The 56661-nt window shown below is 62.9% G+C and carries 52 protein-coding genes (2 of these 52 running past the window's edge); 31 read left to right on the top strand and 21 right to left on the bottom strand.

Annotation, left to right across the window (positions count from 1 at the left end):
- A protein-coding gene (locus GYM54_RS12755) for an inorganic triphosphatase (protein WP_181103208.1) crosses the window boundary here: on the bottom strand, positions 1-878 show its 5' portion. 487 nt of this gene lie to the left of the window's left edge; the window shows 878 of its 1365 coding nt (coding positions 1-878); it begins with the start codon at positions 876-878; its stop codon lies off the left edge, out of view.
- 104 nt (positions 879-982) lie between these two features.
- On the opposite strand from GYM54_RS12755, the gene GYM54_RS12750 reads away from it, so the two are divergent.
- The 4 genes from GYM54_RS12750 to argA all read left to right on the top strand — a co-directional run bounded on the left by GYM54_RS12750 (position 983) and on the right by argA (position 5643).
- A complete protein-coding gene (locus GYM54_RS12750) occupies positions 983-1660 on the top strand; it encodes a TIGR00153 family protein (RefSeq protein WP_131649023.1) in 678 nt (225 codons plus the stop codon).
- A gap of 38 nt (positions 1661-1698) precedes the next feature.
- Positions 1699-2964: an inorganic phosphate transporter gene (locus GYM54_RS12745; RefSeq protein ID WP_131649022.1), complete on the top strand. Its 1266-nt coding sequence runs from the start codon at positions 1699-1701 to the stop codon at positions 2962-2964.
- A 133-nt stretch (positions 2965-3097) separates the two neighbouring features.
- Positions 3098-4255, top strand: coding sequence for an acetylornithine deacetylase (argE, locus tag GYM54_RS12740; protein WP_181103206.1), 1158 nt, complete (start codon positions 3098-3100; stop codon positions 4253-4255).
- 89 nt (positions 4256-4344) lie between these two features.
- A complete protein-coding gene (gene argA, locus GYM54_RS12735) occupies positions 4345-5643 on the top strand; it encodes an amino-acid N-acetyltransferase (protein WP_181103204.1) in 1299 nt (432 codons plus the stop codon).
- 307 nt (positions 5644-5950) lie between these two features.
- Here argA and gshA read toward each other — a convergent pair whose 3' ends face one another.
- From gshA to GYM54_RS12720, 3 genes are all read right to left on the bottom strand, one after another.
- Positions 5951-7531: a glutamate--cysteine ligase gene (gene gshA, locus GYM54_RS12730; RefSeq protein WP_181103202.1), complete on the bottom strand. Its 1581-nt coding sequence runs from the start codon at positions 7529-7531 to the stop codon at positions 5951-5953.
- A gap of 115 nt (positions 7532-7646) precedes the next feature.
- Positions 7647-8036 carry a PaaI family thioesterase gene (locus tag GYM54_RS12725; RefSeq protein ID WP_197445331.1) on the bottom strand — a complete coding sequence of 130 codons (390 nt, stop codon included), beginning with the start codon at positions 8034-8036 and terminating at the stop codon, positions 7647-7649.
- Between the two features lies 1 nt (position 8037).
- Positions 8038-10353, bottom strand: a complete 2316-nt coding sequence (locus GYM54_RS12720; protein WP_181103198.1) for a Tex family protein — start codon at positions 10351-10353, stop codon at positions 8038-8040.
- A gap of 263 nt (positions 10354-10616) precedes the next feature.
- Here GYM54_RS12720 and ompR point away from each other — a divergent pair, with 263 nt between their 5' ends.
- Positions 10617-11354 (top strand): two-component system response regulator OmpR, encoded by a 738-nt coding sequence (ompR, locus tag GYM54_RS12715; RefSeq protein WP_181103196.1) that lies wholly within the window; start codon positions 10617-10619, stop codon positions 11352-11354.
- A 181-nt stretch (positions 11355-11535) separates the two neighbouring features.
- Positions 11536-12855, top strand: a complete 1320-nt coding sequence (locus GYM54_RS12710; RefSeq protein ID WP_181103188.1) for an ATP-binding protein — start codon at positions 11536-11538, stop codon at positions 12853-12855.
- A gap of 74 nt (positions 12856-12929) precedes the next feature.
- On the opposite strand, the gene rimK is transcribed toward GYM54_RS12710, so the two are convergent.
- Positions 12930-13835: a 30S ribosomal protein S6--L-glutamate ligase gene (gene rimK, locus GYM54_RS12705; protein WP_131649014.1), complete on the bottom strand. Its 906-nt coding sequence runs from the start codon at positions 13833-13835 to the stop codon at positions 12930-12932.
- Positions 13832-14266 carry an ATP-dependent zinc protease gene (locus GYM54_RS12700; protein WP_181103423.1) on the bottom strand — a complete coding sequence of 145 codons (435 nt, stop codon included), beginning with the start codon at positions 14264-14266 and terminating at the stop codon, positions 13832-13834. Before GYM54_RS12700 ends, rimK begins: the two co-directional genes overlap by 4 nt.
- A gap of 136 nt (positions 14267-14402) precedes the next feature.
- Here GYM54_RS12700 and GYM54_RS12695 point away from each other — a divergent pair, with 136 nt between their 5' ends.
- The 4 genes from GYM54_RS12695 to GYM54_RS12680 all read left to right on the top strand — a co-directional run bounded on the left by GYM54_RS12695 (position 14403) and on the right by GYM54_RS12680 (position 18529).
- A complete protein-coding gene (locus GYM54_RS12695; protein WP_131649012.1) occupies positions 14403-14798 on the top strand; it encodes an RNA-binding S4 domain-containing protein in 396 nt (131 codons plus the stop codon).
- A 136-nt stretch (positions 14799-14934) separates the two neighbouring features.
- On the top strand, positions 14935-15828 hold the full coding sequence (hslO, locus tag GYM54_RS12690; protein ID WP_165914219.1) for an Hsp33 family molecular chaperone HslO: 894 nt from the start codon (positions 14935-14937) through the stop codon (positions 15826-15828).
- 155 nt (positions 15829-15983) lie between these two features.
- Positions 15984-17525: a phosphoenolpyruvate carboxykinase gene (locus tag GYM54_RS12685; protein ID WP_181103186.1), complete on the top strand. Its 1542-nt coding sequence runs from the start codon at positions 15984-15986 to the stop codon at positions 17523-17525.
- Positions 17526-17926: 401 nt separating this feature from the next.
- A complete protein-coding gene (locus tag GYM54_RS12680) occupies positions 17927-18529 on the top strand; it encodes a nitroreductase family protein (protein ID WP_131649010.1) in 603 nt (200 codons plus the stop codon).
- Between the two features lie 314 nt (positions 18530-18843).
- On the opposite strand, the gene GYM54_RS12675 is transcribed toward GYM54_RS12680, so the two are convergent.
- Positions 18844-19095 carry a DUF2790 domain-containing protein gene (locus GYM54_RS12675; protein WP_181103184.1) on the bottom strand — a complete coding sequence of 84 codons (252 nt, stop codon included), beginning with the start codon at positions 19093-19095 and terminating at the stop codon, positions 18844-18846.
- Between the two features lie 308 nt (positions 19096-19403).
- Between GYM54_RS12675 and GYM54_RS12670 the strand changes: the two genes are divergently transcribed.
- A complete protein-coding gene (locus GYM54_RS12670; RefSeq protein WP_181103182.1) occupies positions 19404-21332 on the top strand; it encodes an ATP-dependent DNA helicase RecQ in 1929 nt (642 codons plus the stop codon).
- Between the two features lie 39 nt (positions 21333-21371).
- Here the strand turns inward: GYM54_RS12670 and GYM54_RS12665 are convergent, their stop codons facing one another.
- Complete coding sequence (locus GYM54_RS12665) at positions 21372-21611, bottom strand: hypothetical protein (protein WP_131649007.1); 240 nt, start codon at positions 21609-21611, stop codon at positions 21372-21374.
- Positions 21612-21893: 282 nt separating this feature from the next.
- Between GYM54_RS12665 and GYM54_RS12660 the strand changes: the two genes are divergently transcribed.
- From GYM54_RS12660 to GYM54_RS12640, 5 genes are all read left to right on the top strand, one after another.
- Positions 21894-22811: an aldo/keto reductase gene (locus tag GYM54_RS12660; protein WP_181103180.1), complete on the top strand. Its 918-nt coding sequence runs from the start codon at positions 21894-21896 to the stop codon at positions 22809-22811.
- A 15-nt stretch (positions 22812-22826) separates the two neighbouring features.
- Positions 22827-24122 (top strand): NTP/NDP exchange transporter, encoded by a 1296-nt coding sequence (locus GYM54_RS12655; protein ID WP_181103420.1) that lies wholly within the window; start codon positions 22827-22829, stop codon positions 24120-24122.
- A gap of 63 nt (positions 24123-24185) precedes the next feature.
- A complete protein-coding gene (locus GYM54_RS12650; protein WP_181103178.1) occupies positions 24186-24758 on the top strand; it encodes an Sbal_3080 family lipoprotein in 573 nt (190 codons plus the stop codon).
- A 405-nt stretch (positions 24759-25163) separates the two neighbouring features.
- A complete protein-coding gene (locus GYM54_RS12645) occupies positions 25164-25589 on the top strand; it encodes an HPF/RaiA family ribosome-associated protein (RefSeq protein ID WP_131649004.1) in 426 nt (141 codons plus the stop codon).
- Between the two features lie 77 nt (positions 25590-25666).
- Positions 25667-26779: an FUSC family protein gene (locus GYM54_RS12640; protein ID WP_197445330.1), complete on the top strand. Its 1113-nt coding sequence runs from the start codon at positions 25667-25669 to the stop codon at positions 26777-26779.
- Here the strand turns inward: GYM54_RS12640 and GYM54_RS12635 are convergent.
- From GYM54_RS12635 to GYM54_RS12625, 3 genes are all read right to left on the bottom strand, one after another.
- On the bottom strand, positions 26766-27206 hold the full coding sequence (locus GYM54_RS12635; protein ID WP_197445329.1) for a DUF421 domain-containing protein: 441 nt from the start codon (positions 27204-27206) through the stop codon (positions 26766-26768). The two genes, GYM54_RS12640 and GYM54_RS12635, sit on opposite strands and share 14 nt — an antisense overlap.
- Positions 27207-27215: 9 nt before the next feature.
- A complete protein-coding gene (locus GYM54_RS12630) occupies positions 27216-27734 on the bottom strand; it encodes a hypothetical protein (protein ID WP_197445328.1) in 519 nt (172 codons plus the stop codon).
- 475 nt (positions 27735-28209) lie between these two features.
- On the bottom strand, positions 28210-29109 hold the full coding sequence (locus tag GYM54_RS12625; RefSeq protein WP_197445378.1) for a LysR substrate-binding domain-containing protein: 900 nt from the start codon (positions 29107-29109) through the stop codon (positions 28210-28212).
- A gap of 101 nt (positions 29110-29210) precedes the next feature.
- Between GYM54_RS12625 and GYM54_RS12620 the strand changes: the two genes are divergently transcribed.
- The 4 genes from GYM54_RS12620 to GYM54_RS12605 all read left to right on the top strand — a co-directional run bounded on the left by GYM54_RS12620 (position 29211) and on the right by GYM54_RS12605 (position 34104).
- Entirely contained in the window at positions 29211-30449 is a 1239-nt protein-coding gene (locus tag GYM54_RS12620) for a 3-hydroxyacyl-CoA dehydrogenase (RefSeq protein WP_197445327.1), read from the top strand.
- A 2-nt stretch (positions 30450-30451) separates the two neighbouring features.
- Positions 30452-32242: an acyl-CoA dehydrogenase C-terminal domain-containing protein gene (locus GYM54_RS12615; RefSeq protein ID WP_197445326.1), complete on the top strand. Its 1791-nt coding sequence runs from the start codon at positions 30452-30454 to the stop codon at positions 32240-32242.
- 197 nt (positions 32243-32439) lie between these two features.
- Positions 32440-33603: an iron-containing alcohol dehydrogenase gene (locus tag GYM54_RS12610; protein WP_197445325.1), complete on the top strand. Its 1164-nt coding sequence runs from the start codon at positions 32440-32442 to the stop codon at positions 33601-33603.
- Between the two features lie 57 nt (positions 33604-33660).
- The gene (locus tag GYM54_RS12605; RefSeq protein ID WP_131651271.1) at positions 33661-34104 is read left to right on the top strand and encodes a thioesterase family protein; all 444 of its coding nucleotides are present in this window, start codon (positions 33661-33663) and stop codon (positions 34102-34104) included.
- A gap of 109 nt (positions 34105-34213) precedes the next feature.
- Here the strand turns inward: GYM54_RS12605 and GYM54_RS12600 are convergent, their stop codons facing one another.
- From GYM54_RS12600 to yrfG, 4 genes are all read right to left on the bottom strand, one after another.
- Positions 34214-34684, bottom strand: coding sequence for a glycine zipper domain-containing protein (locus GYM54_RS12600; protein WP_131651272.1), 471 nt, complete (start codon positions 34682-34684; stop codon positions 34214-34216).
- A gap of 242 nt (positions 34685-34926) precedes the next feature.
- Entirely contained in the window at positions 34927-35766 is an 840-nt protein-coding gene (fdhD, locus tag GYM54_RS12595; protein WP_181103164.1) for a formate dehydrogenase accessory sulfurtransferase FdhD, read from the bottom strand.
- Between the two features lie 97 nt (positions 35767-35863).
- Positions 35864-37963, bottom strand: a complete 2100-nt coding sequence (locus GYM54_RS12590) for a PAS domain-containing protein (RefSeq protein ID WP_197445324.1) — start codon at positions 37961-37963, stop codon at positions 35864-35866.
- 155 nt (positions 37964-38118) lie between these two features.
- Positions 38119-38799 carry a GMP/IMP nucleotidase gene (gene yrfG / locus GYM54_RS12585; RefSeq protein ID WP_197445323.1) on the bottom strand — a complete coding sequence of 227 codons (681 nt, stop codon included), beginning with the start codon at positions 38797-38799 and terminating at the stop codon, positions 38119-38121.
- 157 nt (positions 38800-38956) lie between these two features.
- On the opposite strand from yrfG, the gene nudE reads away from it, so the two are divergent.
- From nudE to GYM54_RS12570, 3 genes are all read left to right on the top strand, one after another.
- The gene (gene nudE, locus GYM54_RS12580; protein WP_197445322.1) at positions 38957-39523 is read left to right on the top strand and encodes an ADP compounds hydrolase NudE; all 567 of its coding nucleotides are present in this window, start codon (positions 38957-38959) and stop codon (positions 39521-39523) included.
- Positions 39520-40335 (top strand): 3'(2'),5'-bisphosphate nucleotidase CysQ, encoded by an 816-nt coding sequence (gene cysQ, locus GYM54_RS12575; protein WP_197445321.1) that lies wholly within the window; start codon positions 39520-39522, stop codon positions 40333-40335. Before nudE ends, cysQ begins: the two co-directional genes overlap by 4 nt.
- Before the next feature lie 107 nt (positions 40336-40442).
- On the top strand, positions 40443-43310 hold the full coding sequence (locus GYM54_RS12570; RefSeq protein ID WP_197445320.1) for a hybrid sensor histidine kinase/response regulator: 2868 nt from the start codon (positions 40443-40445) through the stop codon (positions 43308-43310).
- Here GYM54_RS12570 and GYM54_RS12565 read toward each other — a convergent pair.
- Positions 43307-44299 carry an asparaginase gene (locus tag GYM54_RS12565; RefSeq protein WP_197445319.1) on the bottom strand — a complete coding sequence of 331 codons (993 nt, stop codon included), beginning with the start codon at positions 44297-44299 and terminating at the stop codon, positions 43307-43309. The two genes, GYM54_RS12570 and GYM54_RS12565, sit on opposite strands and share 4 nt — an antisense overlap.
- Positions 44300-44429: 130 nt before the next feature.
- Between GYM54_RS12565 and glsB the strand changes: the two genes are divergently transcribed.
- Positions 44430-45338 (top strand): glutaminase B, encoded by a 909-nt coding sequence (gene glsB / locus GYM54_RS12560; protein WP_197445318.1) that lies wholly within the window; start codon positions 44430-44432, stop codon positions 45336-45338.
- Between the two features lie 27 nt (positions 45339-45365).
- Here the strand turns inward: glsB and GYM54_RS12555 are convergent, their stop codons facing one another.
- Positions 45366-46805: a sodium:alanine symporter family protein gene (locus GYM54_RS12555; protein ID WP_197445317.1), complete on the bottom strand. Its 1440-nt coding sequence runs from the start codon at positions 46803-46805 to the stop codon at positions 45366-45368.
- A gap of 147 nt (positions 46806-46952) precedes the next feature.
- Here GYM54_RS12555 and GYM54_RS12550 point away from each other — a divergent pair, with 147 nt between their 5' ends.
- Positions 46953-47774, top strand: a complete 822-nt coding sequence (locus GYM54_RS12550; protein ID WP_131651281.1) for a helix-turn-helix transcriptional regulator — start codon at positions 46953-46955, stop codon at positions 47772-47774.
- 87 nt (positions 47775-47861) lie between these two features.
- On the opposite strand, the gene GYM54_RS12545 is transcribed toward GYM54_RS12550, so the two are convergent.
- Positions 47862-48620, bottom strand: a complete 759-nt coding sequence (locus GYM54_RS12545) for an ABC transporter substrate-binding protein (protein WP_197445316.1) — start codon at positions 48618-48620, stop codon at positions 47862-47864.
- 220 nt (positions 48621-48840) lie between these two features.
- The gene (locus tag GYM54_RS12540) at positions 48841-50265 is read right to left on the bottom strand and encodes an aspartate ammonia-lyase (RefSeq protein ID WP_197445315.1); all 1425 of its coding nucleotides are present in this window, start codon (positions 50263-50265) and stop codon (positions 48841-48843) included.
- 192 nt (positions 50266-50457) lie between these two features.
- On the opposite strand from GYM54_RS12540, the gene GYM54_RS12535 reads away from it, so the two are divergent.
- Entirely contained in the window at positions 50458-51354 is an 897-nt protein-coding gene (locus GYM54_RS12535; RefSeq protein WP_197445314.1) for a LysR substrate-binding domain-containing protein, read from the top strand.
- A gap of 70 nt (positions 51355-51424) precedes the next feature.
- Here GYM54_RS12535 and GYM54_RS12530 read toward each other — a convergent pair whose 3' ends face one another.
- A complete protein-coding gene (locus GYM54_RS12530) occupies positions 51425-52807 on the bottom strand; it encodes a hypothetical protein (RefSeq protein WP_197445313.1) in 1383 nt (460 codons plus the stop codon).
- Positions 52808-53147: 340 nt separating this feature from the next.
- Here GYM54_RS12530 and purE point away from each other — a divergent pair, with 340 nt between their 5' ends.
- The 5 genes from purE to GYM54_RS12505 all read left to right on the top strand — a co-directional run bounded on the left by purE (position 53148) and on the right by GYM54_RS12505 (position 56365).
- Complete coding sequence (gene purE / locus GYM54_RS12525; RefSeq protein ID WP_131651286.1) at positions 53148-53639, top strand: 5-(carboxyamino)imidazole ribonucleotide mutase; 492 nt, start codon at positions 53148-53150, stop codon at positions 53637-53639.
- Positions 53640-54725: a 5-(carboxyamino)imidazole ribonucleotide synthase gene (locus tag GYM54_RS12520; protein WP_181103137.1), complete on the top strand. Its 1086-nt coding sequence runs from the start codon at positions 53640-53642 to the stop codon at positions 54723-54725.
- A gap of 102 nt (positions 54726-54827) precedes the next feature.
- Complete coding sequence (locus GYM54_RS12515; protein ID WP_025243550.1) at positions 54828-55079, top strand: GlsB/YeaQ/YmgE family stress response membrane protein; 252 nt, start codon at positions 54828-54830, stop codon at positions 55077-55079.
- Between the two features lie 53 nt (positions 55080-55132).
- A complete protein-coding gene (locus GYM54_RS12510; RefSeq protein WP_131651288.1) occupies positions 55133-55663 on the top strand; it encodes a DUF3299 domain-containing protein in 531 nt (176 codons plus the stop codon).
- Between the two features lie 15 nt (positions 55664-55678).
- Complete coding sequence (locus GYM54_RS12505) at positions 55679-56365, top strand: uracil-DNA glycosylase family protein (protein ID WP_374105169.1); 687 nt, start codon at positions 55679-55681, stop codon at positions 56363-56365.
- A gap of 151 nt (positions 56366-56516) precedes the next feature.
- Here the strand turns inward: GYM54_RS12505 and GYM54_RS12500 are convergent, their stop codons facing one another.
- Positions 56517-56661: the end of a D-hexose-6-phosphate mutarotase gene (locus tag GYM54_RS12500; RefSeq protein ID WP_197445311.1), read on the bottom strand. 752 nt of this gene lie beyond the right edge of the window; only the last 145 of its 897 coding nucleotides appear in the window; its start codon lies beyond the right edge, outside the window — the gene reads right to left on this strand; it ends in the stop codon at positions 56517-56519.

Genomic DNA, 56661 nt, shown 5'->3' with positions numbered 1-56661 from the left:
TGGATCAGCGCATCGAGCCGTTCGCGCAGCTCGCGGCTACTGGCGCGCGGCGCGGCCTGGCCGAGGCTGCCGAGCAGGGCGCGCAAGTCGACCAGTTGCTGCAGCCACTGGCTGAGCAGTTTCCAATGACCGTTGAAGCGGTACTGCTCGGCCAGGCGCTGGCTATTGCCCAGCAGATGCCAGGCCAGCGCGGCGAAGGCATCGTCCAGCGGCATGAGTGTATCGAGTGTCGGCGCCGGCAGATTCAGCGCATAGCTGTCGGCGTCATGCAGGCGATAGCCACGCTCGGCCTTGCTGATGTCGCAGGGCATCAGCGGCAGGTCGGCCGCCAGTTCGGTGGCCAGCTCCAGCAGCGCTTCGGGCTCGCCCTGGCGCAGTTCCAGTTCCAGCTCGCAGATGTCCTCGCTCTGCTTGCCGACCACGACCTTGCCCAGGTCCAGCGCCGCTTCGATCACGACTTTGGCCTTGCCACGGCCCCAGGCAATTTCGGCCTTCTCGCGGACGAAGTCGGTGGTGAAGATCGGCTTGAGGGTTTTCTTGTCCAGCTCGGCGAGGGCCGCCGGCCAGCAGTCGTCGGTGAGTTTCTTCGGGTCCAGCTTGGCTTTGTCGAGGTACCAGTCCCACTCGTTGCGCTCGGACAGACCGGCCACGCTCTGGCCACGGCTCTTGAGCGTCTGGATGAACTGCTCGCCATCGCGCCGCAGACGTAACGCAACTTTCGCCTGAGCAAGTTCGCGCTCGGGCGTGTCGTAATACTGATTGAACAGTTCGTGGCGTTGCCAGCCGCTCTTGTTGCGCTTTTTCAGCAGCGGGTGGTCGCGTAGTGCCGCGAGGGTTTCGCGACTGGCGCGCAGTTTGATTTCGGTTTCTTTCTGCATGATGCCCAGGTGATGCCTATGTTTGAGTGTGACTGATATCACGCGGTGGCGGTGTTTCAAGCTCATCCGTATACTTGCCGCCTTCTGAAGCCGGGGTATTCCCTATGCCAATCAATCCATTCGTCAGCCTGTTCGGACGCTCGCCCATCGGCCCGATGCAGCAGCACATGGCCAAGTCCCACGAATGTGCCGCCAACCTGGTACCCCTTTTTCAGGCGATCACGGCAGAAGACTGGGAGCGGGTCGAGCAGATCCAGCAAGAGATGGCGCGCCTGGAAAACGAGGCCGATAAGCTCAAGAAAAGCGTTCGCCAGCATCTGCCCAAGAGCCTGTTTCTGCCGGTACCGCGCTCCGATCTGCTGGAGCTGCTGAGTGTACAGGACAAGATCGCCAACCGCGCCAAGGACATCGCCGGCCTGATGCTGGGCCGCTGCATGACCGTCCCCGTGGCGCTGCAGCCGCTGATGCTGGCCTTCGTCCAGCGCAGCGTCGATGCCAGCTGCCAGGCGCTGAAGGCGCTCAAAGAACTGGATTCGCTGCTCGAGACCGGCTTCAGCGGCCGTGAGGCCACGCTGGTCGAGAAGATGGTCGAGGAAGTTGAGGAAATCGAGCGTGAAACCGACCGTATGCAGATCACGGTTCGCCGTGAGCTGTTCAAGCTGGAAAAGGAATTGCCACCAGTAGACGTCATGTTCCTCTACAAAATCATCGAATGGATCGGTGACGTGGCCGACCGTGCCGAGCGCGTCGGTAACCGTCTGGAACAATTGCTGGCGCGTTGAGCGCCAGTTTCCTTTCTGGGTTCAACAGGTAACTTTCTATGTCTCTTATCTCGGATTACGGCTTCGTACTCCTGGTGCTCGCCTGCGCGTTCGGTTTTTTCATGGCCTGGGGCGTTGGCGCCAATGACGTGGCCAACGCCATGGGTACCTCGGTGGGCTCGCGCGCACTGACCATCAAGCAGGCGATTTTGATCGCCATGGTCTTCGAGTTCTGCGGGGCCTACCTGGCCGGTGGCGAGGTGACCGAAACCATCAAGAACGGCATTGTCGACGCCGAGATGATCCCGCCGGAACTGATGGTCTTGGGAATGATGTCGGCACTGCTTGCCGCCGGCACCTGGCTGTTGGTGGCGTCGATGAAGGGCTGGCCGGTTTCCACTACCCACTCGATCGTCGGTGCGGTGATCGGTTTCGCGGCGGTGGGTGTCTCGATGGATGCGGTGCACTGGGAGGGCGTCGGTCCGATCGTTGCCAGCTGGGTCGTCTCGCCTGTGCTGTCCGGCACCATCGCCTTCGGTGTGTTCATGAGTGTGCAGCGCCTGATCATCGACACCGAGAATCCCTTCCAGAACGCCAAGCGTTTCGTGCCGATGTACATGTTCCTCACCGGTTTCATGGTGGCGCTGATGACCCTGTCCAAGGGGCTCAAACACATCGGTCTGGACCTCAGCAGCGGCCAGAGTTTTCTTCTCGCGGTTGGCGTCGGCGTGCTGGTGATGCTGATCGGTATCGCGCTGCTGACACGCATCAAGGTCGACGTCGAAGCGGACAAAACCTTCCACTTTTCCAGCGTGGAAAAGGTCTTCGCCGTTCTGATGATCTTCACCGCCTGCTCCATGGCGTTCGCCCATGGCTCCAACGATGTGGCCAACGCAGTCGGCCCGCTGGCTGCGGTGGTCGGTGTGCTGCAGTCCGATGGCGCGGCTGCGGTCGCTGCCAAGTCGGCCGTGCCGGGCTGGGTGCTGCTGCTGGGCGCGGTAGGTATCGTTATCGGTCTCGCCACCTACGGTTACAAGGTGATCGCCACCATTGGCAAGCAGATCACCGAGCTCACTCCAAGCCGCGGTTTCGCTGCGGAACTGGCGACTGCCACCACAGTGGTTGGCGCGTCGGCGATTGGCTTGCCGGTTTCCACTACGCATACGCTGGTTGGGGCGGTGCTCGGCGTGGGCATCGCGCGCGGTATCGGCGCGCTGAACCTGGGCGTGGTCGGCAAGATATTTATGTCCTGGCTGGTTACCCTGCCGGTCGGTGCTGGCCTGGCGATCGTGTTCTTCCTGATTCTTCGCGCCATTTTCACCTGATCTACCGCGCGACAGGCTGCGACACCTCTTACGCCCCGTCGATCAGACGGGGCGTATTCGTTCATGGGTCCCGTCTTGATGCGTTTCATGTTTCACTGGCTGCTCTGTTCCGATCTCGATACGGAGGTAGCCGGTGCCCGTTCCCTCACTCAAGGATCAATTTGCCGCGCTGGTCGCCGCGCCTTCGGTGAGCTGCACACAGGCGCATTGGGACCAGACCAACCGGCCGGTGATCGACCTGCTCGCCGGCTGGCTGTGTGATCTTGGTTTCTCCTGTGAAACGCAGGAAATAGCCCCCGGCAAGTTCAATCTGCTGGCCAGTCATGGCAGCGGTCCCGGCGGACTGGTGCTGGCCGGACACAGCGACACCGTGCCTTTCGATGCCGAGCTGTGGACGTCCGATCCGCTGCGCCTGCGCGAAGCCGACAGCCGTTGGTACGGCCTGGGCAGCTGCGATATGAAAGGCTTCTTCGCGCTGATCATCGAAGCGGTGCTGCCGCTGTTGGACCAGCCGTTCAGGCAGCCGCTGCTGATCCTCGCCACTTGCGACGAGGAAAGCTCCATGTCCGGCGCCCGGGCGTTGGTCGATGCCGGCCGGCCGCTGGGGCGTGCCGCGGTGATCGGCGAGCCCACCGGGTTGCGGCCCGTGCGCCTGCACAAGGGCATCATGATGGAAGGCATCGAAATTCACGGGCAGAGCGGGCATTCCTCCAACCCCGCCTACGGCCATAGCGCGCTGGATGCCATGCACGGCGTGATGGGCGAGCTGATGACGCTGCGCCGTGAGTGGCAGGGCGAATACGACAATCCGCTGTTCGACGTGCCGCAGCCGACGCTCAACCTCGGCTGCATCCACGGCGGCGACAATCCCAACCGCATCTGTGGCCATTGCGCACTGGAGTTCGATCTGCGGCCGTTGCCCGGTATGGACCCCGAGCAGCTGCGCGCAGCCATTCGCCAGCGTTTACAGCCGCTGGCCGACCAGCACCAGGTGACGATCGAGCTGGCGCCGCTGTTTCCCAGCGTGCCGCCCTTCGAGCAGCCGGCGGGCGGCGAGCTGGTCAAGCTTGCCGAACGGCTGACCGGCCATGCCGCCGAGGCGGTGGCGTTCGCTACCGAAGCGCCTTATCTTCAGCAGCTTGGCTGCGAGACACTGGTACTAGGCCCCGGCGACATCGCCTGCGCCCACCAGCCGAACGAATACCTGGATCTCGACAGAATCGAACCCACCGTGAGGCTGCTGCGCGCCATGATCGATCACTATTGCCTGCAGCCGGCCAGCCGAGGTTAGGAGCAGATTTCGGATCGAATCTGCTCCCGCGCCCGCTCTCCCGACCCGGCTACCGGACTTTTAAGCTGTCACCTGAAGGCTTCTGCAACATGCACGACTACGTCACCTGGCTTCGCGACTCCTCGCCCTACATCAACTCGCACCGTGAGCGCACCTTCGTGGTCATGCTGCCGGGCGATGGCCTGGAGCACACCAATTTCGGCAACATCGTCCACGACCTGGTGCTGCTGCACAGCCTCGGCGTGCGCCTGGTGCTGACGTTCGGCTCACGCCCGCAGATCGAGGCGCGGCTAGCCGCACGCGGCATCGAACCGCGTGTGCACCGCGGCTTGCGCGTCACCGATTCCGCCGCGCTGGAGTGCGCGATCGATGCTGTCGGGCACATGCGCATCGCCCTCGAAGCGCGGCTGTCGATGGACATGGCTGCCTCGCCGATGCAGGGCGCGCGGCTGCGCGTGGCCAGTGGCAATTTCGTCACCGCGCGGCCCATCGGCGTGGTCGAGGGGGTCGATTATCAGCACACCGGCGAAGTGCGGCGCATCGACCGCAAAGGCATCGGCCGCCTGCTGGACGAGCGCACCATCGTGCTGCTCTCGCCGCTGGGCTATTCACCCACCGGGGAAATCTTCAACCTCGCTTGCGAAGATGTCGCTACCCGCGCGGCCATCGATCTGCAGGCCGACAAGCTGGTGCTCTACGGCGCCGAACGCGGTCTGCTGGACGAAGCCGGCAATCTGGTGCGCGAGCTGCGCCCGCCGCAAATTCCGTCTCATGTCGAGCGGCTGGGCAGCGATTACCAGGCCGAGCTGCTGGACGCCGCCGCCCAGGCCTGCCGTGGCGGCGTGCGGCGCAGCCACCTGGTCAGCTATGCCGATGACGGCGCGCTGCTCAACGAGCTGTTCACCCGCGACGGCGCCGGCACCCTGGTGGCGCAGGAGCAGTTCGAGCAATTGCGCGAGGCGACCATCGAGGACGTGGGAGGGCTGATCGATTTGATCACGCCGCTGGAGGAGCAGGGCATTCTGGTACGCCGTTCACGCGAGGTGCTGGAGCGCGAAGTAGAGCAGTTCAGCATCGTCGAGCGCGACGGCCTGATCATCGCCTGTGCCGCGCTCTATCCCATCCCCGATTCGGACTGGGGCGAGCTGGCCTGCCTGGCGGTCAACCCCGAATATCGCCACGGCGGCCGTGGCGACGAGCTGCTCGAACGCATCGAAGCGCGGGCGCGCAAGCTGGGTCTGAAAACTCTGTTCGTGCTCACTACTCGCACCGCCCACTGGTTCCGCGAACGCGGCTTCGAACCCAGCGGCGTCGAACGCCTGCCGGCGGCGCGGGCCTCGCTGTACAACTTCCAGCGCCAGTCGAAGGTGTTCGAGAAGAAGCTGTAAAAAACGATAAAGGCGTTTGAGTCTGGAAGACTGGACGAAAAGGCAGGCCGTGGTTGTTTGTGGGTTTGTCGTCGGATTACGCCTTCGGCTAATCCGACCTACAACTGTAGGGTGGGCGGGCGGCGCTCCGCTTTAGCTCGCGCGGGACTGGCGGCAACGCGCCAGGCGGAGATTGATGCGGGGGCGTAAGTTTGTAGGGTGGGCTTCAGCCCACCAGAACGGGACCGGCGGCGATACGTCAGGCGAGGCGTAGATGCGGGGCGTAAGCAAGCGGTGGGCTGAAGCCCACCCTACGTATCTGCCGCGCTCAAATGGACAACAGGCTTGCCTGATAGGCCGCCACGAACTGGTCGAAATCCAACTCCTGTTGGGCTTCTAGCTCGGCCTGTTCAATGTGCGATTGCTGCGCGGCGGTTTCGAATCCGGCCTGCTCGGCAGCGCTCAGGGGGTGACCGCGGAAATGCTCGGCATGGGCCAGGCTCTGGCTCAGGGCGAACTGGCTAAAGCTCTCGCCGCTGCGTTTCAGCTCGTCGAGTACCCGCGCCGATGGCGTGAGATTGCTGTCGGCGACCTTCGCCTGTTGCGCGGCAAGCGCCCTCGCATGTTGCTCGCCGCCCTGGGCCTGGTCCAGCAGCGCGGCGACCTGACCGATTTCGCCCAGCAGTTCCTGCGCCCAGGCTTGCAGGCTGACCTGCTCGCCGCCGCGACGCAGTTCGAGGCCCGGCTTGCGTCCTTCGGTGACTACCTTGAGGAAGTTGTCGCTGCTGGCTCCACACTCGCCCGCGACCAAGCAGGGGCTGTCTTCCAGCGTGCAGAACAGCAGGAAGGCATCGAGGAAACGCGCTTCGTCAAGATCGATGCCCAGCGGTAGGAAGGGGTTGATGTCCAGGCAGCGCACTTCGATGTACTGGATGCCGCGGGCGCGCAGCGCCTGCAGCGGGCGCTCGCCGCTCTCGGTGACGCGTTTGGGACGAATGTTCGAGTAGTACTCGTTTTCGATCTGCAGCACGTTGGTGTTGAGCTGTAGCCAGTTGCCCTGGGCGTCCTTGGTGCCCATCGCGGCATAGGCCGGGTAGGGCGTCGAAACGGCTTTGTGCAGGCTATCGGTGTAGCTGGACAGGTTGTCGTAGCAGGGTGTCAGGCCGGCCTGGGCGTTGCTCTGGTAACCCAGGTCGCTCATTCGCAGGCTGGTGGCCCACGGCAAATAAAGGGTGTCTTCGTCCAGCTGTTCGAGCTGGTGCGGGCGACCGCGCATGAAGCTCGCATCCAGCGCCGGGGAGGCGCCGAACAGATACATCAGTAGCCAGCTGTAGCGACGGAAATTACGGATCAGCGCGATATAGCGCGAGGACTGATAGTCCTGGCGACTGCGCTCGTCGCCTTCATCGGCTTGCAGCAGCGACCACAGTGCCTCGGGTAGCGAGAAGTTGTAGTGAATGCCGGCGATGCACTGCATGGTCTTACCGTAGCGCAGTGCCAAGCCCTGGCGGTAGACGTGCTTGAGCCGGCCGATGTTGGAGCGGCCGTACTCGGCGATGGGAATCTGCGCTTCTTCCGGCAGGCGCCCCGGCATCGAAGGGCTCCAGAGCCATTCGTCGGCGAGCTTGCCGTAGGTGTAGCGATGGATGGCGTCCAGCTCGGCCAGGGTCTGTTGCGGATCGGTTGCGGTGCCGGTGATGAACTCCAGCAGCGCCTCGGAATAATCGGTGGTGATCTTCGGATGCGTCAGCGCCGAACCCAGCGCGTGCGGGTGTGGCGTCAGGGCCAGCTCGCCGTGGTTGTCGATGCGCAGGCATTCGCGCTCGATCCCATGCAGGCATTGCGAGAGCAGCGGAAGGTGGGAGGGCTCGGCCAGCAATGCCAGGCGGTGGGAGAGGAGGTCGCTCAAGTTCTGGTTCCTTCACGCATCAGTCGGCCCAATATGGGGCTGCGAGGGGCAAGCTTCAAGCCACAAGCTGCAAGAGAAAGCAGGCGCGCCCTTGCAGCCTGAAGCTTGCCGCTTCTTACAAACAGGCGAAGGTCGATTGTGCCTTGGCGATCAGTTTGCCGCCTTGATGAACCTCGGCTTCGAGCACCTGGGTACGACGCCCGGCATGTACCACCCAGGCGCGGCAGGTCAGTTCGCCTTCGGTCACCGGGCGGATGTAGTTGAGCTTGCATTCCAGCGTCACACTGTTCGGCACCCCGTCGTTGAGACTGTGGCTGGCCTGACCCATGGCGGTGTCGATCAGCGAGAACAGCGCACCGCCATGCAGCTTGCCATGCAGGTTGCGCAAGCCGTCGTGCATGCTCAGCCCGAGTACGGCCTCGCCGTTTTCGGCCTTGTGAATCTCCAGGCCGAGCAGGCGGCCGAAGGCGCTGGAACTGCCCACCGCCTCGACTTGAATGCTCATCTTATTTCCTCAGCTGCTTGGCATTGGCGAACAGCGACGCCATGGCCGCGTTAGTCGGCGCGGGCTTGTCCTGCTTGGTGTGGCGCTCGGTGCGCGGCGCGTTGCCGCGAGGCTTGCCACCTCCACGTGGCCCCTCGGTTTTCTCGCCGGGGGTGTCGCTCATGCGCATGGACAGGCCGACGCGGTTGCGCGGAATATCCACCTCCATGACCTTGACCTTGACGATGTCACCGGCTTTGACCACTTCGTAGGGGTCTTTGACGAATTTCTCCGACAGCGCGCTGATGTGCACCAAGCCATCCTGATGCACGCCGATGTCGACGAAGGCACCGAAGTTGGTCACGTTGGTCACCACGCCTTCGAGCACCATGCCGGGCGTCAGGTCGCTGAGCTTCTCGACGCCTTCCTGGAATTCGGCGGTCTTGAACTCGGGACGCGGGTCGCGGCCAGGCTTTTCGAGTTCCTGGAGGATGTCGCCGATGGTCACCAGGCCGAAGGTCTCATCGGTGAATTTCGCCGGGTCGAGCTTCTTGAGGAAGGTCGAGTCGCCGACGAGCGAGCGGATATCGCGGCCGGTATCGGCGGCGATGCGTTTGACCAGCGGATAGGTCTCCGGGTGAACCGCGGAGGCATCCAGCGGATTATCGCCATTCATTACGCGGAGGAAGCCGGCGGCCTGTTCGAAGGTTTTGTCGCCCAGGCGCGGCACCTTCTTCAGTTCGCTGCGGGATTTGAACGCGCCGTTGGCATCGCGGTAGGCGACGATGTTCTGCGCCAGGGTGCCGTTGAGCCCAGAAATGCGTGCCAGCAGGGCGGCGGAGGCGGTGTTCACATCCACGCCGACAGCGTTCACGCAGTCCTCGACCACCGCATCCAGCGAGCGCGCCAGTTTCAGCTGTGAAACGTCGTGCTGGTACTGGCCAACGCCGATGGCCTTGGGCTCGATCTTCACCAGTTCGGCCAGCGGGTCCTGCAGACGACGGGCGATGGACACCGCCCCACGGATCGAAACGTCCAGATCGGGAAATTCCTTCGCTGCCAGCTCCGAGGCCGAATACACCGAGGCACCGGCTTCGCTGACCATGATCTTGGTGAGCTTCAGGCCCGGCACCTGCTTGATCAGGTCTGCCGCCAGCTTGTCGGTCTCGCGGCTGGCGGTGCCGTTGCCGATGGCGATCAGATCGACGCCGTGCTTGGCGCACAGCTTGGCGAGAACGGCGAGGGTGCCGTCCCAATCGTTGCGCGGTGCGTGCGGGTAGACGGTGGCGGTATCCAGCAGCTTGCCGGTGGCATCCACCACCGCGACCTTGCAGCCGGTGCGCAGGCCAGGGTCCAGGCCCAATGTGGCGCGTGGCCCGGCCGGGGCAGCGAGCAGCAGGTCGTGCATGTTGCGCGCAAAGACGCCAATGGCATCGTCCTCGGCCTTGTCGCGTAGCTCGCCGAGCAGATCGGTTTCCAGATGGGTGTAGAGCTTGACCTTCCAGGTCCAGCGCACCACCTCGGCCAGCCACTTGTCGGCGGCGCGGCCTTGGTTGGTGATACCGAAGCGCTCACCGATCATGCCTTCGCCCGGATGCATGGAGCCGGGGGCTTCGTCGTCGCCCTTGAGCGTAATACTGAGGATGCCTTCGTTGCGGCCGCGGAAGATCGCCAAGGCACGGTGCGACGGGGTGTTCTTCAGCACTTCGTCATGCTCGAAGTAGTCGCTGAACTTGGCGCCTTCCTGCTCCTTGCCCGGCACCAGGCGGGCGCTGAGGGTGGCGTTGTGCTTGAGAAAATCGCGCAGCTTGGCCAGCAGGTCGGCATCCTCGGCGAAGCGTTCCATGAGGATGTACTTGGCGCCTTCGAGCACGGCCTTGGTGTCGGCGAAGCCTTTTTCGGCATCGATGAAACGCTCGGCTTCGCTCTCCGGGGACAGGCTCGGGTCGGCGAACAGCGCGTCGGCCAGCTCGCTGAGGCCGGCTTCCAGGGCGATCTGGCCCTTGGTGCGGCGCTTCTGCTTATAGGGCAGGTAGAGGTCTTCGAGGCGGGTCTTGGTGTCGGCTAGATTGATCTCGCGGGCCAGTTCGGGCGTCAGCTTGCCCTGTTCCTCGATGCTGGCGAGGATCGAGGTGCGTCGCTCGTCCAGCTCACGCATGTAGCGCAGGCGCTCTTCCAGATTGCGCAGCTGGGTGTCGTCGAGGCTGCCGGTGACTTCCTTGCGGTAACGGGCGATGAAGGGCACGGTGGAACCTTCGTCGAGCAGCGCCACGGCGGCGGCTACCTGTTGCGGGCGCACGCCCAGCTCGTTGGCGATGCGGGAATTGATGCTGTCCATGAACCTACCTGGGTCAGTCAAACCATGCAGGCCGTGCCTGCGCGAAAGCGCGGGATTATAAAGGCAGCGGGGAGCTTGAGGCTGGAAGCTGGAAGAAAAAGCATCGGGCGTTGTCCCTGGTAGTGGCGCATGGAGCGGGTTGCACCGCCCTGCGATTTTGGCCACTTCCAACTGCTTCTCTCGCAAAATCTGCTAACAATGGCTGTCAATTGCCTTGTCATCCGTAGGCGCATAATGCGCCGTCGATAAATTCAGGAGTTTCCATGAGCAGCACTGCGTCAGCCAGCGAAGGTGAAAAAATCCTGATCGTCGATGACGATGCCCGTCTGCGGCGTCTGCTCGAGCGGTTTCTCGACGAGCAGGGCTATCGCGTCCGTACCGTTGAAAGCGCCGAGCAGATGGACCGTCTGCTCAGCCGCGAACTGTTCCATCTGGTGGTTCTGGACCTGATGATGCCCGGCGAGGATGGCCTGTCGGCGTGCCATCGCCTGCGTGAAAGCGGCAATGGAATTCCGATCATCATGCTCACGGCCAAGGGTGACGAAGCCAGTCGCATCCAGGGTCTGGAGCAGGGTGCCGACGATTATCTGGCCAAACCCTTCAACCCGCGCGAACTGCTGGCACGGATTCGCGCCGTGCTGCGGCGCCAAGCACCCCAGGTGCCGGGTGCGCCGGGCAGCGAAGACGAGACGGTGACCTTCGGCGACTACGAGCTGTTTCTCGGCACACGCGAGCTGAAGAAGGGCGACCAGGTCCACATGCTTACCACCGGCGAGTTCGCCGTGCTCAAGGCGTTGGTCCAGCACGCCCGCGAGCCGTTGACCCGCGACAAGTTGATGAACCTCGCCCGTGGCCGCGAATGGGACGCCCTGGAGCGCTCCATCGATGTGCAGATTTCGCGCCTGCGTCGCCTGATCGAGCCCGACCCGTCCAAGCCGCGCTATATCCAGACGGTCTGGGGCGTGGGTTACGTGTTCGTACCTGATGGCAACAAGGGCTGAAAAGCCGCTAGAAGTGCCTAGCGCTGGAGGCTGGAGAAGGGTCGCTTTATTCGTCCGGCCTACAGTGTCGTAGGGTGGGCTTCAGCCCACCACGCCCGGTCGATTTGGTGGTGAGCCCATAGCGCTGTGCATTTTCGTACCGCTTTCCAGCCTCCAGCGCTCTTATTCGGCTATTGATTTTATGAAGACTCCACTCTGGTTCCCGCAAAGCTTCTTCGCTCGCACCCTGTGGATGGTGCTGATCGTCGTGCTGTTCTCCAAGGTACTGATGCTGGTGTACCTGATGATGAACGACGACATGCTCGTCGATCGTCAGTACAGCCACGGCGCGGCCTTGACGCTGCGCGCCTATTGGGTCGCCGACGAGGCCAATCGCGAGCGCATCGGCGAGGCCGCAGGGGTGCACCGGGTGGCGGAGGCGGACGTGCCGCCGAGTGAATACCATTGGCCCTACACCGAAATCTTCCAGCAGCAGATGCGCGCCGAGCTGGGCCCCGAAACCGAGGTGCGGGTGCGCATCCAGCCGGAAACGGCGCTCTGGGTGCGCGCTCCGAGTCTGGGGCCGGATTGGCTGCAGGTGCCGCTCTATGCCTATCCATTGCGTGGGCAGCGGATCTGGAGCGTGCTGGGCTGGTTCCTCGGCATCGGGCTGCTTTCCACCGCCGCCGCGTGGGTTTTCGTCGGTCAGCTCAACCTGCCGCTCAAGCGCCTGGTCTACGCCGCCCGGCAGATCGGCAAGGGGCGCAGCGTGCGTTTGCCGATCAGCGACACGCCGAGCGAGATGACCGAGGTCTATCGCGCCTTTAATCAGATGGCGGAGGACGTCGAGCAGGCCGGGCGCGAGCGCGAGCTGATGCTCGCCGGGGTTTCCCACGACCTGCGTACACCGCTGACTCGCCTACGTCTGTCGCTGGAGCTCATGTCCAGCGAGGCCGAGCTGACCGAGGACATGGTCCGCGACGTCGAGGACATGAACGCGATCCTCGATCAGTTCCTCGCCTTTGTCCGCGACGGCAGCGACGAACCGGTAGAAAGTATCGATCTGGGCGAGCTGGTGCGTGAAGTGGTGGCGCCCTACAACCAGTACGGCGAAACCGTGCGGCTGTGCGTCGAACCGATGCCACAGCTGACCCTGCGACGCGTGTCGATCAAACGTCTGTTGGTCAATCTCATCGAGAATGCCTTGCGCTACGGCGGCCACGGCGTCGAAGTTGCCGCCCACGTTTCTGGAGATGGCAGCGCGCCTTACGTGGTGCTCAGCGTGCTAGATCGAGGCGCTGGCATCGATCCGAAAGAGCTCGGCGAAATCTTCAATCCCTTCATCCGCGGCGACCGCGCGCGCGGCGGTCAGGGAGCCGGGCTGGGGTTGGCGATCGTCAAACGCATCGCTTCGCAGCACGGCGGTGTGGTCGAGTTGCGTAATCGCGAAGCCGGCGGGCTGGAAGCACGGGTCAGCCTGCCGTTGGGGTTGCTGCTGCCGAGGGATGCGATAAAGCACTGAGGCAGCTGCAAGCCTTAAGCGGCAAGAAAGAGCAGGGAGTGCCCTGCCGTCGCGCTTTTACTTGCAGTTGCCTTTTAGCCCTTGCCCTTCGTCCTCGTCAGGTGCGGGCCGGCGTTCTTTTCCAGGTACTGGATGATCAGGCCGGCAACGTCCTTGCCGGTGGTTTCTTCGATGCCGGCCAGGCCCGGCGAGGAGTTCACTTCCATCACCAGCGGGCCGTGGTTGGAGCGCAGGATGTCGACGCCGGCGACGCTCAGGCCCATGACCTTGGCCGCGCGGATGGCGGTCATGCGTTCCTCGGGAGTGATCTTGATCAGGCTGGCGGTACCGCCGCGGTGCAGGTTGGAGCGGAATTCGCCGGGTTTGGCCTGGCGCTTCATGGCAGCGATCACCTTGTCGCCGACGACGAAGCAGCGGATGTCGGCGCCGCCGGCTTCCTTGATGTATTCCTGCACCATGATGTCCTGCTTGAGGCTCATGAAGGCCTCGATCACCGATTCGGCGGCCTTTTCGGTCTCGCACAGCACCACCCCGATACCCTGGGTGCCTTCCAGGACCTTGATCACCAATGGCGCGCCGCCGACCATCTGGATCAGGTCGGCGATGTCGTCCGGGGAGTGGGCGAAACCGGTGACGGGCAGGCCGATCCCACGTCTGGCCAGCAATTGCAGCGAACGTAGCTTGTCGCGTGAACGGGCGATGGCCACCGACTCGTTGAGGGGGAACACGCCCTGCATCTCGAACTGGCGCAGCACCGCGCAGCCATAGAAGGTAACGGAGGCACCGATACGCGGAATTACCGCGTCGAAGCCTTCCAACGGGCGCCCGCGGTAATGGATCTGCGGCTTGTGGCTGGCGATGTTCATGTACGCGCGCAGGGTGTCGATCACCACCACTTCATGGCCACGTTGCTGGCCGGCCTCTACCAGGCGGCGGGTCGAATACAAGCGTGGATTGCGCGACAGCACGGCGATTTTCATTGAGCACCGGAAGTAGTGAGAGTTTGGGGTTTTTCCTGCACATAGGTGCGCGCAGGGTCGACCAGCCATTTGCCGTCCATCAGGGCTTTTGACCCCAGCAGCAGGCGATAGCGCATGGTCTTGCGACAGGTCAGGGTGAATTCCACCGGCCACAGATGATCGCCCAGCGCCAGTAATGTACGCACCACGTAGCGGGTCTGGGCGTGACCGTTGGAGCTCTTGATGGTCTTGCGAGTGACCAGCGGTGCCTCACAGCGATGTCGGCGTTGCACCAGCGTGCCCAGGTGCGCGGTGAAGCGCACCCAGCGTTCGCCGTCACGCTCGAATTCGCTAATGTCGGTTGCATGCAGTGCCGAGGTGCTGGCGCCGGTGTCGATCTTTGCGCGCAGGCCGACCACGCCGAGTTCGGGCAGGGCGATCCATTCGCGCAAACCGATGACTATCTGAGGGTCGGGATTGTTCAAGAAAGCGTATCCACTGGATTTCCGCGCATTCTAGACATGGCACATGACATCCGCATCTACCTGTACGACCCTATGACAACACGACGATTGGCCGAGTTGAGCGATGAGCGAAAAAGACGACGGTAAAGTCCGCTTGGATAAATGGTTATGGGCCGCGCGCTTCTACAAGACGCGCGCCTTGGCGAAGGCCGCCATCGAAGGCGGCAAGGTGCATTGCCGCGGTGAGCGCTGCAAGCCGAGCAAGGAGCCGAAAGTGGGCGAGGAACTGGTGATCCGCGCAGGCTTCGATGAACGCACCGTGGTGATCCGTGCGCTTTCCGCTGTGCGCCGGGGCGCGCCGGAAGCACAACTGCTCTATGAGGAAACTGCCGACAGTCTGGCCAAGCGCGAAAATGCCGCGGCCATGCGCAAGGCGGGTGCGTTGGGTGTGGAAACCGATGGCAAGCCGAGCAAGAAACAGCGCCGCGCTTTGCAGCGCTTCCGCTCGGATGCCGAATGACTCGCCGGTTGGACGGTCGCCACTTTCGCCCTAGAATGCGGTCCCTTCTCCCAAGGGCCCATGCAGATTCCGAGATTCGATGAGTCGCGGTATCACAGCCAACGGCCCCGGCCTTCAACCTGCTCTGGTCATGCCCATGCTCGATTCCGATTACACCCAGCGTTTTCTCTTCGATAACACCGACGTGCGGGGCGAGTGGGTCGGGCTCGAGCGCAGCTATGCCGAGGTGCTGGCCAAACACGCCTACCCGGAGCCGGTCGCCCAGCTGCTCGGCGAGCTGCTCGCGGCAGCCGCACTGCTCGTCGGTACGCTGAAATTCGATGGGCTGATGGTGTTGCAGGCGCGTTCGGCCGGCGCGGTACCGCTACTGATGGTCGAATGCTCCAGCGATCGCGAGGTGCGCGGCATCGCTCGCTATCACGAGGAGCAGCTGACGCCCGGTGCGACACTGTCTGAGCTGATGCCCGAAGGCGTGCTGGCGATGACCATCGATCCTGCCAATGGCCAGCGCTATCAAGGCATCGTCGCACTGGATGGCGCGACCCTGGCGGAAAGCCTGTCGAGCTATTTCGCCTCGTCCGAGCAGCTGCCGACGCGCTTCTGGCTTGCCGCCGATGGCCGCCGTGCCTGCGGCATGTTGCTGCAGCAGCTACCGGTCGATCGCATCCGTAACGGAGAGGAACGCGAAGCCAGCTGGCAGCATTTGCGCACCCTGGCCGATACGCTGTCCGCCGAAGAATTGCTCGGTCTCGACACCCAGACCGTGCTGCACCGGCTCTATCACGAAGAGCAGGTACGCCTATTCGAGCCACGGCCGATCACCTTCCGCTGCAGCTGCTCGCGTGAGCGCTCGGCCAACGCGGTGATCAGCCTCGGCCAGCACGATGCCGAGCAGCTGCTTAGCGAGCAGGGCGGCGCGATCACCATTGATTGCCAGTTCTGCAATCACAGCTATCGATTCGATGCGGCCGACATCGCCCAGCTGTTCGCAGGTGCGGGAACCGAGGGGCCTTCCGGCACGCGGCATTAAAAGGCCGTGGGGCGTAGAACCTTTTCGCCATTACGCCCTCATACCCAGCGCAGCGTCATTTCTGTCATAATCGCGCGCACTTTTTTTCGATGTAGTTCGCTGTCAGGTGGGCTACAACAGCATGGAGGATTCGGCCCAGGGCCGACGGGAAACTCATGACGCAAGCTATTAACGCCGTGTACGTTGATATCAGCACCGCTCGATTGATCGAAGAAGCCGTCAAGCGTGGTGAAGGTGAATTGGCCGCCAATGGAGCGCTCGTTGTCAAAACCGGTCACCGCACCGGTCGTTCGCCAGCCGACCGCTATATCGTCGAAGAGCCGAGCACCAAGGATTCCATCGCCTGGGGCCCGATCAATCGTCCGTTCCCTGCCGACAAGTTCGATGCCCTTTGGGATCGCGTCGAGACCTTCAACAAGGCTCAGGAGCACTTCGTTTCCCACGTCCACGTAGGCTCCTCCGAAGCTCACTACCTGCCGGTCAAGATGACCACCGCAACGGCCTGGCAGAACCTCTTCGGTCGTCAGCTGTTCATCAACCCGGCACAGTACAACCCGGCCGGTAAGGAAGAATGGCAGGTTCTCAACGTCGCCAATTTCGAGTGCTCTCCTGAGCGCGACGGCACAAACTCCGACGGCTGCGTGATCATCAATTTCGCCGCGAAAAAGGTGCTGATTGCCGGCATGCGCTACGCCGGTGAAATGAAGAAAGCGATGTTCTCGGTGCAGAACTATCTGCTGCCAGAGGCCGACGTGCTGCCAATGCACTGCGCTGCCAACATTGGCGAAGAAGGTGATGTCACCCTTTTCTTCGGCCTGTCCGGCACCGGCAAGACCACCCTGTCCGCCGACGAATCGCGTTATCTGATCGGTGATGACGAGCACGGCTGGGGTACTGGCGTGGTGTTCAACATCGAAGGCGGTTGCTACGCCAAGTGCATCGACCTGTCCGAGAAGAACGAGCCGGTGATCTGGAAAGCCATCCAGTTCGGTACCGTGCTAGAAAACGTGGTGCTCGATGACGAGCGCGTCGCCGATTACACCGATGACAGCCTGACCCAGAACAGTCGCGCTGCCTACCCGCTGGAATACGTCGAGAAGCGTTCCGAGAAAAACCTCGGCGGCGAGCCGAACGCGGTGATCTTCCTCACCTGTGACCTGACTGGCGTGCTGCCGCCCGTGTCGATCCTGAACAACGAGCAGGCCGCCTACCACTTCCTCTCCGGCTACACCGCGCTGGTCGGTTCCACCGAGATGGGCTCGGGCAGCGGCATCAAGTCGACCTTCTCTACCTGCTTCGGCGCGCCGTTTTTCCCGCGTCCGGCCGGCGTTTACGCCGAGCTGCTGATCAAGCGCATCCAGGCGTTCGGTTCCAAGGTCTACCTGGTTAACACCGGCTGGACCGGTGGCGGTTACGGCGTTGGCAAGCGTTTCAACATTCCGACCACCCGTGCGGTGATCGCAGCGATCCAGAGCGGCGCACTGATCGGTACGGAAACCGAGCACCTGCCGATCATCAACCTGGACGTGCCGACGGCCGTTCCGGGTGTCGAAACCCAACTGCTCAACCCGCGTAATACCTGGACTGACCAGAACGCCTACGACGAAGCGGCCAAAGAACTGGCGAACAAGTTCATCGAGAACTTCAAGAAGTTCGAAGTCTCCGACGCCATCAAGGCCGCCGGCCCGCAGCTTTAAGCTGTAGCCGCCGCGTCAGAATCAGCCGCCTTCGGGCGGCTTTTTCGTGGCTGGTCACCGGAAGATTTGTGTGAGGCTTTTTGTAGGGTGGCCGGGGCGGCGCTCCGCTTCAGCCCACCCATAGTGCAGGCGGTGGGCTAAAGCCCACCCTACGGCAGCATGTACAGAGCATGCGTCTTAAGGCCAACTGCATCGGTTCGTAGGGTGGGCTTCAGCCCACCAATGGCGCAAGCGATCACCGTATGGTGTATTCAGCGCTATGCATCTCAAGCTACCTGCAGCGACTTTGCAGGGCTGACATATCGGTCCCGCTGATAAATACCATCAACCAAGGCGGATGGATTCGATGGTTTCCGGGGCATAGCATAGCGGCCACGTTTACAGCCTAATGGAGCCATGCCATGCATATCGAAGAAGCCATCCAGACTCGTCGCGCCGTCAAGGTTTACGACAGCAACTTTCAATTGAGCCGCGAAGAAAAGGACGAACTGCTGCAGCTGGCGCTGCTGGCGCCGTCGGCCTTTAACCTGCAGCACGTGCGCTTCGTCGAGGTCAGCGACCCGGCGCTGCGTGCGCAGATTCGCGAGGTGGGCTGGAACCAGGCGCAGATGACCGACGCCTCGATGCTGGTAGTGGTTTGCGCGCAGGTGGACAGCTGGGAAAAGAATGTCCGCCGCGTCTGGGAAGGTACACCGCCCGAAGTGCAGGACTACATGGCCGGCGCCATCGACAACTACTACCGCGACAAGCCGCAGGTACAGCGTGACGAAGCCATGCGCAGCTGCGGCCTGATGGCGCAGACGCTGATGCTCGCCGCGCGCGGCAAGGGCCTGGATTCCTGCCCCATGGACGGCTTCGACTTCGATGCAGTGGGCAAATTGATCAACCTGCCGGATAACCACGTCATCGCCATGATGGTCGCGGTGGGCAAGCGTGTCGTGGAACCCAAACCGCGTGTCGGCAAGCTGCCGTTCGACGAAGTGATCATTCGCGATCGGTTCTGACCAATCTTTGCGCGCCGCATCCCTGGTGAATATGCGGCGTGGCTTCGATCAGTAATGGCCTGTCGGCCCGCTCCATGGGACGAGCTCTCGTAGGTGGGTCGGCGGGTTCCGCTTCAGCCCACCGAATGGCGGAATGCGCTACTGTGGGCTGAAGCGGAACCCGCCGACCTATCTACGGATGGCATCTCGCTTGACGCAGGTAGACGAGATGGTGACGCCTTGCTCATCCACCCTGGTGCCGCTCGATGGATCGCAGAAGCGTTGACTCTATGAACGGCAGGCGTGTCGATGTCGCGATTAACGAGGCGACAGGCTCAGTTCTGGTTCTTGCAGCTGTCGGCCAGAGTCCGATAGGAGAGCTTGCGGATCTCACCAGCCGAATCCCGATAAGTCATCACCGCATCGGTGACTTCGCAGTAGGGTGTCGGCGCGACTTTGATCGACAGGACCGAGGCGATATCGATCTTGGTGCCGTAGGTATAGGTCTCGGCTTCGGCGCCGTTGGCATGTGCAAGCGAGGCGGCGGACAGCAAAAGGGCGGTGGCAAATGCAAAGGTAGTGCGCATGGCAGGGCATCCTGTTCTGGTTCGTGGATTCCTCCTGTTGACAAGCCGCATCACCCGATCCGGCTTCGCTTGTGATTTTTCTCAGGAGCCCGGCGATGATGAGTTAGTAAGCTCGCTAACGATAATTGCGGATTCCAATGAACGTGATTGAGCGAAATGCGTGGCCGCCTCGCTAGTTACTGGCTCAGGGCATCGATGAGCTACTTTCGCGTTCTTGCCGACCGCTGACCGCGCCTCGTGGACCGCTTTGCTTTACCGTCTCCCTCCTTTTGCTACTCTCCGGCTCCCAGTCAAAGGAGTGACTAACGATGATCGAACAAACCCTCGCCCAGACCTTCGGCTACGACGGCTTTCGCCCCGGCCAGGAACAAACCATCCGCGCTGTGGTGGCGGGCCGTTCGGCGGCGGCGATCTTTCCCACCGGTTCCGGCAAGTCGCTGTGCTACCAGCTGTCGGCGTTGCATTTGCCGCACCTGACACTGGTCGTCTCGCCGCTGCTGGCGCTGATGCAGGATCAGCTGGCCTTTCTGCACCGGCACGGCATCGCCGCAGCCAGCATCGATTCGGCGCAAGATCGCGAGCAGATCAGCGGCACCATGAGTCGCGCCAAATCCGGCGAGCTGAAAATCCTGATGATCTCGGTGGAGCGCCTGAAGAACGAGCGCTTTCGCCATTTCATCAGCCAGGTGCCGATCTCGCTGTTGGTGGTGGACGAGGCGCATTGCATCTCCGAGTGGGGCCACAACTTTCGACCGGACTACCTCAAGCTCCCCGACTACCAGCGTCAGTTCGATATCCCTCAGGTGCTGCTGCTGACCGCGACGGCGACGCCGCCGGTGATCGCCGATATGCAGGCGAAATTCGCCATTGCCGCCGAGGATGTGGTGACCACCGGCTTCTACCGCGCCAACCTCAACCTGTTGGTCGAGCCGGTCGCGGGCGCCAACAAGCAGCGTCGGCTAATGGAATGGCTGGCCGGAAAAGGCGCGCAGCCAACAATCGTCTACGTGACCCAGCAGAAAACTGCCGAGCAGGTTGCCGAACATCTGGCGCAGCGTGGCTTTCCGGCCAGCGCCTATCACGCCGGGATGGCTCACGAACTGCGCGAGACCATCCAGCGGCGTTTCATGGCCGGCGAATTGAACTGCATCGTCGCCACCATCGCCTTCGGTATGGGCATCGACAAGTCCGACATCCGCAACGTGGTGCACTACGACCTGCCGAAATCGGTGGAGAACTACAGCCAGGAAATCGGTCGGGCCGGGCGCGACGGGCAACCGTCCGACTGTCTGGTATTGGCCAACCGCGACAGCCTCAACGTGCTGCAGAATTTCGTCTACGGCGACACGCCGGAACGCGAGGGCATCCGCCATGTGCTCGATGAGCTGGCGAGCGTCGGTCCGGATGGCCAATGGGAGCTGATGCTCAATCGGCTTTCTGAACAGAGCAACGTCCGCCAGCTGCCGTTGAAAACCCTGCTGGTACAGCTTGAGCTCAAAGGCATCATCGCGCCGCGTTTCGCTTATTTCGCCGAGTATCGCTACAAATATTTGCTGGAACCCGAGGCGTTGGTCGCCCGTTTCGAGGGTGAGCGTCGGCAGTTCGTCGAAGCCATCGTGCAAACCTCGGCGCGAGCGCGAACCTGGTGCACGCTGGACTTCGATGCGCTCTACCAACAGCACGGCGCCGACCGGGCGCGAGTGGTCAAGGCGCTGGATTACTTTCAGGAAAAGGGCTGGATCGAGCTAGAGAGCAAGCAGATGACCGAGGTCTATGCGCTGCTCGATCCGCACTTCGATGCCGCCGCGCTGAGTGCCGAGCTGCACGCCTACTTCAAACAGCACGAAACCAGTGAAATCACCCGTATCGACAGGATGCTCGCACTATTCGAGTCGCGCGAGTGCCTCAGCTGGCGCCTGGCCGATTATTTCGGTGATCGTCAGGCGCCGCAGCGTTGTGGCCATTGTTCGGTCTGCCAGGGCCGCACCGCGCAGCTGCCCGAGCCGCCGTCGTTGCCGCCGCTGGCGCAGATCGACCTTGCTGCCCGCTGCGCCGATTTCAGCCAGCGCTATCGGCAGTTGAAAAACAGCGAGCCCAGTGCCGAGTGCCTGACGCGTTTTCTCTGCGGCATCAGCGTACCGCTTTTTACCAAGTTGAAAGCGCGTGGCATCCCGGGGTTCGCCTCGCTGGAGGCTTACCCTTACGCAGATGTGCGCGAGCAGGTGGCGCGTTCGTAACTTGCGCATAGAGAGCCGGGCTCGAATGTGCCCAGGTGATCAATCACCGTGTGGTGCGAGACTCGGCATCCAGCTCCACAGCAGCTTGCCCAGGCCCGTATCGTCGGGCAGCAGCAAGAGACTGAGCGCAAACACCAGTAGCAGGCCCAGCCCATAAGCAAGATTGATCAGCCGATGATGTCGATGCCGCTGCGCCTTGATCTGCTGGGTCGATTCCTCTGGTCTATCAGGCAAGGCGGCCGATGGTTGGCCGGGCGGCATGGACGAGTGGCTGGGCATGGGTGTCTCGATTGTTGCGAGCCGGTGCGTGCAGCGGCGGCGCGACGCAAGGATCAATAATCATCAGGCGCGGCGAAGTAAAACCGAAATAAAGGCACATTGCCAGCATGACGATGTCTCAAACCAATTTCAGCGGTGCTCGGTCAGCGGGTACCGGCGCGGCGTCGCGCCGCGCCCCGTTGAAACAAACTGAAAAGCTCCCGTGCGTCGGCCCAATGATGCGCCCGCTGGTGTCGACCATACTCAAGCGTCGAAGCCGCTACCGACACGGAGAACCCACCGATGCAGACGCGCCGCCAGCTCCTCCACCGCTCCGCCGTGCTGACGGCTATCGCCGCACTGGGACCGTTGCTGCCGTTCGTGGCACATGCCGCCGAACCACTACGGATGCGCCCGATTCCATCCACCGGCGAGAAGCTACCGGTGATCGGGCTCGGCACCTCGCGCACCCATGACGTGGGTCTCGATGATTCGCAGATGGACGCGCTGCTGGAGGTGTTGCGGATTTTCGTCGACGGCGGCGCTCGGCTGATCGATACCGCGCCGAGCTATGGCAACGCCGATCGTGTGGTTGGTGAGCTGGTGCAGCGGCAGAGCGCGCGTGAGCGCGTGTTTCTCGCCAGCAAGGTCTCCGCCACTGGCCGCGAGCGCGGGTTGGCGCAGATCGAGGCCAGTTTCGAGGCGCTGCAGAGCGACAGCATCGACCTGCTCCAAGTGCACAACCTGCAGGACACAAGCACCCAGCTCGGTCTGCTGCGCGAGCTGAAGGAGCAGGGCCGCATCCGTTATATCGGCGTGACGCACTATGTGGAGTCGGCCCACGACCGCCTGCTGGACGTGCTCAAGCAGGAAAAGGTCGATTTCGTCCAGTTCAACTACTCGGTCGGCGAGCGCAATGCCGAGAAGCGGCTGCTGCCGTACTGCGCCGACAACGGCATCGCCACGCTGATCAACCGGCCCTTTACTCGCGGCAACCTGCTCGGGCGCGTCAAGGACCGGCCGCTGCCAGACTGGGCGGCTGAACTCGATGCGACGTCCTGGGCGCAGCTTGCGCTTAAGTTCATCCTCGCCGAGCCGGCAGTGACCACGGTGATTCCGGCGACCTCGACCCCGCGCTATATGGCCGACAATCTGCTGGCCGGGCAGGGCCGCCTTCCGGATGCCAGCCAGCGGCAGATGATCGTCGATGCCTTTGGTTGATCCTGGCTGATGTCCATGGGCTCGAACCGGTTGCGCCTGGCCGGGCTGATCAACGCCCGACCCACTGAATTGCGCGCGGCGCTGGCCGGCTTCGGGCTGTTCTTCTGCCTGTTCAGCGGCTACTTCATGCTGCGACCGATCCGCGAGTCCATGGGCATCCAGGGCGGCGTGGAGAATCTGCAGTGGCTTTTCACCGCGACCTTCTGCGCCATGCTGGTGGCGGTGCCGCTGTTCGCCTGGCTCAACTCGCGGGTGGCGCGCGTCCATTACATCGACTGGGTGTACGGCTTCTTCTGCGTGAATCTGCTGGCGTTCGCCGGGCTGTTCTTCGTCATGGACGAGAGCATCTGGCTGGCGCGGGTGTTCTACGTGTGGATCTCTGTCTACAACCTGTTCGTGGTGTCGGTGGCCTGGAGCCTGATGGCCGATGTGTTCGATGCGCCCCAGGCTCGCCGCCTGTTCGCCTTCATCGCCGCCGGTGCCAGCGTCGGCGGCCTGGTCGGCCCGGCCGCCAGTGCGCTGCTGGTGGGCGTGCTCGGGCAGTTCGGGCTGATGCTGCTGGCGGCGCTGCTGCTGGCGTTGGCGGTGGTGCTCAAGCATTACCTGATGGCGTGGCGCGAAGTGGCAGGCGCCGGGCGCCCCGGTGCCGAACAGGCGGAGAACCCGCGCCGTCCGGTGGCGGGCAACCCGTTCAGCGGGCTGACGCGGGTGCTGGGTTCGAGCTATCTGCTGGGAGTTGCCGCCTTCGTGCTGTTGCTGACCACGGCCAGCACCTTCCTGTATTTCGAGCAGGCGCGGCTGGTGGCCGAGCTGTTTCCCGATCGCGCCGAGCAGGTGCGAGTCTTCGGCGCCATCGACTTCGTGGTGCAGGCCGGCGCCTTGCTGTCGCAGCTGTTCATCACAGGTCGCGTTGCCCAGCGCCTTGGTGTGCGGGTGCTGCTGGCGGTGGTGCCGGCGCTGGTCTGCCTGGGTTTCATCGGGCTGGCGCTGGCGCCGACCTTCGCCGTGCTGGCGGCGGTGATGATCGTGCGGCGCATCGGTGAGTACGCCTTCGTCCGTCCGGGCCGCGAAATGCTCTTTGCGCCGCTGGATGCGGAGAGCAAGTACAAGGCGAAGAACTTCATCGATACCGTGGTTTACCGCGGCGGTGACGCCTTGAGCGGCTGGGCCAAAACGCTGATGGATATGCTTGGCCAGGGCACGCTGCTGATTGCGCTGGTGGGCGCCGGCTGCGCAGCGGTCTGGGGCGTGCTGGGCTGGTACTTGGGCGGCCAGGCGGATCGGAAGGCGAGCGGGCGGGAGGCGGAATAAACGCACCTCTGCGCAAGCGAGTGGCGGCAAAATGCCTGTCTACTTTCAGACACGGAGGTCGCCATGCGCGCCGCATCGCTTTTTACGCTCATCGCTACCGTTGCCATCAGCGGCTGCAGCATCAAACAGAACGTTACTCCTGCGACCCTGTCCGCCGAACTGGCACCGGAGATCTGCATGATCCCGGCGTTGAACTTGCGTGCTGGCTTCACCAGTGCCTACCAGACCTCGTTGATGGAAAAAGGCTTCAGGACCCGCCTGATGGCGCCCGGCAGCAGCCCTGGCCGTTGTGCGCTTGCTACCACCTTCATTGGTCGTTGGGGCTGGGATCTGGCGTTGTACATGAAATATGCCGATATCCGCGTCTACGAGAATGGCCGTCAGGTCGGCCAGGCGGAATATGACGCACGCTGGGGCGGTGGGCGGCTGGACAAGTTCATCAGCGCCGAGGAGAAGATTGCCGAGCTGACCCATCAGCTGTTTCCCAACGGGTCGGTCGGTCTGGGCCGTGCTCCCGCTCCGGTGGTGGCTGGTGATAGGGCGCCGCTGAGCAGGGAGGCCTACCGGCAACAGCAATTGCAACGCTTGATGAATGAGGGCTTGTCCTACGACGAATACCAGCATCGCTATCGGTAGTTGATGGACGAGTAAGGTTGCTTGGCGATCAGTTTGTGGCAACAGCCCCTCACCCTAGCCCTCTCCCCGAAGGGAGAGGGGACTGGATGGTGCGGGGTTTACGCTTTGGGGAGTGCTCTTAAGACCAATCTTCAGCCTTCTGTTTCCCCACATCCGCCAGCTAGTAAGGCAGCAACGTAGTCAACATTCCGGGCCAACCGCCTCCCTCGTCTCTCTGGGTGAGGCTGGGGTTAAGTCAATCCACGCAAAAATCTCCAGCCCATCCGCCATCTTGTTGCACCACCTATCTACCCCATCATCACGCCCGGTCCGCCCCTTCAGAACGAATCCACCAGACGAAGCCGCTGAACCTCGGCGGTGTGGGCCCCTCGAACCTAACAGGTACGTCATCAAGAGGAGTTCTCTATGCAGGTCCAGGTGAGAAGCAACCATATCGAAGGCAGTGCCGAGCTCCACGAATGGGTCGGTGCCGCAGTACAAGAGCGGCTCGAGCGTTTCGAGGATTTTCTGATGCGAGTGGAAATCCACGTCGGCGACGAGAACGCGCAGAAGGCGGGGGCCGCCGACAAACGTTGCCAGATCGAGGTACGGCCCAAGGGCCACCAGCCGCTGTCCGTCACCCACAAGGCCGAGTCGCTGCAGCTGGCAGTCGACGGAGCCGCCGAGAAAATGCACAACGCCATCGGTCATCTGATGGGCAAGCTTGACTCGAAGGTGGTCGCCAGCGGCCATCTCGATGATCCGCTGTTGGATGAAGAACCGCAGCAGGTCACCGATGCCTTGCTACAGGAAGAATTCCTCGCCAAGCAGGAGGAACGAGGCAAGGATTAGTACGTCCGAAGCCCTTCACGGCCGCTCCGTTTCCGGGTGGCCTTTACTAGCGGGACGCGCCACTGGAACCTTTAGCGATGCGAAATCGATGGCAGCGGTTGATCGAGCCGCTGAAAGAACAGCTGCGCCTGTTGCTGACCATCAACCCCAGCGACCGGCGTTGGCAGATGCCCTTCGCCGCGGCGCTGGCCACCGGCCTGCCGCTGTTCGTCGGCGCCTGGTTCGACCGTCTCGATTACGGCCTGGTGTCATCGCTGGGCGGACTGGTCTTTCTCTATCTGCCCGCCACGCCGCTGTCGCATCGCATGGTCACGTTGATGGCCTGCGCCTTCGGCATGATCGCCTGCTACACCCTGGGCCTGATGAGCCACTTCTTTCCCTGGACCATGGTGCCGGTGCTGGTATTTATCTCGGTGCTGGTGACCATGGTTTGCCGCTTCTACCGGATCGGCATGCCGAGCAGTCTGTTCATCATCATGGCCGCCGCCATCGGTATGTACACCCCGCTGGAGGTGCTGCAGGTGCCGCTGATGGTCGGCTTGATCAGCATGGGCACGCTGCTGGCAGCGTTGATCGCCTTCTTCTACAGCCTGTACGTGCTGCGGTTGCAGGCGCCTAAACCGGTGGAGCCGCTGCCGCCGGCAAGCTTCGATTACGTGGTATTCGACTCGGTGCTGATCGGCGTTTTTGTCGGCATCTCGCTGGCGCTCGCCCAGGCTCTGCAACTGGAAAAGGCCTACTGGGTGCCGGTCAGTTGTCTGGCGGTGATTCAGGGCGTCTCGCTGCGCGCGGTGTGGAACAAGCAATTGCAGCGCATCCTCGGCACCGGGATCGGCCTGCTGGTCGCCTGGGGCATGCTGGTGTTGCCGCTGGACAAGTGGACCATCCCGCTGATGATGATGGTGCTGTGTTTCGTGGTGGAGACTGCGGTGGTCCGGCATTACGCCTTCGCGGCGATCTTCATCACGCCAATGACCATCCTGCTGGCCGAGGCGGCGACGCTGGGCCACGGCTCGGCCTCTACGCTGATCGAAGCACGCTTCTACGACACCGTATTGGGTTGCCTGGTCGGGCTGGTGGGTGCCGTCTGCCTGCATAGCCCACGCTTTCGCCAGATGTTTGGCGATCCGATGCGCCGTCTGATTCCGGCGCGTTTAGAACGGCGGTCGAACGCGACTAGCGAGGAATGATCGAAATCTTCCCGTCCTTTTCCAGGATCGCGAATTTGATCTGATCGATCCGTTCGAGGCCCTGCGAATGCCGGGCCGCTCCGAGAATGTCGTTTTCGTCGATCCGCGCCTTGCGCACGCGGCGTTCGAGCAGCTGACCATACTCGACGATGATCATCGGCTCCCCATCGATCAACTTGGCGAACCATTGCGACTTGTTCTTCAGCAGTGAAAGGGCGATGTCGAAGGTCACCAGCGAAACGATCACCAGCGTTGCATTGGCGATCGAGAAATCGTCGCCCAGCAAGGCCTGCTGCGTGGCCTCGCCGATGATCAGCAACAGCACGAAATCGAAGGTGGTCAGTTCCGAAAGCGTGCGCCGTCCGGCCAACCGAAACACCACCAGCACCACCAGATAAATCGCTGCGGCGCGAAGCACGGAGTCCATGGCATGTTCCTATGGGTAGATGAACTGTGTCAGCGTTACGGATTGTCCGTTCAGCTGGGCCACGCTTCGCGCCAGGCCTATCCCGTCGGGGCCTAGCGAGAGATAGGCGATTGCCCAGCCTTGCGCATCGGGCTGGAGTTGCACTCGCATGCCGTTGCCGAAACTCTCCGCAGTGATCGGTTGCGGATGAATGCTCTCGATGGTGAAGCGCTCCAGGAGCGCACCGTCAAGACTCAGCCAGACTTGACCGTCGGAGCTTGCCCTGGCTTCGATCTGCATTTGGCTGGCCGCTCCGTTGCGCTCGAAACGCTCGTACGTGATCAGCAGGTCGCCATTGGCCGTTCGAGCTTCGGTCTGGCTCAACGGGCCGGCGCCGAACACGCCGAGCAGAGTGATCGCGACGAGGCCGCACAGGGCTATCCAGCCAAACCGCTCCAGCTTCCACAGCCGCGCCTGCAGGCGCATGTCTTCCTTGATGGGGTAGTCCCGATTGTGAAACTCATCTTGCTCAGACAATTCGGAAGACATAGGTGTATGCCTTGGATGGCGGGCGCTGAACGGTAGAGCCGGGCCCCACGGCGAAGTTCATCAGGCACGTTGCGAGCACGGCACCGCATTCGCCGAATGGGCGACATCTTGCGATGATGAGGTATTAATCGGGACTGGCTAGATCACGCGTAATACCCAGCTATAGCGAAAGGCTTACAAGCTGTCGCGCTTATTTCCGCTTCAGCCGACGCCCTGGTGGGCTTAATCTACGCACACCTCTGAAGCGCAGGACGCGCTCAGGATCAAGGATGATCGACCACGCTAGGAAGGCACTTCAAAGGATTTGAAATGGTCAGGAAAAACCCGCTTCGGCGGGTTTTTCGTTTGTCTGGCAGAAAATTTCGTAGCGTTATCCAACAGCAAAAAGCGTCGTGGCTGAATTCGCCATTTCCCCGTAGGCGGAATCGCCCAGGCGCTTCCGTCATTTACCGCGAACCAGAATCAGCGATAAACATCACTGACGCGCCACCGCCACGATCTGCTCGATCAACCATTGCAACGCTGCATCCCGCTCCCGCTGGGCGACGCTGACGATGTCCAGCTGAAAGATGCCGAGATCGAACGGTAGGGCGAACAGTTGCAGCGGCAGCAGCTTGACGAAATGCCGTGCGAGCTGGGTCGGTAGCACTGCAGCCAGGTCGCTGCTGGCGACGATATGCGCGGCCTGCAGGTAGTTCGGCGTGGTGTACACCACTGCGCGGCTCAAACCCTGTTCTTCCAGCCACTGTTCGACCATGCCGCGCGTCTGCCCGCCATGCACCCAGAGATGGCGCAGGCGCAGGAAACTGTCCAGATCCAGCCCTTCACCCACTAGCGGATGATCCTTGCGCAGCGCGACCTGCAATGTCTCGCTGGCCCAGCGGCGGCGGTGAAAACGCGTCGGCACTTCGAGAAAACGGCCCAGCGCCAGATCCAATTCGCCGTTATCCAGCGCCTCGGCGGGCAGCGTCGGGCTCAGGTGCTCGATCACTAGCTGAATTCCCGGCGCCACCCTGGCCAGATGAGCCATCAGTGGCGGCATGCAGATCAGCTCTACGTAGTCGGTGACGGCGATGGCGAAGCGTTGCTGGCTGGTGGCCGGATCGAAGAAGTCGCCGGCGTTGAGCGTGTGCTCGATCTGCTGCAGCGCATCGCGGATCGGCGCTTCCAGGCTCAGCGCGCGTGGCGTGGGTTGCATGGCGCGTCCGACCCGTACCAGCAGCGGGTCGTCCAGCAGCTCGCGCAGACGATTGAGGGCATTGCTGACCGCCGGCTGGCTGAGCGACAGCCGCTGGGCGGCGCGGGAGACGTTGCGTTCGCGTAGCAGGGCGTCCAGCACGCGAAGCAGGTTGAGGTCGAAGTTGTAGATATTCATCTGATGAATCTGAATCATCACAAGACTAAATTTCAAAAATAGTACCTTCTTCATCTAAGGTAGGTCTTCTGATTTTTCTGCTTGCGACGAGGACTGCTGCAATGAGCCAAACCCGCTTCGATATCCAAACCGCCGCGGTAATCGGTGCTGGCACCATGGGCCGTGGCATCGTCATGAGCCTGGCCAATGCCGGCGTGCAGGTGCTGTGGCTGGACAATAACCCGGAAATGCTCGAACAGGCGCTAAGCGTGGTGGCCGACACCTACGCGCACAACGTGCGCCAGGGGCGTATCGACGAAGCTCAGGCCGCTGCCCGCCGTGCCTGCATCAGTAAGGCGGCCGACTATCAGGCACTGGCCGAGGTGGATCTGGTGATCGAGGCGGTTTACGAGAACCTCGAACTCAAGCAGAACATTTTCCGCGAGTTGGACGGCATCGTTAAGCCGAGCGGCATCCTCGCCAGCAACACCTCGGCGCTGGATATCGATGCCATCGCCGCTGTCACCGGGCGCCCCGAGCAAGTCGTGGGCCTGCACTTTTTCAGCCCGGCGCACATCATGAAGCTGCTGGAAATCGTCCGCGGCGCCCGAACCAGCGAGGCCGTGCTGGAGGCTGCCACCGAACTCGGCAAGCGCATGGGCAAGGTCAGCGTGGTCGCCGGCAACTGCCCGGGCTTCATCGGCAATCGCATGCTCAAGACCTACGTGCGCGAGGCGCGGGCGCTGCTCCTCGAAGGTGCCTACCCGCATCAGGTGGACGCCGCGCTGCAGGCCTTCGGCTTCGCCATGGGGCCGTTCCGCATGTACGACGTGGTCGGCATCGACCTGGAATGGCGCGCCCGCGAACTGGCCGGTGAGGGGCAGGACCAGCCCGAGGTGCAGATCGACAACCGCCTCTGCGAGCTGGGCCGCTTCGGCCAGAAATCGCGCATGGGCTACTACCGCTACGCCGAGGGCAGCCGCCAGGCCGAGCACGATCCCGAGGTGGATGCGCTGGCGCAGCGCGAGTCCGAACGCCTGGGTTATCAGCGCCGGGAGATCAGCGAGGAAGAAATCCGCGAGCGCTGCCTGCTGGCGCTGGTCAACGAGGGCGCGAAGATTCTCGAAGAGGGCATGGCCGAATCCAATACCGATATCGACACCGTCTACCTCAACGGCTACGGCTTCCCGGCGGAAGTCGGCGGGCCGATGACCTGGGCCGATCGCCAGGGCCTGCCGGCGATTCGTGATCGCTTGAATGCCCTGGCCGAGCGCCATGGCGAGCACTGGAAGCCAGCCGAGCTGATCGACAGCCTGGCCACCCTCGGCGGGCGCTTCGTCGACTACAAGAAGGAGGCCTGAGCATGGAATACAAGGCGCCCTTACGTGACATGCGCTTCGTGCTGCATGAGCTGTTCGATGCCACGGCCCACTGCGAACTGCTGGGCAACGGCCTCGATCGCGAGTTGATCGACGGCGTGCTGGAAGAGGCGGCGCGCTACACAGGCGGCGAGATCGCCCCGCTCAATCGCAACAGCGACGAGGAAGGCGTGACCCTGGAAAACGGCGAGGTGAAAACCCCGCAGGGCTTCGTCGAGGCCTACCAGCAGTACGTCGACAACGGCTGGGCGAGCATGACCGGGCCGAGCGAATACGGCGGTCAGGGATTCCCGCAACTGGTGGCCTGCAACTTCCACGAGATGCTGATGGCGGCGTCGCTGTCGTTTCGCATCTACTCCGGCTTGACCGAAGGTGCGGTGCTGGCGCTGTACAAGCACGGCAGCGACGAACTGAAGAATGCCTATCTGGCGAAGCTGGTCAGCGGCCAGTGGAGCGGCACCATGTGCCTGACCGAGCCCCAGGCCGGTACCGACTTGGCGCTGCTGCGCACCAAGGCAGAACCGCAGGCGGACGGCAGCTACCGGGTCAGCGGCAGCAAGATCTTCATCTCCGGCGGCGAGCATGACATGAGCGAGAACATCGTGCACCTGGTGCTGGCGCGCCTGCCGGATGCGCCGGCTGGGGTGAAGGGCATCAGCCTGCTGCTGGTGCCCAAGTTCATCGCCAACGCCGACGGCACGCCGGGCGAACGTAATGCGCTGTGCTGCGGTGCCATCGAGCACAAGATGGGCATCAAGGGCGCGGCCACCTGCGTGATGAACTTCGACGGCGCCACCGGCTGGATCGTCGGCGAGCCGAACCAGGGCCTGGCCTGCATGTTCACCATGATGAACGATGCGCGCTTCCAGGTCGGGCTGCAGGGGCTGGGTATCGCCGAACAGGCCTATCAGGGCTCGCTCGCCTATGCCCGCGAGCGACTTCAGTCGCGTGGGCTGGCGGGTGCGCAATACCCGGATAAGCCGGCCGACCCGATCATCGTTCATCCGGACGTACGACGCATGTTGCTGACGCAGAAGACCCTGGTGGAGGGCAGCCGCATGCTGGCGGCCTACTGCGCGCGGCAGCTGGACCTGGAGCACGGCCATCCCGAGCCGAGCTGCCGCAAGGCGGCGAGCAAGCGCGCGGCGCTGCTGATTCCCATCGTTAAGGCGTTCTTCACCGACATGGGCCAGGAAGTGGCCAGCCTCGGCGTGCAGATCTACGGCGGCCACGGCTATATCCGCGAATGGGGCATGGAACAGCTGATGCGCGACAGCCGCATCACCCAGCTCTACGAGGGCACCAATGGCATTCAGGCGCTGGATTATATTCGCCGCAAGCTGCTCGGTGACGGCGGCGCTGAGTTGTCAGCGTTGCAGGCCGAATTCAGCGAGATTTGCGATGGTCAGCTCGATCGGCCTGCGCTGCGCGAGCTGGCGAGCCGGGTGCAGGCGCGCATCGGCGAATGGCGCGAGCTGACCGCCGAGATCATCGCCGCGACCCAGCGCGACCCCCAGGAGATCGGCGCGGTCTCGGTGGATTTCCTCCAGTATTCGGCCTATGTGCTGCTGGCCGGCTTCTGGTTGCAGGCCGCAGCAAGGGCGCAGGATGCGTTGGACGCAGGGACCGGAGAAGAGGCCTTCTACCAGGCCAAGCTGGCAAGCGCGGATTTCTATCTGCGCCGTGTATTACCGCGTGCCAGTGGTCATCGTGAAGCGATCCAGGGCGGCGCGGATTGTTTGATGGCGTTGCCGGAGGCGGATTTCGCATTCTAGCGCTGCTTGTGAGCGCTACCCACCCCCCCCTCACCCCAACCATCTCCCCGGAGGGGAGAGGGAGCTGGACCGAGTGAGATTCGCGCACAGTGTTCGCCGTTGCACGGAAATACCCCCTCGCCCTCCGGGAGAGGGCAGGGGTGAGGGTGCTTTTAAAGTCCCCGCCGAAGCCGAACCATAAAAATCAGGAGGCACCGATGCATCCGTTCAGTTTTGCCACAACCGCTCAGTTGATCTGCGAACCCGGCTCTTCACGGCGCCTGGCCGGCCTTTGCAAGGAGCGCGGGGCGCGCTCGGTGCTGGTGGTGACCGATCCGGGCATCACCCGTTTCGGTCTGCTCGGCGAGGTGTTGCCAGGCTTCGAGAATGAAAGCTTGCAGGTCGCCGTCTACGACCAGGTGCTGGCCGACCCACCGGAAAATATCGTGCTGGCGGCTGTGGAGCAGGCGAAGTCGGCGAAGGCGGATCTGGTGATCGGCTTTGGCGGCGGCAGCTCGATGGACGTAGCCAAACTGGTGGCGTTGCTAGCGCACCCGGATTGCGCGCAATCGCTGGCGGACATCTACGGTGTGGGTAACGCCAGGGGGCAGCGGCTGCCGCTGATCCAGGTGCCGACCACCGCCGGCACCGGTTCAGAGGTGACGCAGATCGCCATCGTCACCACCGGCGAAACCACCAAGATGGGCGTGGTTTCGCCGTTGCTGCTGCCTGATCTGGCACTGCTCGACGCCGATCTCACCCTCGGCCTGCCGCCAGCGGTGACCGCCGCCACTGGCATCGACGCCATGGTGCACGCCATCGAGGCCTACACCAGCGCGCTAAAGAAAAACCCGCTGTCCGACCTTTTGGCCCGCGAGGCGCTGCGCCTTCTTTCGGCCAACCTGCACGAGGCGGTACACAACGGTGGCAACCGCGAGGCGCGCCAGGCGATGCTGCTCGGTGCCTGCCTCGCCGGCCAGGCCTTCGCCAACGCGCCGGTGGCCGCCGTGCATGCGCTGGCCTATCCCCTGGGCGGCAATTTCCATATTCCCCACGGATTGTCCAATGCGCTGGTGCTGCCGCACGTGCTGCGCTTCAACGTCAGCGCGGCGACCACTCATTACGGTGAGCTGGCGCCCATTGTGCTGGGCGACAGACTGCGCAGCGACGATCCGGCAACCTTCGCCGAGCAACTGATCGAGGAGCTCGGTGTGCTGAGTGGGCGCATGGGCCTGCCGACCCGTCTGCGCGACGCTGGCGTACCGGAAGACATGCTGCCGCAACTGGCGAAGGAGGCGATGCTCCAGCAGCGATTGCTGGTGAACAACCCGCGCGAAATCACCGAAGTCGATGCGCTGGCTATCTACCGAGCCGCCTACTGATCTTAATGGCGCACCGCGCTTACCGCGCCGCGTCGACTTGCCTTCAAGGAATGCCGAATGGCCGAACAACCGCAGCACCTGCGCGACGACTACCACCACTTCCAGCCGATCACCACGCGCTGGCACGACAACGATATCTACGGTCACGTAAATAACGTCGTTTACTACAGCTATTTCGACAGCGCGGTGAACGCTTACCTGATCGAGCGAGGCGGGTTGGACATCCACGAAGGCGAGGTAGTGGGTTTCGTGGTCAGCTCATCCTGTGATTACTTTGCATCCATTGCTTTTCCCGATGCTCTGGAAGTTGGCTTGCGGGTCAGCAAGCTCGGCAACAGTTCGGTGCAGTATGAGTTGGCGATCTTCAAGGCAGGGGAGGCACCGGCCTGTGCGGCAGGGCGCTTCGTCCATGTATTCGTGGACCGCGCCAGCAATCGGCCGACGCCAATCCCGAATGGCTTGCGCCAGGCACTGGAAGCGCTGTTGGTGGTGGCCGAATAATTTGGCCCTACGGCAATCTCTGCGGTTACTGTAGGGCCGAGCCTGTTCGGCCTCGGATCGCTGTACTGGGGTCGAATAACTTCGACGATACAACTTCCGACTGATGTGATTAGTCGTGATGCTTGTGTTTATGTTTGTGCTTGTAATGCCCTTTGGCTTTACCCGGATGGCTACGATATCGGCGGTCGTCACGGTAGCGGCGATCACTTCGATAGTCGTCATCATCATCGCCGTAGGCATTGCCGACCGCACCGCCAGCACCACCACCAACGGCCGCACCGATGAGTCCGCCCGTGCTGCCACCGACGCGTTGACCGATGACATTGCCACCTGCGGCACCCAGGCCACCGCCTATGGCCGCTTCGGTACGGCTGCGTTTGTCAGCACCGACCATGCCGCCTGCCGCGCCGCCCACGCCAGCGCCGATAGCGGCGCCTGTCGAGCCACCGAGGTGCTCGCCGACCACCGAACCCAGCGCTCCACCCAGGGCGCCACCAACAGCGGCTTCGGTGTTGCTACCCGCATAGGCCGCGCTGCTAAGCAGGCTCGCGGACAAGAGCAGAATCGAGGAATACTTCATGGTGAACCTCTCAATGAATGGCGTCGCGATCCTCACGTCCCAGCCCCGCCCTCCGCAAGCAGTCACCGATGAAAGGTGTGATGCTTGTCTATTTTTATAAGTATTTGATTTTGTAGGCGGAACTCCCAACAAGCGAAACGGTCATAAATCGCTTCGGCAGCGCCTCCAGGCGCTTTTTCTGTGCCTGCGTCATGCAGCAGCTTCTCAGAAGGAGCGATGGATCGCCCCATGCGCGCGAACGGCTATGTCTGGGCGTTTGCCTGGAGTGGGCTGAATACCCGCGGTGGGCTGCGATGGGGAATGTGGATGAGGTTAAGGTTGTGGCGCTGCGCCCATTGTGCCGCCAGGCCGGTTGGCGAGGAAAAGCTGACCAGCGTGGGGATGCCCGCACGCTGCACCTTATGAATCAGCTCGAGGCTACAGCGGCTAGTGACCACGGCAACACCCCCGGAGACGTTCTGTTTCATGCGGCTCAATGCGCCGATCAGCTTGTCCAGCGCGTTGTGCCGGCCGATGTCTTCGCGACCCAGGCGGATTTCGCCCTGCGCGTCGATGAACAGAGCGGCGTGCACCGCGCCGCAGGTCTGAGCCAATGGCTGAAATTCGGCGATGCGCTGACGCAAGTCATGCAGCCAATGGGCCGGCGGCAGGGGCGCGACCGGCATCACCGGTAGGTGTGGCAGCGCCTGCTCCAGGGCTTCGACGCCGCATAATCCGCAACTGGCGTTGCCGGGCAGCTGTCGACGCTGCTCCTTGAGTTTCCAGAAGGCGCGACTGGCGATCTCGACATCGGCCTGGCGACCGCTGCCGGCGCCGCTGATATGAATGTCGTAGATATCGCTGACGTCCTCGACGATACCGCTGCCAAGGCTGAAACCCACCACGAAATCCTCGAGGTCGGCCGGCGAGACCATCATCACCGCCTGGCTGATGCCGTTATAGGCGATCGCCAGGGCACACTCTTCGGCCAGATCCACAGGTTCGCGCTGGGTCTCTCCGAGCGCCTGAAAGTAATAGCGCTGGCTGGCCTCGGTTGGCGTGTTGCTATCCGAGGCGATGTTGAGGTGGCGTGGAGTGCTCATGGCAGGCTCGATATTGACTGCAGGTGTGCCGACCGGTCGACTGTGAAGGGCCTCGGGCGGATTTTCAATGCGTGCTGCGCCCGAAGCATGATGACCGCTATCCGTCATATGCCAGCATGCCGCGAACCCGTGCTGCCAGATGGTCGATTTGGAACGGCTTGCTGATCATGTCCATGCCCGCTTCGAGAAAGCCGCTGCTGGCCGCCTGCTCGGCATAGCCGGTCATGAATAGTACGCTCAGGCCGGGGCGATGCTGGCGGGCGATGTCTGCCAATTGCCGGCCATTCATTCCCGGCAGACCGACGTCCGAAACCAGCAAATCGATGCGTTCGCCGCTTTCCAGAAATTCAATAGCGGCGTTGGCCTCAGCGGCCTCCAGCGCGCGGTAGCCGAGCATGCCCAACACATCCAGCACCAGTTGACGCACGGCCGGATCGTCTTCGACCACCAGCACGGTTTCGCCTTGCAACGCCTGCGGTGGCTGCTCCGTCGGGCTGCTGGTCGCCGCCGGCATCGGCAGCGCGTGGTGCGCGGGAAGATACAGCGTGACCTCGGTGCCATTACCGGGCTCGCTGCGGATCTGCACGTGACCGCCGGCCTGACGGGCGAAACCGTAGATCATCGATAGCCCGAGGCCGGTGCCTTGGCCGATCGGTTTGGTGGTGAAGAACGGTTCGAACGCGGCGGCCAATACCTTGGGCGTCATGCCGCAGCCGCTGTCGATCACGCTGAGGGTGACGTAGCGGCCCGGAGCCAGTTCACCCACTTCCGATTGGCTCGACAACTGCACGTTAGCGGTGGCGATATACAGGCTGCCTCCGTCGGGCATCGCATCGCGGGCGTTGATGACCAGGTTGAGCAGGGCGCTCTCCAGTTGATTCTCGTCGCTGTTGGCGGCCCACAGGTCCGGCTGCAACTGCGCATCGACCAAAATATGACCGCCCAGGGTGCGCACCATCAGGTCGCGCATCGATTCGACCATGGCATTCAGGTCGACGCGCTTGAGGTTCAGCGGCTGGCGCCGGGCAAACGCGAGCAGACGATGGGTGAGGGCCGCGGCGCGGTTGGCCGAGGTGACCGCGGCATCGATGAAGCGCTGGGTTTCGGCGTGACGGCCGGTCTGGTTGTAACGCTGGATCAGGTCCAACCCGCCGATGATGCCGGTGAGCATGTTGTTGAAGTCGTGGGCGATGCCGCCGGTGAGCTGGCCGACCGCTTCCATCTTCTGCGCCTGGCGCAGGGCTTCCTGTGCCTGTTCGCGGCTGGCCATTTCCTTGAGCAACCGCTCGTAGACTTCGGCCAGTGCAGTGGTGCGCTCCTGCACGCGGCTTTCCAGGGTTTCATTGAGTTCGCGTAGCGCCTGTTCCGCCTGCCAGCGCTCGGTAACGTCCTGGCAGAGGACGAAGAAGCCCTGCACCTGCCCTTCGGCATCGCGGCGTGGCAGGTAGTGCATCAGCGCATGGCGCGGCTTGCCGTCGTGGTGCGGCATGTAGGCCTCGAAGACCATCGGTTCGCCGGCCAGCGCAGCGCTGATCTGCTCGCGCCGCTCGTTGTACGCGCGTTCGCCGACGACCTCTATCAGGCGCTTGCCGTACAACCACTCGGGCGACTGGCCGAACCAGTTCTGGTAGTGGCGGTTGTTGAAGCGATAGCGCTCTTCCTGGTCCACGTAACCGATGAGCACCGGCAACGCGTCGGTGATCGTCATGATTTCCGCTTCGCTGCGGCGCAGCGTTTCCTCCTCGCTGTGGCGCAGGCAGAGCAGGCGGCCGGCGATCTGCCGATCATCATCGCGGACGGGGCTCAGTGCCAGATCGAACCAGACGCCGCGCTGGGCGTCGCCTTCGGGCAGGCGGTAGTTGCGCAGAAGGCATGCTTGGCTGCGGTCGCCGCCATTGCAGGCATCGTTCAGTTCGGGCCAGACCTCGCCCCAAGTGGTGGCGACCGGTGCGCCGATCGCGGCGGGGTGACCAGTGCCGATCAGGGCTGCGTGCGCGTCGTTGTACAGCTGCACGTCTTGATCGCCCCAAAGCAAACACATGGGCAATGGCGCCTCGAGCAAGGTGTCGAGCAGCACGCGTAGCGAGACCGGCCAGCCATGGATCGGACCCAACGGCGTTGCGCTCCAGTCATGGTTGCGGATGCGCCCGCTCATTTCGCTGTTACCGGCCGGCCAGGCTCCAGGATCTATTGGCATGGGTCTCCCATCGAATGTGCGGCGGGCCATTCGGCATCTTTCATTACAGTTAGGCGGCGTGGTCTGGTACCCACAGCATAGTTACCGAAGGCATCGCCGTCCTCGGCATTCTTCTGACAGAGGCTGTGAGAAATAGGCCGGCGGCGCGCACGCGTTCAGTCCGCATAACCCTGCAGGCTGCGAATAAGCTCGAGATAGTCATCGACTGCGGTGAATTCTTCGGTGTTTTTCTGCCCGCGCCGGCTGTCCGGCTCACGGATGGCCAGCAGATGAGCGACGCCGTAGTCGCGGGCGCTGCGCAATACCGGCAGGCTGTCGTCGATGAACAGCGAAGTGGCGGGATCGAAATCCAGATCCGCTTTCAGCGCATCCCAGAACTGGGCCTGCTCCTTGGGAAAGCCATAGTCGTGGGAGCTGATCAGCCGGTCGAACCAGGGCGCCAGCTCGATGCGTTCGAGCTTCAGCGACAGGGAATCGCGGTGCGCATTGGTGATTAGCACCACCCGCTTGCCGGCATCGCGCAGGGCCGCGAGAAATTCGTCCGCAGCCGGGCGCAGGGCGATCAAGTCGGCGATCTCGCGCTTCATCTCGCGTATCGGCAGGTTCAGCTCGCGGGTCCAGAAATCCAGGCAGTACCAGGTGAGCTTGCCCTCGTGCTCATTGAACAACGGCGCCAGTTCCAGCTCGGCCATGGCCTGACTAATGCCGTGCAGCTGGGCGTAACGTTGGGGCAGGAATTCGAGCCAGAAGTGGTTATCGAAGTGCAAATCCAGCAGGGTACCGTCCATGTCCAGCAGGACGGTGTCGATTTCAGACCAGGGCAGCGAAGCGATCATGGCAGGCTCTTTTCAGCAATTGGCGCAATGGTGCGACAGCGGTCGGTTCGATGCAAAGTGGTCGGCACGGAAAGCCGGGTTACAGGCCGCATAACCGAGCGCGGTAGTTTCCACACTGCCTGTTATGATTGCGGTTCGCGTTTCAAAGGATCCTCCCATGCGCCAGAAACCAACAGTGCTTGCCCGTGAGATCGTCGCTACCAGCCGTCTGTTCCGTGTCGAGGAGCTGCAGTTGCGGTTTTCCAACGGCGTCGAGCGCACCTACGAACGGCTGGTCGGCAAGGGCGCCGGTTATGGTGCGGTGATGATCGTCGCGCTGGAAGACGACGGCAAGGCGCTGTTGGTCGAAGAGTACTGCGGTGGCACCGACACCTATGAGCTGTCTCTGCCCAAGGGGCTGATCGAGCCGGGTGAAGATGTGCTGGACGCCGCCAACCGCGAACTCAAGGAGGAAGCCGGCTTTGGCGCGCGCACGCTCGAATGGCTGACCGAGCTCTCGCTCTCGCCCGGTTACATGAGCCAGAAGATCCAGGTGGTGCTGGCCCGCGATCTCTATCCCGAACAACTGCCAGGCGACGAACCGGAGCCGATGCGCGTCGATCGGATCGACCTGCGTGAGCTGTCGAGCCTGATCCAGAATCCGCAATTCAGTGAAGGCCGTGCGCTGGCGGCCTTGTATCTGGCGCGTGATTTGTTGAGCCAGCGTGGGGAGTTCAACGAATGAGCCATCCGTATCTGGCACCAGTCATCGACCTGGTACGCGCTGCGGGCCAAGCCATCCTGCCGCATTGGCGCAGCGGCGTGCAGGTCCATGAAAAGGCTGATGCCTCGCCGGTTACCGCGGCCGACATGGCCGCTCATCATCTGCTGGCCGACGGCCTGCGCGCATTGGATCCCGACATCCCGGTGCTTTCGGAAGAGGATTGCAACCTGAGCCTGGCCGAACGGGCGGGTTGGACGCGCTGGTGGTTGGTCGATCCACTGGACGGCACCAAGGAATTCATCGCCGGCAGCGAGGAGTTCACCGTCAACGTGGCGCTGATCGAACAGGGGAAGGTGCTGTTCGGCGTGGTGGGCATTCCGGCCAATGGCCGCTGTTATTACGGCGGTGCCGAGTACGGCGCCTGGCGCGCTGAAGCCGACGGCGCGGCGCAGCCGTTGCAGGTGCGCCACGAGCCGGCCGAGGGTTTCACGGTGGTCGCCAGCCGTCGTCATTCGAGCCCGGCGCAGGAGCATTTGCTTGACGGGTTGCGCCAGCGCTTCGGGGAGCTGGTGCTGACCAATGTCGGCAGCTCGCTGAAGCTGTGCCTGCTGGCCGAAGGCGCTGCAGATTGTTATCCGCGCCTGGCACCGACCTCGCAGTGGGACACCGCCGCTGCTCAGGGCGTGCTCGAGGGCGCGGGCGGAGAGGTGCTGGATGTTACGGGCGCGACGCTGACCTACGAAGCGCGGGAGAGCTATCTCAATCCATCCTTTTTGGCGTTGCCGCGCGCTGTGACGTGGCGTGCCGCGCTCATCGAACTGGCGAATCGCTGATTTGTAGCCATCGCGCAAGCCGTGTCCGGGCTGGTAGTGCTAACCCTTTACTTGAAGGCGACCACCATGACCAGCCAGGCGCTTGAGGGGAACGCTGGAGCCGTGTCGTGTCATTGAAAACGCCCATCGGGATACGTCAATGGATCTGGCGCGCCTTCGTCCGGAGTGCGTTGATTCCGCTAGTACTGGTCGAAGTGGTGCTGATCGCCGCCTACTTGCTGACCAACAATGCGATCCGGGACGCGCAGACAGAACATCTGCGCGAAACCGCGCTGGCTGAACTGCAGACCGCGGTTGCCCGCGAGGCACGGATCATCAGCCAGCAGCTGCAGCAGGTGGCCAGCGCCACCACCCTGTTCCGCAACTTCACCGCTCGGGCGTTGGAAGACGAAAGCACTGAACCGCTGCCGCAGCTGCGGCTCGACCCTCAAGGGGTGCGCTACAGCCCGCACGACGACGGCGGCGCGGCAAGCTTCTATTCCGCGGCCACCGCGCCCGAGCAGCAGGACCTGGAGAAAGTGGCGCGCCTGCGCCGCCTCGATCCGCTGATGAAAGAGCTGCACGCCGGCAACCCACTGATCGCCAGCCTCTATTTCAATAGCTGGGACAGCTACAACCACATCTACCCTTGGTTCAACACGGCGGAGCAGTATCCGCCGGACATGGATATCCCCAGCTACAACTTTTATTACCTGGCCGGCTCCTGGCATAACCCGGCGCGTCGGGTGGTCTGGACGGATGTATATCTGGACCCGGCCGGGCATGGCTGGATGATGTCGGCCATCGCGCCGGTGTACCGCGACGATTATCTGGAAGGGGTCACCGGCATCGATATCACCGTCAACGGCATCCTGCAGCAGATCGCCGGCTTGCGGGTGCCTTGGGGCGGTTATGCGATGTTGATCAGCCGCGACCTCAACATCATGGCGCTGCCCGAAGCCGGCGAGCACCAGTTTGGCCTCGATGAGCTGACCGAACACTCCTACGAGGAAGCGATTCGCCGGGAAATATTCAAGCCTGAAGATTTCCACCTCGGGCGCCGCCCCGAAACCCGGCAGTTGGCACATGCCATCGCCGCGCAGCCCGATGGCGTGCAGCGTGTGAGCCTCGATGGCCGGCAGCAGCTGGTGGCCTGGGGGACGGTGGAGCAGACCGGCTGGCACCTGCTGACAGTGGTGGACGAGGCCGAGGTGTTCAGCCAGACCAATACGCTCGCCAGCCACTATCGGCAGATCGGCTATCTGTTGATCGCTGGCCTGCTGCTGTTCTACGTGCTGTTTTTCGCCTACATGTGGCTGCGTGCGCGGCAACTCAGCCAGTCGCTGCTAGCGCCTATCGCCAGCATTTCGCAGATGATGGGGCAGATCGGGCAACGTCAGTGGCGATCGCAGCCGGTCGCCTCCGACATTCGTGAACTCGACGATCTGGCGCAGCATACCCATGCCATCGGTGGTCAGCTGGAGCTCAGCGAGGCGCAGCGCTCGCAGGCGCAGGAACGCCTCGAATTGGTGCTCGAAAGCGCGACCGAGAGCCTCTGGGAAAGCGATACGCGCAACGGCACGCTGCACGTTCGCGGGCGTCTGCCGGCCCGCTTCGGGCTCCCTTCGTCGCAGCTCAGCCAAGCGCAGTTTCTGCAACGCATTCATCCGCGCGACGTGCCCCGCGTGCGTGCCGAGATGACGCGCATGCTCATGGGGCACGCGCTGCACTACGAATGCGAGTTCCGCCTCGCCGACGCGCTCGGTGAGTACCACTGGTTGTTGAGTCGCGGCAGGGTGCTCGAGCGCGACCCGCAGACCGGTGAAGCTACGCTGCTGGCCGGCACCCATGTCGACATCGATGCGCTCAAGCGAGTCGAGGAAGACTTGCGCCACGCCACGCAGCAGGCCCTGGCGGCCAACGAGGCCAAGACCCATCTGATTTCCAGCATCAGCCACGAATTGCGTACCCCGCTGAACGCGATCCTCGGCTTCGCGCAGCTGATGCGCATGGACTGCTCGCCCGAAACCAGTCCGGAGGCGGCCGACTACCTCGATGAAATCCTGCTGGCCAGCCGCCATCTGAACCAGCTGCTCGGCGACATTCTCGATTGGTCGAGCCTTCAGGCCGAGCGCCCGCGACTGGCGCTCGAACGGGTCGAGGTCACCGCACTGATGCGCGAATGCGCCGAGCTAGTGGCGCTCGACGTCAAGCGCCACGGTTTGCAGTTGGCGTTCGATCTGCCGGCGGGGCCCATCGAGGTGCTGGCCGAACCGCGGCGTCTGCGTCAGGTAGTGCTTAACCTGCTGTCCAACGCGATCAAATACAACAGGCCGTCCGGGCAGATTCTGCTCAGCATCGAAACGGTGGCTGGCCAGGTGCGCCTGTTGGTCGAAGATACGGGTCTCGGAATAGACGAGGCGCTGCAGGCGCGAATGTTCGAGCCGTTCCAGCGCCTGGGTCGCGAGAACTCGAACATTCAGGGCGCCGGTATCGGGCTGTCTCTGTGCCTGGAATACGCCAAGTTGATGGGCGGCAGTATCGGAGTGAAAAGCGAGTTGGGTACCGGTAGCCTGTTCTGGATTGCACTGCCGATCATCGAGCCGCCGCCGAGTTTGCCGACTCATGAGCGGCCGCGGATCGTCTATGTCGAAGACGATCCGGCCAGCCAACTGCAGGTGCGCAAGGCGCTGGGAGACCTCGGTGAGGTCAGCGTGGTTGGCAATGGTCGGACGGCGTTGGAGCAGGTGCTGAGCGATCCACCGGACCTGCTGGTGCTGGACCTGAATCTTCCCGAACTGACGGGAGATGAGCTGCTGAGGCTGCTGCGCAAGGCTCCGGCCACGCGGGAATTACCGGTTATCGTGCTCAGTGCGGCCATTGAAGAGGCCGGGGGTATCGATTGCCAGGGATGGCTGGGCAAGCCACTGGACCTCGACGAGCTGCGCCGGCTGGTCCGCGCCTGTTTGCAGGCGCTTGACCTGAAACCGAGCTAGTCGGCGAGCTCGCCGCTGAGATTGAGCGCGAACCAGTGTTCGACCTCCGCTTGCGACAGCCCGGCGCCGAGCAACGCAAACAGCTTGCCCAGCGCTGCTTCGCGAGTCATCCCGCCGCCGGAAACCAGACCGCTGGCGGCCAGCTTGCTGCCGGCCGCGTAGATGCCGAACTCGACGTGACCCTGCGGGCACTGGCTGATCGCCGCGAGCACCACGCCACGCGCATGTGCTTCCCTCAATGCGGTCAGCAGCTCCTCATCATCCGAAGGCCCCGTGCCGCTGCCGTAGCATTCGAGCACTAGGCCCTGCACGTCACTTGCGAGTACCGCGCGCACCTGCGCGGCCTGGATGCCCGGATACAGCGGCAGCACGGCCAGGTTGACCGGCTGGCGCGGCTGACGGTAATCCAGCGCCGATTCGACACCCGATGCGCCTTGACCCATGCGTGGGCGTGGCAGTACGGCGAAGGCATCGAACTCGGTGGCGCTCAGCTTGGTGAGTCGCGCGCCGTGCATCAGCTTGCCGTGAAAATAGACCTGCACATCGGGCCGGATGCCTTCGCGCAGCGCCTGTAATGCACCAGACAGGTTCGCCCAGGCGTCGCTGTCCGGTATGCCGGCTGGCAGCATCGAGCCTGTCAGCACCACTGGCACGGGCAAGCCGAGCAGCAGAAAGCTCAGGGCGGCGGCGCTGTAGGCAAGCGTGTCGGTGCCGTGCAGCAGCAATACGCCGTCGCAGTGGCCGGCGTCCACTTCCTCGGCAATGGTGGCAGCCATCACCAGCCAGTTGCGCTGGGTCATGGACGCGCTGTCGATGGGCGGCAGCAACTCGCGGAAATACCAATCTGGCCAAACTTGGGCGTCCGTGGCTTGCCGGTCGCGCAAACGTGCTTCGAAACCGCTTGAGGGCGTCAGCCCTTGGTCGCTCATCTGCATGCCGATGGTCCCGCCGGTATAAAGAACCAACAGGCGTTTTTCAGGTCTGGTCACGGTGATTTTCCTGCCGGTTGGCTCATCTGGCGTGATCGCCTCTGTACTTTCGGACGGAACTGTCCGACCTGGACTGTCTCAAGCTTTTGCTGGCTTGGGCCAGCGCTCTCTCAATCTGCTGCGGTGATTCATGCAAAGCCTGCTCGAAGAAATTCTCGATGAAGTGCGTCCCCTGCTGGGCCGGGGCGCGGTGGCCAACTACATTCCGGCGCTGGCGGAGGTCGACCCGGGGCAATTGGGTATCGCCGTCTACGGTGTAAGCGGCAAGACCTGGCAGGCGGGCGATGCGCAAACGCCGTTCTCGATCCAGAGCATCTCCAAAGTATTCAGTTTGGTCCAGGCGATCCAGCATTCCGGTGAGGGTATCTGGTCGCGCCTGGGTTACGAGCCCTCCGGGCAACCGTTCAATTCGCTGGTGCAGCTGGAGTTCGAGGCTGGCCGGCCGCGAAATCCCTTCATCAACGCCGGCGCGCTGGTGATCTGCGATATCAATCAGTCGCGCTTCGCCGCGCCGACGCTTTCGTTGCGCGATTTCGCCCGGCGGCTTTGTGGTAATCCGTTGATCGTCTCCGATGCCAAGGTTGCCGCGTCCGAATACCAGCACCGCGCCCGCAATGCGGCCATGGCCTATCTGATGCAGGCGTTCGGCAATTTCCACAACGATGTCGAGACGGTGCTGCACAGCTATTTCCATCATTGTGCGTTGCGCATGAGCTGCGTGGACCTGGCGCGCGCCTTCGCGTTTCTGGCACGTGAAGGGCACTGCCTGCACAGTGACGAGCAGGTGCTCAGCGCGCGTCAGGCCAAGCAGGTCAATTCGATCATGGCAACCAGCGGTCTCTACGACGAAGCGGGCAATTTCGCCTATCGGGTCGGCCTGCCGGGCAAGAGCGGCGTAGGCGGCGGCATCGTTGCGGTGGTGCCGGGGCGCTTCAGCGTCTGCGTCTGGTCACCCGAGCTGAACGCCGCCGGCAACTCACTGGCTGGCATGGCGGCGCTGGAAAAGCTCACCGAACGGATCGGCTGGTCGATCTTCTGACCAGCCGTGCATCGCTGCGCTACCGGCTCAACGTTGCAGCACGGTTCCGGCTACGGGCGCTTCGCTGGTTGGCGCGGGTGTGGCCGGCCAGGCGCTGTGGTCGATGTCCAAGTCAGCGTAATCCTTCGCATTGAGCACCGGCTGCTCGATGCCGGCGCGTACCTGTGCATCGTAGTCGTGCATCAGGCGCAGGCCGGTCTTGAACAGCAGTGCCACGGCGATCAGGTTGACGATCGCCAGCAGGCCCATGGTCAGGTCGGCGAAGGCGAACACGGTGCCCAGATCCTGCAGCGAACCCCAGAGCACCAGGGCAATCACCAGCGCACGGTAGCCCTGGATCAGGGCACGCTTGTCGCTGAAGAAGCCCAGTGCGTTCTCGCCCAGGTAGTAGTTGTAGATCAGGGTGGTGAACACGAAGAGCAGCAGCGCGATGCTGATGAATACCCGGCCCCACTCGCCGACGACCGCAGCCAACGCCGTTTGCGTCATGACCACGCCCGCGACGTCTGCGGTCTCGGGGCTGTAAACGCCCGACAGCAGGATGATCAGCGCTGTGCTGGTGCACACCAGCAGGGTGTCGATGAACACGCTGAGCGACTGCACGATGCCTTGCGTCGCCGGGTGCTTCACTTCGGCCACTGCCGCGACGTTCGGTGCGCTGCCCAGGCCGGCCTCGTTGGAGAACAGCCCCCGCTTGACGCCCATGATGATTGCCGCGCCGATGCCTCCGGCGAATGCCGGTTCGAGACCGAATGCGCTGCGCACGATGAGCGTCAGTGCTTCGGGCACCATTTCGGCGTTCAGGCCGATCACCACCAGCGCCATGCCGATATAGGCGAAGGCCATGATCGGCACGAGAACGTCTGCGATGCTGGCGATACGGCGGATGCCGCCGAAAATGATCATCGCCATGATGACCGCCAGCGCCACGCCGCTGATGTAGGTAGGCACGCCGAAGGTGTCGTACATCGAGCTGGCCACTGTGTAGGACTGCAGTGCGTTGAAGCCGAAGCCGAAGGTAACCAGCAGCAAGACCGAGAACAGTACCGCCATCCAGCGCTGGCGCAGCCCGTGCAGCATGTAGAACGCCGGGCCGCCACGGTAGCTGCCGTCCGCCTGGCGGCGCTTGTAGAGTTGCGCCAGCGAGCATTCGAAATAACTGGTGGCCATACCGACCAGCGCCACCATCCACATCCAGAACACCGCACCCGGCCCGCCGAGCATGATGGCGACCGCGACGCCGGCGATGTTGCCCGCGCCGACACGACCGGCGACGCTGAGCATCAGCGCCTGGAACGAACTGAGCTGGCCGGGCTTGCGCTTGAAGGCCTCGCCGAAGATACGGAACATGCTGCCGAAGTAGCGGAACTGGACGAAGCCGGAGCGGATCGTGAAATACAGACCCAGGCCGACCAGCATGACGATCAGGAGCTTGCTCCAGATGAGGTCGTTGAGAATATCGAGCATGGCGTAGTGATCTCTTGTTGTTTTGGAAGTAAGGAACGCAGGGGCGGAATGGTTGGCCAGACGCATTGGTCACACAATTACGCAGGTCGCGGCGAGTTGGCGCGAGTTGATGCTAGTATTGCGCCGCTCGCATCACCGGAACAGATCATGCACGACCATCTCGGCGCCAATCTCAAGCTGCTTTGCAGTCACTACCGCTCGATCGCCGAGGTGTGCCGGAAGCTGTCCATCAACCGCGCCCAGTTCAACAAATACCTGAACGGCCAGAGCCGCCCGACCGCGCACAACCTCAAACGCATCTGTGATTTTTTCGGCGTCGAAGGCTATGAACTGGCCCTGCCCAGCGACCAGTTCGCCCAGCTGATCGGCATGCGCAGCCATGATCACGAACGCATCGCCGCCAGCGACCCGCTGCTCGAGCTGTTTCAGCCGCTACGCGACAACGCGAGCAGCCTTTCACGCTACTGCGGGTATTACTTCGAGTACGCCAACTGCATGTCAGTGCCGGGAAAGATCCTGCTGTCGCTGGTGCACCTGCGCGAGGATCGCGGCAGCTTCGTTTTCGAACGGCAGGAGCGACAGGAACAGTCGCGCGCTGACAATCCCAAGGCCGAGGATTGGGTAGTGCGTTGCCGTTATCTGGGCGCGGCGTTCTATCTGCAGGATCGCCTGTTCCTCATCGACTACGAGTCGCTGACGAGCAACGAGATGAGCCAGACCATTCTTATCCCCAGCTTCAAGAGCCGCATCAAACGCCTGAACGGACTCAAGACCGGCGTCTCCAGTGGCGATCGACGAACCCCGTTATGCACGCGCGTGGTGTGGGAATACCTGGGCAGCGAGATCAACCGGGTCAACGCCTATCGCCAGGTCATGCTCTACGACCTGGACGATCCGCGCATCGACCCGGAAATCCGTGAGCGGCTGGCATCGGCGTCCATGCGCGATGGATTGTTCGAGATCGAGTAGCGGCGGGCTCGCGTTCGCCTTGGCTGGGGCCCGCGGTTGAGGTCAGGCGCCAATAGCGCCTTGCACTCCATTGGCGTAGTGGGAGGTTCAGCAGAGCTCGGGATGTTTGACGCAGCTGCCGTAGCCTTCGGTCTTCATCTCATCCAGCGCCTTCTGCAGGCGCGTGACGACTTCATCGGGCGTGTCCTTGTTCAGGGCCAGGTACAGCGGGGCGGAGTTGAACACCAGCACGGTGTTGAAATCGCTCACGCCTTCCTGCCTGGCGTAGTGGCGCCAGACCGGGTCCGAGGTGGCCCAGAGATCAATCGTGCCACTGAGCAGTTTTTGCAGATTTTCCTGATCGCGCAGCGCATTGATCGGCGCCAGGCCCTGGGCTTCGACGCGCTGGCTGACGGCGCTGCTCTTGTACGCTCCAATCCGATAGCCTCTGGCCTGCTCGAGGCTGGTCAGCTTGAGGTCCGTACCCGGCGCCGAAAGCAGCACGCTTTCGTACTGGGCTATGGGGCCGACCCATTTGAATAGTGGTCGGCGCTCATCGGTCATGGACGTGGAGAACAGGCCGTGGTCGGGCAGATCGAGCGTCGACTGATAGATGCGATCCCAAGGAAAGCGCAGCGTCATCGAGTAGGCGATGCCGGCGCGCTTGAACATTTCCCGAACGGTGGTCGCGCTGACGCCTTGGATGTTCTGCTCGCGCGCGAAGTTTTTGCCGTCGTCGGCCATGTTGAAAGGCGGGAAGTTCTCGGTTTGCAGCACTACTTCGTAGCCCTGCGGAAGCTCCGCTTGAGCGAGCGGCGCGGCAACGAAAGAGCTGAGCAACATGGTAACGGCGAGTAGTGTGCGCATGGGGCCTCCGAAGAATCGGCGGATTCTACGCAAGGCCTGTAAGCGGTGATTTGTGCCGTATCACGGTTCTGGCTGTGGTTGGTGCATGATCATCTCTGCCGCTATGGGCTGAGCAAAAAAAGCCCGCGCTTTGAGTCAGCGCGGGCGTTATAGCCTTCATCCGATCCGGCATACCCGCTCGCGGAAGCCGTGGGGCAAGCAGCACGTAGGCGGTATGCCGTCAGCCCTTTAGCGGCACCAGCCGCGGCGCAATCATATTCTCCGGGCGCAGGATGTCGTCCAGGGTGGCGTCGTCCAGCAGTTGTTCCTCGCGCACCAGCTCCAGCACGCCGCGACCGCTGAGCAGCGCCTGGCCGGCGATGCGGGTGGCATTCTCGTAGCCGATGTAGGGGTTCAGCGCGGTGATCAGGCCGATGGAGTTCTCCATCAGCTCGCGGCAGCGATCCTCGTTCGCCGTGATGCCGACGATGCAATGCTCGCGCAGCATGTCCATGGCGCGCTGCAGCAGGCGGATCGAATCGAACAGTTTGAAGGCGATCAGCGGCTCCATGACGTTGAGCTGCAGCTGGCCGGCTTCGGCGGCGATGGTCAGCGACAGATCGTTGCCGATCACCTCGAAGGCGACTTGGTTGACCGCCTCCGGGATCACTGGGTTGACCTTGCCCGGCATGATCGAACTGCCCGGCTGGCGTGGCGGCAGGTTGATCTCGTTGATGCCGGTACGCGGGCCGCTGGAGAGCAAGCGCAGGTCGTTGCAGATCTTCGACAGCTTGACCGCCAGACGCTTGAGCATGCTCGAGAAGGTGACGAAGGCGCCCATGTCAGAGGTGGCTTCGATGAGGTCGGCAGCGGGTTTCAGCGGATGCCCACTGATGGTCGCCAGGCGTTGCACGGCCAGGGCCTGATAGTTCGGGTCAGCGTTGATGCCGGTACCGATGGCGGTGCCGCCGAGGTTCACTTCGACCAGCAGCTGCGGCGCGATCAGGCGCAGGTGCTCAAGGTCTTCACCAAGCGTGGTGGCGAAGGCGCGGAATTCCTGGCCGAGGGTCATCGGCACCGCGTCCTGCAGCTGGGTGCGGCCCATCTTGAGCACGTGGGCGAATTCCGCACCCTTGTCGGCGAAGGCGCCGACCAGGCTGTCTAGGCTGGCCAGCAGGGTGTCGTGGCCGAGCAGCAGGCCCAGGCGAATGGCCGTGGGGTAGGCATCGTTGGTCGACTGCGCCATGTTCACGTCGTTGTTCGGGTGCAGGTGGCGATACTCGCCCTTGGCATGGCCCATGTATTCCAGCGCCAGGTTGGCGATCACCTCGTTGGCGTTCATGTTGGTCGAGGTGCCGGCGCCGCCCTGGATCATGTCCACCACGAACTGGTCGTGAAAATCACCACGAATTAGCTGCGCGCAGGCCTGGCTGATGGCCAGGTGCTTGGCGTCGCTCAGATGGCCCAACTCGCGGTTGGCATCCGCTGCTGCCTGCTTGACCATCGCCAGCGCGACCACCAGTTTCGGGTAATGCGCCAGCGGCACGCCGGAGAGGCGGAAGTTATGAACGGCGCGCAGGGTTTGGATGCCGTAGTAGGCGTCAGCGGGTACTTCAAGGGAGCCGAGCAGGTCTTTTTCGAGTCGGAACGATGCAGCGGAGGACATGAGGAATCTCTTCCGAGAGAAAGCGGCATTAGCCGCGAAGGCCGCTACCATAGGGCCTGAGGCCCATTTCCGGCCAATGCCGTTAAACGCTGGGTCATGCATGATCGGCATAACGATGATGTGACGCCGTTTCGCTCTGGAGCGTTATTGCGACGCACGATCGGACCTTTCCCACGCCTGCCAGGAGCCGGCATGAACATCGAAACGAAATGGCTGGAAGACTTCGTCACTCTGGCGGCAACGCGAAGTTTTTCCCAAGCGGCCGAGCGGCGCTTCGTGACCCAGCCGGCGTTCAGCCGCCGCATTCGCAGTCTCGAGAATAGCCTCGGCATCACACTGGTGAACCGCACGCGAACGCCGATCGAGTTGACCGAGGCCGGTCAGCTGTTTCTGATCACTGCACGTAGCCTGGTCGAACAGCTCGGCGAGGTGCTGCGTCACCTGCATCACCTGGAAGGCCAGCAGGGCGAGGTGCTGCAGGTTTCGGCGGCACACTCGCTGGCGCTTGGGTTTTTTCCACAATGGATTGCCGGCCTGCGTGAGCTGGGCCTGAGCCCCAGCACCCGCCTGATGGCGACCAATGTGGGCGAAGCGGTGCACGCCCTGCGCGAAGGTGCCTGTGACCTGATGCTGGCTTATCACGATCCCGACGCCGCGCTGCAGCTGGATGCGGACATCTTCCCCTCCCAGCACTTGGCCAACAGCGAGATGTTGCCGATCTGCGCCGTCGATAGGCAGGGCAGCCCGTTATTCGACCTGAACAGTGGCCAGAGCGTGCCGCTACTGGCCTACAGTGCCGGCGCGTTTCTCGGTCGCTCGGTCAACGGCCTGCTGCGCCAGCGCCGGCTGCGCTACACCACGGTGTACGAAACCGCCATGGCCGACAGCCTGAAAAGCATGGCTTTGCAAGGCCTCGGCGTAGCCTGGGTGCCGCGCCTGAGCATCACCGCCGAACTGCAGCGCGGCGAATTGGTGGAGTGCGCCGACGAAACCTGGCGCCTGCCGCTGGAAATCCGCCTGTATCGCTGCGCGCTGGTGCGCAAGGCGGCGGTGCGGCTGCTGTGGCGCCGGTTGGAGGGTGGCGGGTAGCGACGAGATTTGTGTCGCAGTTCTGTCAGCGACCATTCATGCGGCATTGGCGAGCGGCTGGAGCGTGCAGTCAGGCCCGCCGCCATAGGCGTCGTTTTGGTAGCTCGGGCCAGTTCACCGACTTGTTCACACAACGCACGATGCCCCCGGCACCCAGGCGCAGCGTCCAGCGCTGTGCCACAGTAGCTTCCTGTCCCGGCTGTCGATGCACCAGCAGCAGGTTGTAGTCGTGCTGCTTTTCGATGGTGTGCGCCTGGATGGCCACTGGCTGGTCCTCTGCTTCCTTCCACTCGAACAGTTGCTGATGGCTGGCCTGGATCATTGCGCACAGCGGCTCGCAATCGAGGATAAGGCGTTCCTGGAGCTCGTCCTGTACCAGCGCCGCCTTTTCCAGGTGCAGCCATGAGCGGTACCAGACGATCTGCCGCTCCTCGTTGGTGGCCCACTTGCCGGAATGCTCGCGCACGGCCTTGCTCAGCTCGGACAGCTTGCGGTAGTCGAGCCAGACCAGCTGCTGGGCCATGGACGCCTGGGTGTAGGGCATTAGCAGACGGATCTTCCAGCGCGGCTTGCCCTTGCGCAGCCAGCGCGTGACGGTGTCGATCAGGTCGTCGCGCAGCAGGTCGCGCACCGCGTAAACCAGCGCGATACCCACCAGCAGCGCCAGGGACATTTTCTGACTGGCGTCGCGCACGTTGAACAGAAAGTATGTGAACAGCGACATGATCAGCATGGTGGAAGCCGCCTTCACCAGCTTGCGGGTACCGGCGCCCAGCTCGGTGAGCTTCTGGCGCAGCACCACCGGGTACTCCAGCAGCCGTAAATAAAGGCTCATGCGGTTCCAGACGCGGGTCGGTGCCCCCTGGAAGTCGCTGAGATAGTCACGTTCGGCGCGGTAGCGGCGTTCTTGATGGAGGAATTCGTGCACCGCCTGTTGCAGCTCTTCGTCGAGGTCCGCGTAGCCTTCCAGGGTCATGCTTTCCAGCAGGAACTGTTCCGCGAGCCAGGAAAAATAGATATCCACCTGGCGAAAGTAGCGCGATTGCTTGCTCTGCTTCGGCTCGGCCTTGCGCAGGCGCTGGGCGTAGTTCTGGCTGAGCCGCAGGGCACGTGCCAGCGGCTCGGCTGTCGCCTTGCCCTGCAACTGCTGACGCAGGCGATCCAAAGACGCCTGGAACTGGAAGAACGAGGCCCCATGCATGATTTCGTAGTGCGGCGACAGCAGCGAATAGGAGGTATCCAGCTTGCTGGCCCGGTCCTGGGCCGGCAGGCCCAGCAGCCGAAAGCGGTGGGTCAGGGCGCTGTGAAAGAACTGCTCTTCGGTCAGGGCGCGGGTGGAAAAGGTGGTCTCATGGGGGGTGAACAGGTACAGCTCGACCTGATGACGCCCCGGCTTGGTCAGCGTACGGCTCAATTGCAGGCGAAAATCGCCCTGGCGCTTCAATGAGAACACGGCACCTCCGATACGGTACGCGAGGAGCATACCAAGCCTGGCCGGAAGCAGCGCTGGCTATCATGAGGGCTTGCCTGCCAGCGTTCGGGGCGGGGCTCGTCATTGTCGTGGCAGGCGTGCGGTGTTCCGCTTAGTGACATTCGTTACGGCATCGAAGATGAGCGGCCTTCATGCAGCCGTCCGGCTGTCAAGCCGCAGGCGCGACATGCGTGGCTTTCCGGTATAATGCCGCGCCTTCGAACCAGCGCCTTCGCTGGTTTGCCCTGCATGCAAGCCACGCTCCCAGTGCGTGGCTTGTCGTTTTTGTAGCGCTGCGCAGCGCACGACGAGAGGCACGACGATGACCGCACTGGTAGGCGTGATCATGGGCTCCAAGTCCGATTGGTCCACCCTCAGCCACACCGCCGAGATGCTGGAAAAACTCGGCATTCCGCATGAAGTCACCGTGGTGTCCGCACACCGCACGCCCGATCTACTGTTCCAGTACGCCGAGCAGGCGGAAGAACGGGGGCTACGGGTGATCATTGCCGGTGCCGGCGGCGCGGCGCATCTGCCAGGCATGTGCGCGGCCAAGACTCATCTGCCGGTGCTGGGCGTACCGGTGCAATCGTCGATGCTCTCGGGTGTCGACTCGCTGCTGTCCATCGTGCAGATGCCCGCTGGCGTGCCGGTCGCGACCCTGGCCATCGGCAAGGCGGGCGCGGTCAACGCCGCTTTATTGTCGGCGAGCATCATCGGTCACGAATTCCCTGAATATCACGTTGCGTTGAAGAAATTCCGCGACGAACAAACCCAGACCGTGCTCGATAATCCGGATCCGAGGAACGCATAAATGAAGATCGGCGTGATCGGTGGCGGCCAGCTCGGCCGCATGCTCGCCCTGGCAGGAACGCCGCTGGGCATGAACTTCGCCTTTCTCGATCCGGCGCCGGACGCCTGCGCCGCGGCGCTCGGCGAGCACCTGCGTGCCGACTATGGCGATCAGGATCACCTGCGTCAGCTGGCCGATGAAGTGGATCTGGTGACCTTCGAGTTCGAGAGCGTGCCCGCCGAGACCGTGGCCTTCCTCTCGCAGTTCGTGCCGGTCTATCCGAGCGCCGATGCGCTGCGTATCGCCCGTGATCGCTGGTTCGAGAAGTCGATGTTCAAGGACCTTGGCATCCCTACGCCGGCCTTCGCCGATATCCAGTCCCAAGCCGATCTCGATGCCGCCGCGGCCAGCATCGGCCTGCCGGCCGTGCTCAAGACGCGCACCCTGGGCTATGACGGCAAGGGCCAGAAGGTGCTGCGCAAACAGTCCGACGTCAGCAGTGCTTTTGCCGAGCTGGGCAGCGTGCCGTGCATTCTGGAAGGCTTCGTGCCGTTCAGCGGTGAGGTGTCGTTGATCGCCGTGCGCGCTCGCGACGGCGAGACCTGTTTCTATCCGCTGGTCCACAACACTCACGAAGACGGCATCCTGCGGTTGTCGGTGGCCAGCAGCAATCATCCACTGCAGTCGCTGGCCGAGGATTACGTCGGGCGGGTGCTGACAGAGCTGGATTATGTCGGCGTGCTGGCCTTCGAGTTCTTCGAGGTGGACGGCGGCCTCAAGGCCAACGAGATAGCGCCGCGCGTGCACAACTCCGGTCACTGGACCATCGAAGGCGCCGAGTGCAGCCAGTTCGAGAATCACCTGCGTGCGGTGGCCGGCTTGCCGCTGGGCTCGACGGCGAAACTGGGCGAAAGCGCCATGCTCAACTTCATCGGCGAAGTGCCGCCAGTGGCGAAGGTCATCGCGGTCGAGGACTGCCACCTGCATCACTATGGCAAGGCGTTCAAGGTCGGACGCAAAGTCGGTCACGCAACGTTGCGCTGCCCGGACCGCGCCACGCTTGATCGGCAGATCACCGCGGTCGAGTCGCTGATCGACCGCGACTGATCACCGGCCGTCTGGCCTGGGGTATTCAGTGGCGAACTGCCTAGCCCCTCTCCGGTCCGAAGATACGTAACGCGTATTTTTCGGACCTGAGGGAGACTGCCAATGGGCATCATCGGAACCATCATCATCGGCCTGATCGTGGGCCTCATCGCACGCTTCCTGAAGCCCGGCAACGACAGCATGGGCTGGATCATGACCATCCTGCTGGGTATCGGCGGTTCGCTGCTCGCCACCTATGGCGGCCAAGCGCTCGGCCTGTACGAGGCTGGCGAAGGTGCCGGCTTTATCGGCGCGGTGGTCGGTGCGATCATCCTGCTGGTGATCTATGGCATGGTGACCAGCCGTAAACACTGATTCGTCCGGGGCCGCGCTTCGGGCGGCCCCGATTTCACTACCCCTCGGTTCTCATGCGCTCGATCATCCTGCCTCTTTTGCTGTGCGTCTCAACCCTCGTTCAAGCGGCTCCGGACGAACTCGACTGGCTCGAACTGATGCCGGCCGAGGACCGCAAGGCATTGGAGGAGATGCCAGAGATCGAGCACGACTCTCCTGAGACCGATGGCTTCAGCGATCAGGGTGGGCTCAAGCAAGGGCGCGGCTTACCCGAGGTAATGTATTCGGCTAAGACAGTGCCATCACTGAACGGCCAGCAGATCCGCCTCGGCGGTTATCCAGTGCCGCTGGAAACCGACAGCAGGGGCCGCAGCACCGAGTTCTTTCTGGTGCCTTATCCGGGTGCTTGCATTCACGTTCCGCCGCCGCCACCCAATCAGATCGTGTTGGTTCGCTATCCGGCCGGCATCATGCTGGAAGACATCTATGCGCCCCTTTGGGTGGACGGCATGCTGCAGATCGAGCCGGTCAGCAATGATCTGGCCGATGCGGCATACGCGCTGACTGCCGCAAACGTGGCGTTGGTGGACGAGAGCGACTTTTGAACGAGGCCAATGCCAGTGACTGTGAATCAGGGGCAACGCCAGGCTTTTCGCGAACTCGCCGCAGATACCGAGGGTATTGATGTCGAGGTGTACCAGCGCTTCGGTAAAGACCCGCTCGAACCCATCATCGGCCTGGGCGACGCCGATGCGCCGATCGCCTTCTTCGGTCGTGATCCGGGACGGGAGGAAGTTCGCCATGGCGAGCCGTTCATCGGCAGCGGCGGGCAACTGGTGCGCAAGGTGCTCTACCGGCATCTGCATGGCGAAGACATGCCGGACTTCGAAGCCGGGCGTACGCTCAGTGAAAGATTCTTTTGGATCAACACCGTGCCGTACAAGCCGGTCGGCAACAAGGCCTGGTCGATGAAGGTCAAGCGCCGCTTTCTTCCGCAGATGCGCCAGTTGCTCATCGAAAGCTGGCACGGCGAAGCGATCATCACGCTAGGCCGCGAGGCCTTCCTCTGGTTCGGTATCGATCAGCCCGCCGAGGTACGCCAGCGTCTCGAGCAGTTCTGGCAGAGCGAGGGCCGTTTCAGCGCTTCCGTCGAGGTCGAGCTGCAGGCGGCGGACGGTGCGAAGCGCGCCTTCAGGCTCTATCCCTTGCCGCATCCGTCGCCGCTGAACCAGACGTGGTTCAAGCGGTTTCCGGCATTGCTCGAAGAGCGGCTGGTACTGCTGGATCCCGACCCGCGGCAGACGTAGGGTGCGCTCTGCGCTCTGCGCACCGAGATATCGAGATCAAGAACTCGTTAGCTGAGCGGGGTTACCACTGAGCTCAGCTTTCGGTGCGCGGAGCGCACCCTACGAAGAGCGCCGGTAGTGGGCGCATCCAATGCTAAAAAACGGTAGACCCCTAGAGTGATTCGCTGCTGATGGAGACTGCGAGGGTGTGGCTGTCGCCTGCTTCGAGGCGTACCCGGTCGTCCATCGCATTGGCAGTTTCGATGCAGGCCATCCGCTGCCAGGCATCGTCGGCGAACTGTGACAGGCGCTGCGCC

Source organism: Pseudomonas sp. MTM4 (assembly GCF_019355055.1).
Classification (GTDB): domain Bacteria; phylum Pseudomonadota; class Gammaproteobacteria; order Pseudomonadales; family Pseudomonadaceae; genus Stutzerimonas.
The sequence above is the reverse complement of the archived record's forward strand: the minus strand, read 5'-3'. Positions and strand labels throughout refer to the sequence as shown.

What these genes read in the sequence shown, in the direction of transcription:
- GYM54_RS12750 (WP_131649023.1), top strand. Translation starts at nt 983, where the DNA reads ATGCCAATCAATCCATTCGTCAGCCTGTTCGGACGCTCGCCCATCGGC.
- GYM54_RS12745 (WP_131649022.1), top strand. Translation starts at nt 1,699, where the DNA reads ATGTCTCTTATCTCGGATTACGGCTTCGTACTCCTGGTGCTCGCCTGC.
- argA (WP_181103204.1), top strand. Translation starts at nt 4,345, where the DNA reads ATGCACGACTACGTCACCTGGCTTCGCGACTCCTCGCCCTACATCAAC.
- GYM54_RS12725 (WP_197445331.1), bottom strand. Translation starts at nt 8,036, where the DNA reads ATGAGCATTCAAGTCGAGGCGGTGGGCAGTTCCAGCGCCTTCGGCCGC.
- GYM54_RS12720 (WP_181103198.1), bottom strand. Translation starts at nt 10,353, where the DNA reads ATGGACAGCATCAATTCCCGCATCGCCAACGAGCTGGGCGTGCGCCCG.
- ompR (WP_181103196.1), top strand. Translation starts at nt 10,617, where the DNA reads ATGAGCAGCACTGCGTCAGCCAGCGAAGGTGAAAAAATCCTGATCGTC.
- GYM54_RS12710 (WP_181103188.1), top strand. Translation starts at nt 11,536, where the DNA reads ATGAAGACTCCACTCTGGTTCCCGCAAAGCTTCTTCGCTCGCACCCTG.
- rimK (WP_131649014.1), bottom strand. Translation starts at nt 13,835, where the DNA reads ATGAAAATCGCCGTGCTGTCGCGCAATCCACGCTTGTATTCGACCCGC.
- GYM54_RS12695 (WP_131649012.1), top strand. Translation starts at nt 14,403, where the DNA reads ATGAGCGAAAAAGACGACGGTAAAGTCCGCTTGGATAAATGGTTATGG.
- hslO (WP_165914219.1), top strand. Translation starts at nt 14,935, where the DNA reads ATGCTCGATTCCGATTACACCCAGCGTTTTCTCTTCGATAACACCGAC.
- GYM54_RS12685 (WP_181103186.1), top strand. Translation starts at nt 15,984, where the DNA reads ATGACGCAAGCTATTAACGCCGTGTACGTTGATATCAGCACCGCTCGA.
- GYM54_RS12680 (WP_131649010.1), top strand. Translation starts at nt 17,927, where the DNA reads ATGCATATCGAAGAAGCCATCCAGACTCGTCGCGCCGTCAAGGTTTAC.
- GYM54_RS12675 (WP_181103184.1), bottom strand. Translation starts at nt 19,095, where the DNA reads ATGCGCACTACCTTTGCATTTGCCACCGCCCTTTTGCTGTCCGCCGCC.
- GYM54_RS12670 (WP_181103182.1), top strand. Translation starts at nt 19,404, where the DNA reads ATGATCGAACAAACCCTCGCCCAGACCTTCGGCTACGACGGCTTTCGC.
- GYM54_RS12665 (WP_131649007.1), bottom strand. Translation starts at nt 21,611, where the DNA reads ATGCCCAGCCACTCGTCCATGCCGCCCGGCCAACCATCGGCCGCCTTG.
- GYM54_RS12660 (WP_181103180.1), top strand. Translation starts at nt 21,894, where the DNA reads ATGCAGACGCGCCGCCAGCTCCTCCACCGCTCCGCCGTGCTGACGGCT.
- GYM54_RS12655 (WP_181103420.1), top strand. Translation starts at nt 22,827, where the DNA reads ATGGGCTCGAACCGGTTGCGCCTGGCCGGGCTGATCAACGCCCGACCC.
- GYM54_RS12650 (WP_181103178.1), top strand. Translation starts at nt 24,186, where the DNA reads ATGCGCGCCGCATCGCTTTTTACGCTCATCGCTACCGTTGCCATCAGC.
- GYM54_RS12645 (WP_131649004.1), top strand. Translation starts at nt 25,164, where the DNA reads ATGCAGGTCCAGGTGAGAAGCAACCATATCGAAGGCAGTGCCGAGCTC.
- GYM54_RS12640 (WP_197445330.1), top strand. Translation starts at nt 25,667, where the DNA reads ATGCGAAATCGATGGCAGCGGTTGATCGAGCCGCTGAAAGAACAGCTG.
- GYM54_RS12635 (WP_197445329.1), bottom strand. Translation starts at nt 27,206, where the DNA reads ATGGACTCCGTGCTTCGCGCCGCAGCGATTTATCTGGTGGTGCTGGTG.
- GYM54_RS12630 (WP_197445328.1), bottom strand. Translation starts at nt 27,734, where the DNA reads ATGTCTTCCGAATTGTCTGAGCAAGATGAGTTTCACAATCGGGACTAC.
- GYM54_RS12625 (WP_197445378.1), bottom strand. Translation starts at nt 29,109, where the DNA reads ATGAATATCTACAACTTCGACCTCAACCTGCTTCGCGTGCTGGACGCC.
- GYM54_RS12620 (WP_197445327.1), top strand. Translation starts at nt 29,211, where the DNA reads ATGAGCCAAACCCGCTTCGATATCCAAACCGCCGCGGTAATCGGTGCT.
- GYM54_RS12615 (WP_197445326.1), top strand. Translation starts at nt 30,452, where the DNA reads ATGGAATACAAGGCGCCCTTACGTGACATGCGCTTCGTGCTGCATGAG.
- GYM54_RS12610 (WP_197445325.1), top strand. Translation starts at nt 32,440, where the DNA reads ATGCATCCGTTCAGTTTTGCCACAACCGCTCAGTTGATCTGCGAACCC.
- GYM54_RS12605 (WP_131651271.1), top strand. Translation starts at nt 33,661, where the DNA reads ATGGCCGAACAACCGCAGCACCTGCGCGACGACTACCACCACTTCCAG.
- GYM54_RS12600 (WP_131651272.1), bottom strand. Translation starts at nt 34,684, where the DNA reads ATGAAGTATTCCTCGATTCTGCTCTTGTCCGCGAGCCTGCTTAGCAGC.
- fdhD (WP_181103164.1), bottom strand. Translation starts at nt 35,766, where the DNA reads ATGAGCACTCCACGCCACCTCAACATCGCCTCGGATAGCAACACGCCA.
- GYM54_RS12590 (WP_197445324.1), bottom strand. Translation starts at nt 37,963, where the DNA reads ATGCCAATAGATCCTGGAGCCTGGCCGGCCGGTAACAGCGAAATGAGC.
- yrfG (WP_197445323.1), bottom strand. Translation starts at nt 38,799, where the DNA reads ATGATCGCTTCGCTGCCCTGGTCTGAAATCGACACCGTCCTGCTGGAC.
- nudE (WP_197445322.1), top strand. Translation starts at nt 38,957, where the DNA reads ATGCGCCAGAAACCAACAGTGCTTGCCCGTGAGATCGTCGCTACCAGC.
- cysQ (WP_197445321.1), top strand. Translation starts at nt 39,520, where the DNA reads ATGAGCCATCCGTATCTGGCACCAGTCATCGACCTGGTACGCGCTGCG.
- glsB (WP_197445318.1), top strand. Translation starts at nt 44,430, where the DNA reads ATGCAAAGCCTGCTCGAAGAAATTCTCGATGAAGTGCGTCCCCTGCTG.
- GYM54_RS12555 (WP_197445317.1), bottom strand. Translation starts at nt 46,805, where the DNA reads ATGCTCGATATTCTCAACGACCTCATCTGGAGCAAGCTCCTGATCGTC.
- GYM54_RS12550 (WP_131651281.1), top strand. Translation starts at nt 46,953, where the DNA reads ATGCACGACCATCTCGGCGCCAATCTCAAGCTGCTTTGCAGTCACTAC.
- GYM54_RS12545 (WP_197445316.1), bottom strand. Translation starts at nt 48,620, where the DNA reads ATGCGCACACTACTCGCCGTTACCATGTTGCTCAGCTCTTTCGTTGCC.
- GYM54_RS12540 (WP_197445315.1), bottom strand. Translation starts at nt 50,265, where the DNA reads ATGTCCTCCGCTGCATCGTTCCGACTCGAAAAAGACCTGCTCGGCTCC.
- GYM54_RS12535 (WP_197445314.1), top strand. Translation starts at nt 50,458, where the DNA reads ATGAACATCGAAACGAAATGGCTGGAAGACTTCGTCACTCTGGCGGCA.
- purE (WP_131651286.1), top strand. Translation starts at nt 53,148, where the DNA reads ATGACCGCACTGGTAGGCGTGATCATGGGCTCCAAGTCCGATTGGTCC.
- GYM54_RS12520 (WP_181103137.1), top strand. Translation starts at nt 53,640, where the DNA reads ATGAAGATCGGCGTGATCGGTGGCGGCCAGCTCGGCCGCATGCTCGCC.
- GYM54_RS12515 (WP_025243550.1), top strand. Translation starts at nt 54,828, where the DNA reads ATGGGCATCATCGGAACCATCATCATCGGCCTGATCGTGGGCCTCATC.
- GYM54_RS12510 (WP_131651288.1), top strand. Translation starts at nt 55,133, where the DNA reads ATGCGCTCGATCATCCTGCCTCTTTTGCTGTGCGTCTCAACCCTCGTT.